Origin of the sequence: Yersinia thracica (assembly GCF_902170565.1) — a bacterium.
GTDB classification, from domain to species: Bacteria; Pseudomonadota; Gammaproteobacteria; order Enterobacterales; family Enterobacteriaceae; genus Yersinia; species Yersinia thracica.
On sequence record NZ_CABHXX010000070.1, the window covers coordinates 1 to 57,671 of the forward strand.

A 57,671-nucleotide genomic window follows, 5' to 3' on the forward strand; every position below is an offset into this window, starting at 1 on the left:
CTCATGAATAGATAAGGAAATATTATATGAATGATAGTAACCCTATTCAATACATGCTGGGTGATTTGCATGGGAGATATAGTAAGTTAAAGTCTGACTTGGATAAACTTAAGGTTTTTCAACAGCATATTAATTTACTGCAACAGCGGGCAGATAATGATAGTCAAGCAAGAGAAACACTATCACGTCTGGATGCTGCTTTTCCTGATGGTTTTAAACAAGAAAAAGCCAAGATGATGGATTGTATTTCTCAGATGAATATACAGTTTAAACAATTGGAGACACAGCTTAAAAACATAAATGCTACAGAGAATACGCAATGATGATTTTCCTTAAATATCACTCCGATTGGAGTGTAGGAGTCTGTATATGTCAACGAATACTTATGTCAATATACCCGAATATTTTGCAACACACGCAGCTAAACCATCTGGGAATGATGTAATTAAACACGCTTCACCTGCTGCGGTTAATGATTCTGATGATATTTTTAGTCTAGGCTTGAAAGTCTTATATTCATTTCTTGATGTGCTTTCTAATATTGCTGGCACTAATTTTAAAGCGATGCAGGCGCGCTCAAAATATGCCAGCGATACGCAAGAGATGTCTAACCGTGTTGATGAAGTTATTGCCAAAGCAGCAAAAGGCGATGATAAAACCAAAGAATCTCTACCTGATTCGGTGATTGGTTTTATGCGGAAAAATGGCATTACCGTTGATGGCATGAATATTGATGAGTATTTAAAAAAGAATGGCCCAGAACTGGATAAAGGGCAATTACAGGCAGTGAAAGCTTCATTGGATAATGAAAAGAGCCGGGCCACGGACACAATGAGCCAGGATCAATTGCAGTTACAGAAAATAATGCAAAGTTATAACGTTTGCTCCAATAACATCAGCACATTACAGACCGGTTTAAAAGATTTACTGATAACGATTGCCCGAAGTTTCTGCTAACTCAATCGCGATGGTAAGGATGGTGTGAAATGAGTATTCAACCAAGTGATGAGGTTATTAACTTTATGAGGCGCGGCGGTTCTTTGCGCATGTTAACCAAAATGAACCCACAAGATTTGGCATTGGTATATGAATACACCGTCCAGTTATGCCAAGGAGGGGAATATAACAGCGCCAAGCAGTTATTAAATCTATTAGTGCGACTGGATCATTGGAATTTCTCTTATTGGCTGACTTTGGGGGCGTGTTATCAGCAAACGGCTGATTTCCATCAGGCAATTTATTGCTTTAGTCGTGCGGGACAAATTCAGGTTGATGACCCTCGTCCATCCTGTTTGGCGGCTGAATGTTATATGGCCTGCGGTAATAGGATTTACGCGGGGAAAGCTTTCCGAATGTCATTGAATTGGTGCCATTCTCACACTGAATGGACTCAAGTGAAACAACAAGCCGAGCGCGGCTTAGCAGCTTTACAGTTGGAGGTGTGACATGTCCGATGCGATAGGTGTTAAAGCCACTTTTCTGAATGATTGGGCAATGGTGAATGCGGGTAAAAGCTCGGCTTTATCGCCGGTAAAAATGCCTGATTGGCGTGGTATTGCTGGGCTTCCCCCCTTAATGGATGCCAATACAAACTCAGCCAAAGTGACACGACAAAACGCGCAAGGCGCACTCGATCGCTTGCTAACATCTATACCGCGTTCGGGTTCAAATGAAGTGGGCAATAACCGACTTTCGCTTGACCGACTAGGCAGCGCGGATATGCAACTCATTATGTCGATGGCCGGAAATCTGAATCTTGGGGTTTTCTCTGATTTGTGCCAGTCGATCGGCAAGCAAATGGAGCGTGCCACAGATGTTCAGGCTTTCTTGCGCGATAAACGTGTCTCTGAATATCAAAAACAGATTGATAAAGCGGTTGAACAGGCAGATAAAGCCAAAAAAGCGGGCATTTTCAATGCCGTATTTGATTGGTTTATCGGTGCTGTCGAGGTGGTTTATGGCGCGCTGAAGGTTGTTGAGGGCGTAGTAACCGGCGATCCCGTCGCCATTGCCTCGGGTGTTGCTTATTTTTCTGCGGGCACGGCGGGTTTGGTCAAAGCCGTGGCGGAAACGGCGATGTTATTGGGAGCATCAAAGGAAAAATGTCAGGAAGTTATTGATATTGCAGGTAAAGTCCAACTTGGCTTTGAATGTTTTGCTATGGCCATTGACCTGTTTCAGGCTGCTCGCGCAATCAATGCTGCCCGTGCGGTGACTCAAGGTGCGGGTGATGTGCTGAAAAAGGGCGGTGGCGAAGCATTGACGGATGCTATTAAACGGGGAGCGACTGAAGAAGTTGAGCAGTTAGCTGGGCAGTTTGGTAAGGATGTGAGTCAGCAGGTCAGCCGCAATATCTCAATGAAAGCGATGGAAATAGAAATGGTTGAGGCCAGTGAGATGGCGTCAGCCGCCGCTCAGCAGGCGGTAAAGGCCGAAATGACGCTGGTGCGTAATATCACCAAGTCATTTACCCAGGAAGGAATTGAAAAACTGGTGAGCGGGGTGACGAAAAAACTGGCTCAGGATGCAATAAAAAAAGGGGTCACTCTCACAACAGAAGAATTGAGCCAACAATGTACCAAAGCCATTATGAAAAGATCAATTAAGACAATTTTAAAAGATATTGCCACTTCACCTTTACTGATTATTCAAAAATGCAGTAGTGCGGCAGTACAAATTAATAATGGCCAGTTATCTGTTCAGAATTCCGGGTTACAAAAAGAGATCCAAAAATTAATTCTTAATCAAGATTTTATTCAATTTATGGACGAATGGGTAGAGCGAAATAAACAGCATCAGCTTAAACAACTTAAAGAAACGTCCCAAGATGCACAAGATACATTGACAAAACTCAATGACAATATCCATCAGAATGGCATGTTGCAAGTCAATATTGCGAGTTCATTGATATAGAGAGGTTATTATGAGTACGATAGTCAATCATCAAATAACGTTGCCATCGCAAAATAAAATTGCTACTGAAAAAGATAATGAAGAAATGGGAAATAAATTCATCTCAGACCTGTCCAATTTATTATCAGATCTGTCAAACATCATTTTTAAAATGAATGTTCTTTTTAAAAAAATGCGTGATTTACTGAATGCCTACAGTCAGAAGCAACAAATGTTAGGTTGGAATATTCAAGTAAGTTCAATGCAGAATAAACGGGAAGCGATCGATAAGACAGCAGCGGGAGCCATTGCCAATGGTGTTTGCACTATTCTCTCTGGTGTAGTTAGCGGTGTGGGGGCAGTGGCCAGTTTAAAATTCGGTGATATTGCAACGCATGGTGGCTCGGCGTTAGGGCAACTTGGGGCGGGTAGCGGTAAATTAGTTGAAGGGGATATGGCACAGAATGCTGATTTGCTGCGCATGACCAGTGATCTGCAAAGCACTGGTGCACAATCTTATAATAAAAATATCAGTGAGTTGTTGGATAAGATGAATGAGGCCCGCCAAAATATGAAGGATTTGTGTAATACCGTAAGCAATATGATGGGCCAAATTTCCATGGCTGTGAAGTTATGATATATGAAATATAACCCATACAGTGCTGAACAATACTTAAGTAATAAGGGCTGCACAGTCAAAACAGCTTACTTTGAAAATAGTGCATTTAAAATGGGTCATGAGTTTTTCCATTATGGCTATCGTGTTGTCTACCGGGTTGAGCACAGTGAGTTTATTATTTGTCATCTAGAGGTCATGAATAAGGATGGCCAACCCGGTGAATTTTTAAAATTATTTAATTTATTACATCAATTAGGAATGAGTATTACTGACTTGTCGATAATCAGAATGATTATTGTTAATAATATTGCTAACCCAACCTTGCAGTTAATACGCCACCGTCTTATTAAGCTGCTCATAGCCAAAGGTGCTTTCAATAAAAATATTGATGGTGATGATTGGTTGTTATTTGATGTTAGCTAAGGGATAAGATGAGTGAAGATAGCATCAAGGAATTACAGGCTATTTGCGAAAAAATAAATGCCACACTGACGTGTAACGGCATTATTAACACACAAATGATGAATGATAGTCAGGATATTTCTTCTCAGGAGGTGCATACAAGATATGAACGGGGTTATCAGGCCTGGCTGGCGGATAATTATATTGCTGCAATAGAGGAGTTTTCTTGGCTGACATTACATTGCCCGTTAGAACCGCAATTTCATTTGGCTTTGGCGGGTGCTATGCAAATGCAGCAGGAGTTTAGGTTAGCGCTGAGTGCTTATGCTTGTGCATTGCTTTTAGAGGCACGAGATCCTGAACCGGTCTATCAAATGGCAGTTTGTTTACAGGCGATGGGAAATGGAGCTGATGCCAGAGAAGCATTACAAACTGCCATTGAAATGAGCTATCTTAACTCTGAATACGCCCCGACGGCTGAAAAAGCCAATCAATTATTAAACAGTATTTGAAAAAATCAGTATCTGAAATAAATAGTACCTGAGATAAATAATATCTGAAACAGACAATATAGTTTGTATAAGCCATATTTAAGGTGGATAACTATGACCCTAATAACAGCATCCGAAACAACTCAGTATCCAGATATCACCTCCAATTTTAATCCCATGGAAACAAGTGTCAATCCGGAATCTGATGATAAAAAACCTATTCTTCTTGCTTTAGCTGAATTGGTGGGAAAGCTTAGGAATAATGCTTGTGATGAGACAAACATTAGCGTTAACAAGTTAGGCGACACTCAAGAAATTGAACTGGATGAATTAAAAAGTGCCAGAGTTAAAATAGCTAAAAAACAATTCTTTATCAATGTTATTGAGTCGATTGTTTCTCTTGTTTCATTTTCTGTCGGCGTTGGGATCAGTATTTGTAGCGGTGGTGTAGCAACCCCTGTTGCTGTTATTACGGGTTTAAATCTTATGCTCTCACTGTCTAATTTGGCCTGTGCTTATCATAACTGGAGTTGTGCCAGTCAAAATAAAGAAGAACTGACGATGGGCAGTGATGCAATACAACAGGCTGTTTTTATATTAGCTAAGTATTGTCAGGCTTCACCGATGAATGCTAAAAAAATTGCCCGCTTCACCTCGTATTTTATTAGGGCCGGAATGGTGGTTTCTCTCGGCGTAATAGGTGGACTTATCCATCCGGTTATTAATAATAGTTTATGCCTACTTGCCAAGAGTTATGCCCCGATATTAACCACCATAATGAGTGTGGTCGCGGCGGGGGCTTTAGGAACCGGGATGAATCAGGACAGTGATGCAAAAGACGCTATTATAGAAAAATTAACCACAACTGTAAAAGAGACTGCCGAACAATTAGCCAAATCTGACGAAGAGAATGGTTTTATAGCTGCATTGGAAACACTAATACAATTATATAAATATCATCCAGATACCATTAATGGAACTTAGGGTCTAAGCCGGATAGCCCTGAGCGGTATTATTTGTCACTCTTGTTTAAGAACAATGACACTCGAAGGGATATGATGAAATCAATAAAATTTATTCTATTTCGGCAAGAGGGAATATTACGTATTGAAGGCGTTGGCCATACTGTGCCTGCGGGGAATTTAGTGATTACCGATGAGCAGGCCAGTGTGTCCTCTTTTTCACAAAGTACGTTTATTTCAATATTATGTCATTCCATCGATCTTTTACCGCTATACAAAGAATTAGCCAGTAAGATGGTGCAGCCGAATAAATTCCGCTTACCCCTAAATGTTTGTGAGCGCTATAAGATATTACCTGCTAACAACGACATTATTTGTGCAGCTGAGCAGTTAGTTGATATTGAACGAAGTGCATCGTTACGATTTCTTTATCTTTATTGTTTAGGCCTGGAACCGGTTTATTTTTCCAGATTATTAGAATCAATTGTCGGAACTAATAATGAATTACTGGAGTTCTTTGAGAAAAACCGCCTCAATCCATGGACAGTTGCGCGTTATGCCAATGAATTAGGTATTTCGACACGTAAATTGAATTTCCTATTTTATGAAAAGTTCGGGATGTCTGCGAAGCAATGGCTTTTGGATCAACGGTTGAAAAAAGGGTGCGAGCTGCTGCTATCCACACGATTACGTGTGGCAGATATTGCTCTGGAGTGTGGTTTTAGTAATCACGCTCATTTCTCTGATAGTTTTCGTCGCCGTTTTCAGCAGTGTCCGTCACATATGCGGTCACTCATGGAATAGGAGGATTAATGGATATAAACGCATTAGTGAATGGGCTGGCACAAAGCATCAATAAGATGGGGCAGGATTTTCAAAGCCAAATGGCATCCGGCAATCCCACTGATCCTGAGCATATGCTAAAGATGCAATTCGCTATGCAGCAGTATTCATCTTATATCAATTTCAGCAGTGCGTTGATGAAGGGAATTAAGGATATGACCAGTGGGATTATTGCCAAAATATGATTTTACTTTCAGCTCCTTGTCGCCAGTTAGTGGTGGAGGCCGCATTGGCGGGAGTCAACCACAGCTTGCTGGCAGAGGCTCGCGATATTCTTAACGTATTGCCCCAGTTAATTCCTGAACCTCAAGTGCGTTTAGTTTGTGAGGCAATGTTGTTATTTGGGCTTAATCGCCAAAGTGAAGCATTGGCGTTATTAGCGAGCTCCTCCTCTCAAGAGGCTCAGGGCATGTTGGCTTTACTGCAACAAGGGATTGCTTGTTCTGCCAAAATGTAAACCTGCGCGATAAAACATTTTTATTAAAGCGAGATTATTCGATGGAAATTGATGCTATCAAAGCCGCCGTCAAGTTGAATTCCCCCTCTCAGCCACCTGCCGACGCCGAGCACATCGCCAAGTTTGCTCAGTTAATGCAGCCGACTGAACCGGTTACGCCCATGATGTCTCCAGACCCATTGCTATTCATGCAGTCTGAATGGATGCATGCCACATTAGCCATTGATTTAACGGCTAAAGTTGCCGGTTTGGTCGGGCAAAACATTAATAAATTGGTCAATATGCAATGAAACAGGTGCGGCGCACGGTCGCGCTATTACTGGTCGTGATGTCGCTTTCTGGCTGTGGTATGGAATTGTATAGCGGGCTTTCGGAAGGGGAGGCCAATCAGATGCTGGCGTTATTGATGTTGCACCAAATCAAAGCGGAAAAACAATCTGAGAAGGGCGGCACCGTCGGGCTGAATGTCGATAAAAGTCAGTTTATTAACGCGGTGGAGCTGCTACGCCAGCATGGTTTTCCGCGCCAGCGATTTGCCACCGTGGACCAGTTGTTTCCGTCGAATCAGTTGGTGACTTCGCCGGGGCAAGAGCAGGCCAAAATGGTCTATTTAAAAGAGCAACAATTGGAAAGTATGTTGAGCCATATGGATGGGGTGATTCAAGCTGATGTGACCATTGCCATGCCAGCACCGACAGACGGGAAAAGCAGTGTCCCCCATGCTGCCTCGGTGTTTATCAAATATTCGCCTGAGGTCAATTTACTGAGTTATCAGCCGCAAATTAAGAACCTGATCCGCGATGGCATTCCTGGGATTGATTTTTCACAAATTAGTGTGGTGATGCAGCCCGCTAATTATCGATTCACTGCCCCAGTAACACGGCAACAAAGCCACTCAGAAGCGGCCCTGCAATGGCTATTACGCCATGCCGCGACATTACAAATCGTCTTAGGCACATTGCTGGTGTTGTTAGTCGGGCTGTCGACCGCCTGCTTATTGCGCTATCTGCGCCGATAAATGACCGGAGGAAAGGATGATATTGCCGTTAACACCCGATATTCGTTATTTGCATCAGTTAGCCTGGCGGCCGGCCCAATTTGCTCATCCATTGTGGTTGGCGGCGGCTGGCGTTAACACCGAAAGTTACCGCTATGGCCGCAGCCAATTGCTGGATACCGCGTTGAATGCGGCGCTAAATCGCCTGCGAAACTTTCCTCAACAGGCGCTGCCCGCCGTCTTGAGTCAGCAACAGCAATGTCAAATAGTGGCATCTGAGCGCTTGTCGGCCCGCTGTTTGGCGTTGGGATTGGTTCATTTACAGTGTGATGATTATCTGCGCTTTCGCCGTTACCGGCAGTCACTTTCGCCGCTATTAAGTGAGGGCGATATTCAGCAACTCATGGGGATGGGTTATCGCGGCCAGCTTCCTGCCAGATTAAATCCACAGCAATTACCCGCTGTTGCTTTGCGGTTGGGGCAGAGCCTGGCTCATGATGCCCGCAGTGATGATGTGGTGTGGCGGGCAATGTCTATTTCGTTACCCCCGTTAACACGGGCGTTATCTTTGCCGCGGGCGCTATCCCTTTCGGCTGCTCATTGGTTAACCCGATTAGAGCGTTTGTTGTGAATCCTTTTCAGATTCGGGTGGAAAAATTTGATTTTTCACTGCCTCTTGGCGGCGTTATCCCCGCGGCTCAGTTACAGGAAATGGAACAGCGTCGCGATAGGGTGTCAGATGCTCACATGCAAGCAGCAGACATTGTGCAAAGCGCACAGGCCGAGAGTGCACGGCTACTGTCCCAAGCGCAGCAACAGGTGGATAAACTGCTCGAACACACGCGGAGCCAACTGGAAATTGATGTGTTAGCGCAGCATGTCAGCTGGTTAGTGGCGGCCGAGCAACAGGAATCCTTACTGATAACACAGACTCGGGAGCTTATTTTGGCGGCGATCACATCGGTGGTAACTGCTTGGGCTGGAGAGCAGGAGGCGAGCCAGATTCTCATCCACCGCTTGGGGGCGCAAGTCGAGAGAATGGCCCTTGACGATGCGCAGGTGTTGCATGGGCTGATGCTGCGTGTTCATCCCCAGTATTTTTCTGCCGTGGCCTCGGCTTTAGGGGCGCGCGTGCAGTGCATCGCAGATGAAAAAATGGTGGCAGATCAAGCGCAATTAAGCTCGCCGATGTTACAAATCACACTTTCTCTTCAGCGCCATTTATCGCAACTTCTTCTGTGGCTACAGGAATCACCGAAGCAGGAATTCATCTCATCAGGAGCCGAGCATGATAAATGCCCATAATGTGTCCGAAACCCTTGCGGTTCATGGTTCGTCACTCGATGGCGTTGAGTTTCACGGCGAAATAACACCCGCACACTCGATTATGGCGTTAGCCAGCATGGAATTGTCGGAGGTCAGACAAACGGCATTGGAAGAAACCATGGAAGAAATCGGGCTGAGTTTGGGTTCCCGATTAAAAGATCAAAAATCCGTCGAAGCTGAGGAACGCAGCCAACGCTGCCAAGAGTTACTGGTGAAGTTAATCTCCCAGTTATCCGGTAGCGCTGATTCTCTGCTACCGCAGAATATCCGGCTGGATATGGATATTTCGTTGCTTGCCAGCCAACTGCGCCAAGGGGGGCTATCGGCAGGGCAGCAAATTCTGTTGCTGGCCGCGATGATGGCCTACAGCAAAAATAATCCGTTACGCCGCCGCAGCTTATCGCAATTACTTGAGCCGCTATTGGAAGAGGGCGGTTGGGAAATTGAGTTATTTGGCTTGCTCGAACTGGGCAGTCAGGAAAGCCAAGGGCTGGGTGCTATCAAGCAATTGTTCGCACAAAGTATTGAGCAAAATGGTATTGAGCAAAATGAGTTGTCCGTTGCGCAGTGGTTTACGCGGGTCAGCCGTTGGCCGCAGCGCCAGCAGCGTGTGCGGGTGTTAATGCGCGCGGTGGCGTTTGATTTGGCTTCTCAACCACCCCCTCAGCATGGTGAGCGTCTGGCCGCTACATTGTATCAACTTCGTCGTTTGCTAATGTTTTTAGGGCTGGAAGATCATTGCAATCACATGGGGAGGGCCTGTGGCGTGGCGGGGGATGTGATTCTGCATGAAGTGTTGGCGGTGGTGGGCCAGCCCTGGTTGTTTAGCCGTTGGCTACAGCCCCGGATTGAAGTGATCACCGGTCTGGACACCAAGACACGCAGTAGATTTATTCGCCGATTTTATGAGTTATTCAACCTTATGCCGGTTGATTGTTTCAATGATCAAGAGCAACAACAGCAGATTTTGGCGGCGTTGCTGGAGATATGATTTTATGGTTCAGGCGAATGCCCGATAGTGTGAAAATTGTTGGCTGCTTATTATTTCAATAATGTATATCAATGGGCTTCGGGTAATGGAAATGGATTTAGTCGCGACCCGTAACCTCCAGCTATTCATCCAGATGGCGGAATTACCCTGCTCGACAATCACTTCATGCATGGAATGGCAGATAGGGCCGCAGCGAACTTTCCTTGAGTGGCGCAATGCGCGGCTATTACTGACCACGGGCGTGCAACATCGGCATTATCACCATGAGGACTTATTGCTGCTACAGGAATGTTGGCAGCTCGAGCGTTTTAATGGCGTTCCTCAGCGTATTTACTTATTGAAAATGGGCATGATGGTCAGTTGCTCCCCTCCGGCATCATCGGGAGCCGAGTGTTGGTATCAGCTTTATCAACAACAATGTGCTTTACTCCGCCGCTTGCCTGGAGAATACCGATGAGAGAATCGGCCCTGACACGCGGTCTGATGATGATCACGGCGCGGCAGGATGTTTTCTTAGCGATCATGCTGCTGGTGGCGATCTTTATGATGATCCTGCCACTGCCCACCATCATGGTGGATGTGCTGATTGCGATTAACCTCGCGTTCTCCGTTATCTTGCTGATGATCTCAATTTATCTGCGCGATCCGCTCGAATTCTCGGTTTTCCCGTCGCTGCTACTTATCACCACACTTTATCGGCTGGCACTGACCATCAGCACCACGCGGCTGGTGTTGCTCCAACATGATGCCGGTGAAATTGTCGAGGCATTCGGCCAGTTTGTGGTTGGGGGCAATCTGGCGGTGGGGTTGATCATTTTTACCATCATCACCGTGGTGCAGTTTATCGTGATTACCAAAGGATCGGAGCGCGTCGCCGAAGTGAGCGCCCGCTTTTCACTTGATGCTATGCCGGGCAAGCAAATGAGCATTGACGGTGATATGCGTGCCGGGGTGATCGACTCCGCCGAAGCTGGGCGATTACGCGAGCGGGTGCAAAAAGAAAGCCGCCTGTTTGGTGCCATGGACGGGGCAATGAAGTTTGTTAAAGGGGACGCCATCGCCGGAATTATTGTCATTCTGGTGAATATTATTGGCGGCATCACTATTGGGGTGCTGCAACATAATATGTCGGCGGAACAAGCGATGACCACTTATGCGGTGTTATCCGTCGGAGATGGTTTATGTGCTCAAATCCCGTCATTACTTATTTCTATCACCGCCGGGATTATTGTTACCCGCGTTCCCGGCAAAAATAAACAGAGCCTGGCCAAAGAATTGGCGGTGCAAGTGGGGCGTCAACCCGATGCTTTGTGGCTGGCGGCCGCTATTTTGACGGTTTTTGCTCTATTACCGGGTTTTCCTTTCCTGATTTTTATTACTTTGGCCGCGCTGGTCGCCACCCCCGCATTTTTACTGTATCGAAAAAAGCAGCAGAGTTCGGGGGCCAGTGCCAGCGACGAGAGCAAGATCTCATCGACTAACACCATGGCTCCTGGCGCGGTGCCCCTGATGCTGTATTGCGCGCCCAATTTACATTATCCCCATTTGGGGCGGGATATTGATGGCTTGCGCTGGCGCTGGTTTGAACATCTTGGTGTGCCACTGCCCGAGGTGGTCATTCGCAGTTCTCCGACGTTGGCCGAAAATGAACTGTCAATTCGGGTTTATCAGGAGCAAGTGCTGAAACTGACCTTACCTGTCGATGACTTATTATTGCTCCAGCCCAGTGCGGCGCTGGCGACTCGCAGCCAAACGCTGGGCATGAAAATGGGGACTTTTGAGTGGTTGGCCGCTGAACAGGCGCACCATGCTAGCACTTTGGGGCTCCCTTATGCGCAAGGGTATCAGCGCATTATTCATTGCTTAACTCGGGTACTTGAACGGCATACCGCCGAGTTTATCGGCGTGCAGGAAACCCGTTATTTGATGGATGCCATGGAGGCGCGTTACGGCGAGTTAGTCAAAGAACTACAGCGGCAGATGCCGGTCGGAAAAGTGGCAGAAATACTGCAACGGCTGGTGGAAGAGGATGTTTCGATCCGCGATTTGCGCACTATTTTTGGCGCGCTGGTGGCGTGGGCGCCCAAAGAGAAAGATATCGTTATGCTGACCGAATATGTCCGTATCGCCTTACGCCGCCATGTGTGCGCCCGATTTAGCAAAAACCAAGCTTGGCTGCCGGTGTTGCGGTTGGGCGAAGGGGCTGAAAACCTGATCCGCGAGTCTATCCGTCAGACCTCGGCGGGAACCTATTCTGCACTGGGGGATAAACATTCGCGGCTGATTCTCGCCAAAATAAAAAGCGCATTTGCTGAAAACGCGGATGCCGTGCTACTGACCACCATCGATGTGCGGCGTTTTCTGCGCAAAATTGTTGAGCGGGATATTTTTGCGCTACCGGTGCTTTCCTGGCAGGAGTTGGGCGACGAAATGAATATTAAAGTGGCTGGTACCATCGAACTTATCGGAGATGAGCTTGATGAAGCTGCCTGATATCGCGCGATTAAGCACTCAGTTACAGCAACAATTGCGCTTACCCTCTTGCCCGCCAAGCGGCATGGTGTCTTGCGGGCCGATATTGGATGTCGGCCCAACACTGTTACGCGCCTATTTACCCGGCGTGGCGCTGGGGGAATTATGCCAAATCGACTCACCGGATAGGTTGGCTGAAGTGGTCGCCATTGAGCAGCAAACGGCATTGTTATCCCCGTTTTCCTCTTCTGTTGGCTTGCGATGTGGTCAATGGGTTTCTCCGTTGGGGTATGCGCACCGCGTCAGAGTTGGGGATGATTTGGTTGGGCGAGTATTGGACGGTTTGGGGGAGCCGATGGACGGTGGCCCGCCCCTGAGCGGGCATTGGCGTGAGTTGGACTGCCCGCCGCCAGACCCACTCACTCGCCAGCCAGTCCAGCAAATATTGACCACCGGTATTCGCGCCATTGATGGCGTACTGAGCTGTGGTGAAGGCCAGCGAATGGGGATTTTTGCCGCCGCCGGAGTGGGGAAAAGCAGCTTATTGAGCATGTTATGTGGCGGCTGCTCGGCGGATATTACCGTGTTGGCGCTGATTGGTGAACGCGGTCGAGAAGTGCGGGAATTTCTCGAGCAAGTGCTCACGCCCCAAACTCGTGCCCGCACTGTGGTGGTGGTGGCCACTTCCGATCGCCCAGCGCTGGAGCGGCTAAAAGGTCTTTATACCGCCACCACGGTGGCCGAATATTTCCGTGAGCGCGGGCTAAAAGTGTTGTTAATGGCCGATTCGCTCACCCGCTACGCCAGGGCGGCCCGTGAAATTGGCTTGGCGGCGGGGGAACAGCCGGTGATGGGCAGTTTCCCCGCCAGTGTTTTTGCGGCCCTCCCGCGGTTACTTGAGCGGGCGGGTAATAGCGAGCGCGGCAGTATCACGGCTTTTTACACCGTGCTGGTCGAGGGTGATGACATGAATGAGCCGGTGGCCGATGAGGTGCGTTCGTTGTTGGATGGGCACCTTGTTTTGTCGCGACAACTGGCGGGGGCCGGGCATTATCCGGCCATTGATATTGCCGCCAGTGTCAGCCGTATCATGCCGCAAATTGTCAGTGCGGAGCATCGAGCATTGGCACAAAAATTGCGTCACATGCAAGCCTGCTATCAGGACATCGAATTACTGGTGCGAGTGGGTGAATATCAGAAAGGGCAAGATTTGCAGGCCGATGAGGCGCTACAGCGCTACCCGGCTATTTGTGCTTTCCTGCAACAGGAGAATGCATTATTCGCACGCGAAACCGACACCGCAGGGCTGACTCACACCTTGGCGCAGCTCGCGCAAGCACTGGGTTAAGCAATCCCACCTTAGCGATTTTTCTGCGCTTACTGGTATTGCGCCAACACAAAGAGCGCCGATTGCGCCGCCAATTGATCAGTTTGCAGCAAGAAGAGCAACAGCAAGAACAGCAATTGGCGCACTTCCATCAAACACGCCAAGGGCTATGTCAGCAATTACAAATACTTGCTCAATGGCGCGGTACGCTGAACCCGACAGAAGCGCAGGATCAAAGAGCTTTGCAGCACCAAGCCTATCAGGCGGAGCGGCGGCTGCAAAAATCACTCGGTGAGCTGGCGGCTCGACGGCTGCAACAGCAAGCCGCCATTACCGCACAACTGGCGCTATTACGGACTAATCAGCGCGAGCAGGAAAAATTACGGATGTTAATCAAAAATGAATCGAATCGATGTTGAAGGCGCAATACCACCGCTCAGTGAGGGGCATTTTAGCGGCGAACCGTCGCGAAATTTAGGTCATGAGAGACAAAAGCAGCAATTTGCCCGCTATCTCCCTCTGCGTTCATCTTCTATGCAGGATATGGCCTATGCCATGACGAATTCGGGTCATGAAAATGTAATGCAGACGGACTACCGCATCGTCAGTGGGGCACTGGCTGGTACTCGGGTTCATGTCAGTCTGGCGGCTCATGGTTTGGTTATTGTGCTCAGTCACGGCAACCGGGGTTTGGCCGAGCGCCTACAACGCCTGCAATCTCGCTGGCAACAACAACTACATCAATTGGGCTTCCCTTGCGTATTGGAGGTGACCCATGATGGCGATATTGTCGGCTGAATTACGCCATATCAGTACCGTTATTGGGCGAGGGCGTCATTCCAGCGGTGTTTGCGCCACATTGACGCAGGTCGAGGGCGAGGGTATTTATCTGCCACTTCATTATGCTGGCACGAGGTGCGGTTGCTGGCTATCACAGACTGGTTGGAACCACTGGCTGGCAACTTCGCTGGCTACCGATAATCTCCATTTGCTGGCGACTGAATTGGTCAGTGCCATGGCCACTTGGGCGGTCAGCCCATTGTCTGCCGCGCTGCCCGAATTGGTGATTGACGACCCCGCGCCAGTGGCGATGACACTTTTGCCCCAATGGGCGGTAGCACTGACTTTCGAGCTGGAGGGCCAGTCACTCCGTGGCGTGTTGTTTGACTGGCCTTTGGCGGTGTTAGCTGAAACCTTGTCCGACTGGCACCAAGAGCGGGCCACCGAGCATGACCTCCGCTGGCAGGCGGAGCTAGTGGTGGGGTGGAGCCGGTTATCACTGCATCAATTGCAACAAATCAGGCCGGGGGATGGAGTGCGAATCAATCGTGCCGCTGAATGGGAACAAGGGAATTGTTGGTTATGGCAAAGGGCATCACCGCAGATTTACATCAAACTGGAAGATGAAAATAACATGACTATTCAAAAGATTAATGACGATATTGATTCATTGCTCGCGCTGGATATCGCCGCGCTACCGAAGATTCAACAGGCGGTGCAACTTGAGCAATTACCGCAAACATTGGTCATGGAAATTGGCCGCCTGACATTGCCGCTGAGTGATATCAAACAGTTAGATGTCGGGCAAACATTGACCTGCCAAACCCACCTTTATGGTGAGGTGAATATCCGGCTACAAGGGCAACCCGTCGGCTGTGGCAGTTTGTTGTGTTGTGATGGGCAGCTTGTGGTGCGTATCGATCAGTGGTTTATCCGGCACACTTGACGCCGCAGCGGTGTTAGCGGCGCTCACGCACCCGAATCACTGACCTGGGTCAGCTCATCGGGATTTATTCAGGCCATGACCCGATAGGGGATCGCGGTGAATACATAAATACTAGGGGTATTCTTCTTCACCCAACAGGCCAGTTTTTGTGGAATAGATTATGGAGTTGCTGAATTCGTCCTCTCAACTAATTGTCCTGCTTTTTATCCTGTCATTGCTCCCCTTGCTGATGGTGATGGGGACATCATTTCTTAAGCTATCGATTGTTTTTTCATTGCTGCGTAATGCGCTGGGTGTTCAGCAGGTGCCGCCCAATATTGCCATTTATGGTCTGGCGCTGGTGTTAACCATTTTTATTATGGCCCCGGTCGGGTTGGATGTGCATGCTCGCCTCCAGGATGAGCCGCTACCCAATGATATTGGTGCTTTGCTGCATCATATTGATGAGAGTGCGCTGGGGCCTTACCGCGATTTTTTACAACGGAATACTGATGCTGAACAGGTTAATTTCTTCAATGATATTGTCCAAACTAAGTGGCCGGAACGCTATCGCGACACCATCAAATCCAATTCATTACTGATATTAATGCCCGCTTTTACCCTTAGCCAACTGACCGAGGCATTCAAAATCGGCTTGCTGCTTTACCTGCCCTTTGTGGCGATTGATTTAATTGTCTCCAACATTTTGCTGGCAATGGGGATGATGATGGTTTCGCCCATCACCATCTCACTCCCATTCAAATTATTGATTTTTATATTGATAGATGGCTGGGGGCTGCTGCTAGGGCAGTTGGTGGGGTCTTACTTGTGAATCGCCATCAAAGGAAACAGCAATGAGCACGGCCATTGTGGTTCATCTGGCGACTCAATTGTTATGGATAGTTTTATTACTCTCAATGCCGGTGGTGGTGGTGGCGTCGGTGGTCGGATTGGTGGTGAGCTTGTTACAGGCGCTCACCCAAATACAGGACCAAACATTACAATTTTTGATTAAATTACTGGCTGTATCAGCCACGTTATTGATTACCTATCATTGGATGGGATCGACATTGCTGAATTATACCCAGCAGACCTTTTTGCAGATAACCAGTATGCGGTCTTAATATGCATGATGCTCTACATTGGCTAGGGGCGTTGGGGCTGGCGATGATGCGCCCTTACGGTATGTTGCTGATATTACCTCTGTTTACCGCCCGCAGTTTGGGCAGTAGCTTATTGCGTAATAGTGTGGTTTTCGCCATCGCCCTACCCATTACTCCGCTGTTTTTCTCCACCACATTACTGCATCAGGGTCATCTCACTGGATGGTTCTGGTTGTTATGCATCGAGCTAATGATTGGGGTGATGATTGGTTTTTTCGCCGCATTGCCTTTTTGGGCGATTGATATGGCGGGCTTCCTGATTGACACCTTACGCGGTGCCACTATGTCGACGTTGTTTAACCCCAGCATGGGGATGGAATCCTCCATTTTTGGGGTGTTGTTTACACAAATATTGACTGTCCTATTTCTGATTTCAGGGGGATTTAATCTGGTGCTGTTGGCACTTTATGGCTCCTATGAAATCTTGCCCGCGGGCAGTGGGATTCAGCCCACATCGACCATGCTGGAATTTTTGCAAAGTGAATGGCGGCTGATGTATGAACTCTGTCTAAGCTTTGCCTTACCGGCGATGTTGGTAATGGTTTTAGCGGATTTATCTTTAGGATTAATCAATCGCTCCTCCCAGCAGCTGAATGTATTCTTCCTGGCAATGCCAATCAAAAGTGCATTAGCCCTGCTCCTGTTACTGATTAGTCTGCCTTATGCATTGCATCACTATTTGGTCGGCATTAATCAAACCGAACAGAAAATAAGCACACTTATCCCGCTGATAAAAGGGGATAATAATGAGCGGTGAAAGCAGTGAAAAGAATGAAAAGCCCACAGCTAAACGGCTGAGAGAAGCGCGGGAAAAAGGGCAGGTGATTAAAAGTGTCGAGATAACCTCGGGGTTACAGTTGGTGGTGCTGGTGGCTTATTTTTTGCTGGCGGGTGACAACTTGCTCGATCAAATCGGCACTCTTATTCGCAGTTCAATCAAACAATTACAGCAACCTTTCACTTTTGCACTGGCGCGTATTGGGGCCGAGTGCATGGCGGTGGTTATCCACATTATGGGGATATTGGGCGGGGCACTGATTTTAATGACGATAATGGCCGGTATGGCGCAGGTCGGGCCGTTATTAGCGACTAAGGCGGTGGCGTTTAAAGGCGAACACATCAATCCCATCAATAATGCCAAACAGCTTTTTTCATTGCGTAGCCTGTTTGAGTTGACCAAATCATTACTGAAAGTCGGGGTGTTAACCTTAATTTTCGGCTATTTATTGGCGCGATATGCCAGCTCTTTTGGTTATCTGGCCTATTGTGGCAGTCACTGCGCTATTCCAGTATTTGGCACATTAATGAGTTGGCTATTGGGTGCATTGATTGCTTGCTATGGTGTTTTTTCTCTGCTGGATTATAGCTTTCAGCGCTATAACACACTGAAACAACTGAAAATGTCTCATGAAGAGGTCAAGCGGGAACACAAAGACAGCGATGGGGATCCGCATATTAAGCAAAAACGGCGGCAGTTGCAGCAAGAGGTACAAAGCGGCAGTTTTGCTAAAAATGTTCAGCGCTCCACGGCGGTAGTGCGTAATCCCACCCATTTTGCCGTGTGTCTGTTTTATCACCCGGATGATGCCCCGCTTCCGGTGGTGATTGAAAAAGGCAAAGGCGAACGAGCGGCATTGATCATCAAATTAGCGCAACAGCAGGGAATTCCTATCGTGGAAAATATTGCGCTAGCACGGGCATTGCATCGCGATGTGGCCTGTGGCGATACCATTCCCGAACCTTTATTTGAGCCGGTGGCCGCTATTTTACGCCTGGCTTTAGCGCTGGATTATCAATCCTCGGATGAAGATGATCCACCTTAAGGCGGGGTTACTCCGCCAGTAAGGCTTTAACTTTTCACGTTATAAGCAATCGGCGCTATCAGCTCAATCACCCCGTTGCGCAGCAGCTCGGCGGGGGGAGTGGGTAAGGGCTGGGCGCGGGAAATTAGGGCCATAGCTTCGTGGTCCAATATTTTCGCGCCAGAGCTGGTGAACAACTCCGCAGTTAATACTTTCCCTTGATGATCAACAACAAAGCGCACATGGCTAATCCCTTCCAGGCGGTAGCGCAAGGCTTCCCGTGGATAGCGTTTATAGCGCGAAAGATGGGCCAGCACCTCACTCTGCCACGAGGCTTTTCCACTGATAGCGGCCGAGGAAACGCTGGAAAATGTTGCGGCATTTTTATGACTTTCGCCCGGCAATGGGGCGCTGGTGGTCGGGGCGGCCTTTTCTGCGACCACGGGCAGCGGAGTGTCTGTCCGTGGTTTTGTCGGTTCTATTTTTTTCTTCTGGGTGATTTTTTCTGGCCGGATGGCATGAGTGCCTTTCGGCGAATCCGTTAATTTCGGCAATTCTTCAGGTTGTTTCTCGGGGGGGGCATCATCGGGTGCTGCCATGCTTTGCTGTAGCCCTTGTGGGATGTCGCGCGGTGCAGATTTTGCTTGCTGATACAGCGTCAGTTCAATCATCACCGCCGGAGGCAGCACGCCCTGAGGAGCCATTTTATTTATCCAGCCGAGCATCAAAGCGGCGGCAAGCATGTGCAGCCCTAGCCCGAATAGCAAGCTGATGCTCCAGCGCGTTTTGGGCCGCCCATTGGGTAATCCCATTCTAATATTATGGTTTTTTTCTGCTATCGGCATGACTGTGCCGCTGGCTGCCATTAGGCAGAATAATTTCATTACGGACTCCGTGAGTAATGAGGAATTTAAGTTTAATTATTTGATTAGTATTAGTTTTATCATTTATTTTGGATGAGTTTGACCAGCCAATATATTTTTTTTGCCACAGATAATGAGTGACAGATTATACAAATCAATAGGCATATTGATAGTTATTGTGATTATCATTTGCATTTGATCAGTCTTTTCGCTTATAACCGCCAGCCTTAGAAGAGTGAAACCCTGAGGTATTCACCCTCGCTGGACTGACTGTATTTGCCATTTTTCACCCCTTTTTTACAGCAAAGTGGGCCACTGAATTGATGTACCTGATGCCGCAGGGTTGCCGCGTAACTGCCCGACGCCTGCCTGAGGCTGTACTGTCTAACGGATGCATTCATGGATAAACCGCCATCAAATAAAGTGAGCCTGGCTTACCAGAACACTTATAGTCAGTTGGTCAGTTTCTTTCGCAAAAGGCTGGATAATGCCAGCGACGCGACGGATCTGTCGCACGATGTTTTTACGCTGTGGTTAAAGCGGGCGAAACAGACACCTGTCGAGCATTCGCGGGCATTTCTTTTCAAGATAGCCCACCGAGTGCTGATTGATCACTGGCGGGCGGCGGGCAAGCAGCGCATGGCACTGGCACAAAGCCATGAAGATGACGATGTTGAGCAGGAAGCCCCCGCCGGGGCAGATCCGCAGCATTTGTTGGAGCAGCAGCAACGGCTGAGCCGATTGGAAGAGGCACTCAATAGCCTCAGCCCACGCCGCCGTGAGGCTTTTCTGATGCATCGCTTTGACGGCCTGTCACAAATTGAGGTGGCGGAGAGAATGGGAATTTCTGTCAGTATGGTCGAAAAACATATTGCGGGCGCATTGCTGCATTGTAAGCGCCACGTTGCTGAGCAAGGGAGTGAGCAACATGATGAATGAGAGCCGCTCTCTGAGCGCTGAAATTGATGAACAAGCGGCGTTATGGTTCAGCCGCAGCCAGGCCCGCCGCTTAACCAACCAAGAGCAGCAACAGCTGGACGCGTGGTTGCAAAGCGCCCCCTCCCATGCAGAAGCTTATCGCCAGATGCAGCAGATTTGGGGCGATTGCGCACTGATTCCCCGGCCTGTCAGTGCGCCGCAAGCGCCAAAAACAGCCCGCAGTTGGCGACCATTGCGCAGTTGTGCCGCAGGGTTATTTTTCTTGTTTGCCCTGCTGCTGCCAATGAGCCAATTGCCCTCGTTGCTGACCAATGATATGACTCTGCAAACCACCGATTACAGCCGCGAAATCGTGCTGTCAGATGGTACCCGGGTGCATGTTAATCGCCATTCGCAGATCCGCGTTCATTATGCCAAAGATAATCGCCAGCTCTGGCTGGATCAGGGCGAAATTTACCTGCAAGTGGCCGCCAATAAAGCTCGGCCATTTATTGTTTATGCCGGTGAGAGCCAGGTGAAAGTGGTTGGAACCGCATTTGAGATGCGCTATGACTTAGGCGAGGTCGCGGTGGCGGTCAGGGAGGGGATTGTCGCGATGACCGGCAGGCCGAATATGGCGGCGGTGATGCTGCATGCCGGTGACAGTGCGCGGCTGTTGCCTGAGAAAAAGCGCTTGGAACTTAGCCAACGTGCGGTGGCTGAAATCGGTGAATGGCGCAGCGGGCAATTGTCATTCCGCAACCGCCCGCTAGGGGAATTGCTAACCCAATTACGGCGCTATCGGCAGGGTAAAATTGAACTAACCGATGCCAGTTTGGCGCAGTTGCCGGTATCCGGTTCACTGGATTTAAACCACCCGGATGAGTTTCTCGACTCATTGCCGCTGCTCTTGGCGGTCAATGTGGTGCATGACGAGCAGGGTAACATAATGATTTTTCGTGATTTAAATAAAAAGTAAAAAAAAGTTTATTTTATAGGTGAGGATAATTCTCATTATCACGTCTTCCCTAATGCTGGTGCTTATTGGCATGGCATTGACATTTCTTAGGGAAGAAATAGCGTGATGATAAACAATAAAAAGAAAGTTTCTGGGATGCCGGTTCTCTCTGCTTTGGCGCTGGCAACGCTATTCACTGCGCAGGGGGTTATCGCTGCGGATGCACAGTTCAATCTGGCTTCGCAGCCGTTGGCTAATGCTATCACGCAGGTGGCGCAACAGGGCCAACTGCACGTTATTTTCGATGAATCCGATGTGCGTAATTTGCGTGCGCCAGCCCTCAGTGGCCACTACAGCGCGCCCGCGGCATTGCAACAATTGCTGGCAGGCAGCGGATTAGAGCTGGTTTCTAGCGGTAAGGGCTATGTCATCCGCCCGATGCTGGCGGCAGGCGCTTCCGCGGGCAGCATGGTGTTACCGACCACCTCCGTCATGGGGGAGGCCGGTGGGCGTGTCGCGGTGGATAACTTGATGTCGGCCCCGCAGGTGGTCACTTCCGAAGAGATTCGCCAACGCCCGACCGGCAACGGCAACATCACCGAATTACTGCGCACCAATCCGGCGGTACAATTCTCCAATAGCGGCAACACCAGCATGACGCAGGGCGAAATCAAGCCCGGCGCTATTTCTATCCATGGTTCGTCGAGCTACCAAAATGCCTACAATCTGGACGGTGTCAGTTTTAATAATAATATCGACCCGGCCAGTGATGGCAACGGCGAAACTATTACTCGCGTTGATAGTGGCGACCAGGGCATGTACCTCGACAGCCGCCTGATCGACAGTGTGACGGTGTTTGACAATAATATCCCAGTGGAATTCGGCGGTTTTACCGGTGGCACATTGGATGTCACCAGCCGCCGCTGGCGCGGTGAAGACAGCGCCCATGTTTTCTATCGTGAAACCCGCTCCGCATGGAACAAGGTTTTCACCGATCCGAATATGGATTTCGACAGCTCAAAAAACGACACCAGCCGCCCAGCGCGCTATCAGCCGAAGTATAACAAACAAAGTTATGGTGGCTGGTTTGAAGCTGGTATCACCGACAATATGGGCATGGTATTTTCTGCCTCGCAGCGCCTTTCTGATATTCCGACCTACACCACCGGCGGCAGCGGCCTGCAATTGGGGCCGAATAATGAGCTGGAAGTGGTGTCAGTCACGCCCGGTTATCGCAGTCAAAAGCGGGTGTCTGATAACTATTTTACCAAGCTTTCCTGGGATGCTAACGAGCGCACCAGCGCCCATCTCTCGGCGAATTACTCGGCATACACCAGCACGCTGTTCTCCAGCAGTGTCATTAATTCCGGCTATGACAATGACCACAATGGGCTGAGCACCACACTCCAATTGGAGCACCGTTTTGATATTGCTAACCTGGATTTTACCGCCGGTTATCAGCAGTTAAAAGATGAACGCACCAATGACATGAAAGACTTCTTCACTCTGGAAGACTATTACACTGACTGGCGCAACCCACAGTTTTATAACAATGGCGGGCAAGGGGATTTAACCACCCGTCAGAACAGCGCCAGCGCCAAAGGGGTGCTGCGCTTTAATGAATTCAATGCCTTGGGCCTGCAACATGCACCTAACCTTGGTTTTGAACTCAACAAAACTACCGCTCGCTATATTCGGGATCGCGACTATTACCGCTACAAATTCAGCGCAGCGGCCGATGATATCGCTGACCTGACCGAAGCCAGTTATATCACCCGTTTCCGCGCCGGTAACTATGAAGCCGGTTACACCAATTATGCGCTGTTTTTGGATGACAGCATGCAATATGGCCGCCTGACTGTGCGCCCTGGTGCGCGTTTGGACCGCGATGACTTTGTGCAGAAAACCAATATCGCCCCGCGCCTGAGCAGCAGCCTGGATGTATTTGGTAGCGGCGATACTGTGCTGATTGCCGGTGCCAACCGCTATTATGGCCGCTCGATGCTGACTTACGCCTTGTATGAAGCGCAAAACGCGGGCATGGAACATTGCTATTACTTTTGCTCACTGGACCCGTCCGAGAATGAGTGGGACGGGGTAAAAGACTTTGAAGGCATCGACAGCTTAAAGACGCCGTATAACGACGAGCTGAGTTTTGCTCTCCAGCAGCAAGTGATGCAGAGCACATGGCGCTTACAGTATGTGCATCGTGAAGGTTATGACGAAGTGCGCAGCCGCACCAAATACCGTAATCCAAGTGATGCGAACCAAGCCCGTATTCGTACTTTTGATAATGGCGGCCGTAGCAGTAACGACACAGTTTCACTCTCTGTCAGCAACAGCAAACCTTGGGAATTGGCTTCAACCACCCATGCCTTTACCAGCTCACTGACTTGGCAGCAAAGTAAAAGTAATACCCCGAAAGATCAGGGCTATGCCTTCTTTGACCCGAACACCAAACTGGATTCAGACAAAGTGTGGTACGACGGCAAAGTGATTAATGCTGCTGATTTGCCATCAACCAACTTCAACTCGCCGTGGCGACTCAATCTGGAACTCACCAGCCAGTGGCAAGAATACGACCTTACCTTCTATAACCTGTGGCAATGGCGCAGTGCGCGCAATCAAGCGGTGCGCTATCAGAATGAGTATTACACCGACACCAACACCGGCACTCAAATGCTGAAATATGAGAAAACGCACTTTGCCAGCAACTTTCGCTGGGATACCAAAGTGACCTGGCAGCCCGCATTTGCTTATGGTGCCGGGATCTCGGTTGAGGTGAATAACTTGCTCAACAAACGCAATGTGTCCGACACCTTCGTGTATGGCGATCGCGTGCTGCACTCTTATGAGCCGGGCCGCCAATTCTGGCTGCAAGTGAGCTACGACCTGTAATCACACTTTTATTGAAAATCATCGGGTTGCGGCGGCGGCCCGATACTTTTTGTTCTGAATCTTCAGAACCTTTGCTTGCCGTTTATTAATAAAAGCAACTTATAAAAATATTTTATTTATGAAAAAGAATAGGTTATGAAAACACTGAGACAATTCTATTACCTCGCCAGACCTTTCTGGGGCATCCGCTCAGCACTGTTGGCCTGGCTGTTGCTGCTGGTGGTTTTGGCGCTCAGCCTTTCTTCTGTTTGGTTTAATGTGCAGCTTAACCAATGGAATGGCAGTTTTTACAACGCGTTACAGCAACTCAACAGCCAGGCGCTGTACCAGTTATTGCAACATTTTATCCTGTTGGTCAGCGCGTTAATTTTGGTGGTGGTTTTTGCCGATTACCTCAAGCAGCGATTAATTATGCGCTGGCGTATCGGCATGACCGAACATATTCTGGCGCGCTGGCTGTCGCATAAAGGCCAGCATTATGCGTTAAAAATTAATGCCATGGTGCCGGATAACCCCGACCAGCGTATTGCCGAAGATGTCCGGCTACTGATTGAGTCCAGCTTGCGGTTGCTCATTACTTTCCTGCATTCGCTGCTCACCCTGATTTCGTTCGCCGCCATTTTGTGGCAACTCTCCGGCAGCATTAGCTTCTCACTGGCGCAGCACAGTTTCACTCTGCCCGGTTATATGTTCTGGGTGTGTATTGTTTACACTTTGATTGGTATTGGCCTGACCCATTGGATTGGGTATCCGCTGCGCCAGTTGAATATGGATCGCCAGCGGCGTGAGGCTGATTACCGCAGCGGATTGATTGCCCGGCGCGAAGCCAGTGACGCCATTGCCGGGCAGCGCGGTGAGCATCATGAGCGCGGGGCATTATTGCAACGTTTCCGCGCAGTGGCCGATAACTGGTATCAGCTTATCCGCTATGAAAAAAACCTCTCATTCTTCACCGTGGGCTATCAACAACTCAGTGCGCTGGCCCCGATTTTCTTTGCGCTGCCGAAATTTTTGGCCGGTGAATTATTGCTCGGTGGACTGATGCAAATTCGCCAATCCTTTGCCCAAGTTGCCGGGGCGCTGGGCTGGTTTATTTTCTCTTATCGCGAGATTGCCGCCTGGCAGGCCACGGTCACCCGTCTGTATAACTTTGTCGTGCTGCTGGATGCCGAGCCAACTAGCCCGGTTGAAAGCGCACCGGACGACGACTTGCCACTGCGAGCCGCGTTGGATCTCTATACCGCTGATGGCGCGATGCTACTGAGCAACATCACCCTCAATGCCACGGTGGGCAGCTTGACGCTGATCCAAGGGCGGTCGGGGATCGGCAAATCCACTTTATTGCGCACCTTGAGCGGCCACTGGCCCCATTATCAGGGCCGCGTTCAGCGCAGTGACAGTGTGAGCTGGCTGCCTCAGCGCCTTTATCTGCCCCACGAGCGGCTGGACGATTTACTGGCTTATCCGGCACAGCGCGGTGATTTTAGCGAAGCACAATTCCAGCAGGTTTTGGTGCAAGTTGGGCTACCGCAACTGAATTATCAGTTAGCACTGTCAACTGATTGGCAGCAGCGTTTATCGGGTGGTGAACAGCAGCGGCTGATGTTTGCTCGCCTATTACTGAACAAACCGCGCTTGATTTTACTGGATGAAACCACTGCCGCGCTGGATGCCGCCAGTGCTCGCCACTTATTACAGTTGCTCAGACAGCAATTACCACAGAGTGCAGTGTTGCTGGTCAGCCACCAAACATTCCTGGCTGAGATTGCTGACCATCAATATCACCTCGATGATTTATCCGATGCTATTCAAGGAGTTGCTACGCCATGCTTAACCGACTAGTGCGAACATTACTCGTTTGCTTGTTTTTGGGGAGTGTTTTGCCGGTTTCTGCCGAGGAGCAAAAACTGCCGGTGCGCGCTGACCTCCAGCATTTTACGCTGGACAATGGCATGCAGATTTACCTGCTGCCGCGTGATCAGCCCGGTGTAGAACTTCGCCTGCTGGTGAACAGCGGGTCAGTACAAGAGAGTGAGCAACAGCGCGGGCTGGCGCATTTTGTCGAGCATATGGCATTCAAAGGCACCCGTAATTTTCCCGGCACCAGCAGCTTTAAATCGCTGGAGAAACAGGGGATTACACTGGGCAGCCATGTTAACGCGGTGACCAGTCTGAATGCCACCACCTACAAATTGTCACTGCCGAATGCCGATGCTAAACAGCTGACTTTGGGGCTGCGAATTTTATCAGATTGGGCGCAGGGCATCAGTTTTGAGCCCGCCGCCTTTGATAAAGAGCGGCAAGTGATTGTGGAAGAATGGCGTTTGCGTCAAGGTGTGGGGTTCCGCATCAATCAAGCTTTGGAGCGCTTACGTTATCACGGCAGCCGCTATGCAGAGCGCGATCCTATTGGGTTGCTGGATGTGGTGCGGCAGGCTCCAGTCAGTGAGGCAGTTAATTATTATCAGCAATGGTATCAACCACAGCGCATGGCATTGGTGGTGGTCGGTAAGTTTAATGTCGGTGATTTACGCCAGCAGATCAACGGGTTATTTACTATGCCCGCCCCTCAGCATCCGTCGCAGGATGAGGCTAACTGGACAAAATTTGCCCCGCAACCTGGGTTAATGCTCAGCACGGTATTTGATGCTGAACAAGGGACGCGCATTATTCAACTGGCGCTACAGCGCGACCTGGCGGCACCTTTAGACAGTGCGAATGGGCAATGGCGCGACTTGCTTGATACCTTGTGGCTGACCATTTTTAATCAGCGGCTATCATTGTTGGTGGACAATGGCCTGTTATCGGTGGCGAGTATCAATCAACAAGGTGCCCTGCTGGACAACCGCCGGATTCAACATTTGATGATTGCCCGCCCGGAAGGCAGTGACTATAACGGGACACTGCGCCAGTTATTTACCGAGTTACAACGGATGGCTACTGCGCCGGTCAGTGACGCGGAACTGAATGCGGCTCGTCTGCAAATCCTCACTAAATTGAGCCAACAGGCCGCGGGTGAAAGCCGCTATCAGCATGATTATCTGGCTGATAATCTCACCACCGCCATTGAATTTGATCTGCCGATGCTGAATAAACAGCAGCAATTTTCAATGACTAAAACCTGGCTTGAGGCCATCGGCCCTGAGCATGTTCAAGCGCAAGTGGCTGAATTGCTACAGGAAGGCTCTGCTCGACTGGCACTGATTGGCCCGGACAGTGATAAATCTCTGGTGGATAACCCGCAATTGGCGGCAATGTGGAACAGTATCCGCCAAAGCACGCCGGGGCCATTTACCCTGAAACCGAAGCCGGTCACCATGACCGTTACCCCACCGACTGCCGGCAAGATTGTGCAGCGCCAGACTTTACCTCTCCCTGATACCCAACTCTGGACACTGAGCAATGGTGTTCGGGTGATTGTTAAAGCCAATAACCGCCTAAAAGATGATGTGCAACTCTCGCTGCGTATTCCCGGAGGGCGCTCATTGGAAGATGATAATAGGGTCGGTGAAGTTAATTGGGCGATGCGGTTGCCACAAGTTAGCGGTTACGGCCAATACAACCCACGACAGTTGGCCCAACTAGGTAAACAAACCGAAGTGGCCATCGCCCCTTATGACGAAATGCTGTTCCACGGTTTGCGCGGCTCGGCTCCGGCAGACAAACTCGAGCCATTGCTGCAATTGTTGTATTTGAAAATCACCGCGCCGCAGTTTTCGGCGGAGAAATTGGCGCAACAAAAACAGTCATTTGCGCTGGGATTGGAAAAACAGCCGGTGGAGCGCCGCTTCCTCGACAGCATTACGCAAGCCGGTTATCAACATGGTGAAAGATTGTTAGTGACGGCCACTGGGCCGTGGCGTAAGTTCACTGTGGCGGGTCTTGAACAGCGCCACCGCCAGCTTTTTTCTGCTACACAAGATATGACGGTGACCCTCAGTGGAGCGCTGGACGAAAAGCGCTTACAACCGCTGGTGGAAACATGGCTGGGCGGTTTACCGCGTAGCGAACAGCGTTTGCACTGGCGCGATTTGGCGATAAAACCACTGAATCAGGCGATGAGCCAGGATTACCCGCTAGCCAGTAGCCCGAAAACCATGGTCAGTATGCAGTTCTCGGCGGATGCCAATTGGTCGCAGCCGAATCAGCTGGCGCTGCAATTATTAGATAAAATCGTCACATTGCGGTTGCGTTATGACATGCGCGAGCAAGCCAGTGGTATCTATACTTTGGGCTTCTCGCAGCTGTTGGCAAAACTGCCACAGCCTTATTATCTGGCGCGGCTTAACTTTACCTCAGCCCCAGAACGTGCGCAGGAAATGGCGCAAATGGCGCAAAAGGTTTTACAGCAAATAGCGGCTGAGGGCGTCACGAAATCAGAGTTGGATAAGGCGAAAAAAGCCTGGTGGATTGAACAAGATAGCAGCCGTAACAGTGCCAGTTATTGGACTGATGCGCTGGCGCAGGTGGCTAGCGATGATGGCAATTTTGCTTTGTTGGCTCAAGAAGAGCAGCAGGTGAAAGCAGTCACTCTTGAGCAGGTCAATGCTTTAGCTGCTCAATGGTTAGGGCGCAATCCGAAAGTATTTAGTCTCAGCCCGGCGAAATAAGTCATGAAGGGCCATAAGTTTTATCGTATTGATATTGCTTATGGCCCACTCTCTATTAATTATCCGGTTAATTCGCTATAGGCATGCTTTTGGTCGGCACGGCTACCGCCAGTGATACCCCAGCGGCCCGCAGCCGTTTTAATATGCTGAATAACAACTCACTTTTGGTGTTACTGACCATGCGTGGGCTGGGGACTAAACCGGTGACACTGAGCACAATGCCATCCGGGCTTAACTGGCTAAATTTCACTGATGGGGCCGGAGTATCGAGTATGGCTTCGTGTTCTTCATACGCTTCTATCAACAGCGCTTGCGCCAGTTCAACATCTAAATCCAGCGGGAATGTCATGGCAATGGTCACCACCCCTTGCGCATTAGCCATAGTGGCATTACGGACATTCTGCGATATTAATTGAGAGTTGGGCACGATAACCGTCGAGCGGTCACTGAGTTGGATTTCTGTGGCGCGAACATTGATGCGGCGAATATCCCCCTCAACCCCACTAATACTGATTAAATCCCCCACTTTGACTGGCCGTTCGGTGAGCAGAATAATGCCGGAAATAAAGTTCTTCACAATCTCCTGCAAGCCAAAACCAATACCCACAGATAATGCACTGACGATCCAGGCTAATTTATTCCACTGAATACCGAGCACCGATAAGGTCAGCAGTATTACCAGCACATAACCAATATTACTGAACAGGGTGATTGCCGAGGTTTTTATCCCGGAATCCATTTGGGTTTTCGGCAGGAAATCATGACTTAGCCAACGCCGTGCTGCTTTGAGCACATATAATCCAACCAGCAGACAAATAACCGCATTAAGCAAATTGGTTGGCACAATATTGAGTTTTTCCAGCCCCTCGCCACCCAAGAGTTCCATGGCCTTTTGCAGCAATGAAACCGGGGTTGTCGAGCCAAAAGTGCCATTTAATAGCGCGATAATAGCCAGTAATATCAGAGTCACTTTGCTGGTCGCTGATAATAATGTTGCCGCTTGCGCCAAATGGCGATCGTCAATATTGAGCGACTGTTTAATTGCTTTGCCGGCACTGCTGGTGGGGGAAAAGAGACTTTCTGCTAAATCGACACAAAGATGGGTCAGTAAATATAAACAGGCCAGTACCAGGCAAACCCATACCAGTTTGTAACTTAAAAATTTCGCCAGCGCGATATATCCCACTAACAATGACAATAATATGGCTACTGCAGTAATGCCGATGGCCAGGTGAATTAATCCGGCCAGAGTGGAATAAGCTTCAGGTTTTTCGCCATTGACTATCAACTGGCGGCGTATTCGGTTGGCGCGTAATGGGATAATCGCGGCAGTCAGCGCCATCAACAGGGCCGAGATGCCATTGCCAAAAATGGTCCCTGATACGCTGATATTGATCATATTATTCATCTGATCAATAGCACCAAAAATCATGATGCAACTGGCTAATAGCGGAGGAAATAGCTTGAGAGACGCGGCGACTTCATCGGCAATGGCGGGTAGCCGCCATGAGGGGCGCTGATTGGATAAAAATGCGCGGCCAAGACCTGCGACCAACGCGGAGAAAAACATCAGCTGAACAAACGCCAGTGCAAAATTCATTACCAGCGGTGAGACATCCGGCGTGCGGGTGAATACCTGGGTGATGCATTGCGCTATCGTGACGGTAATCAGCACCGTGTAAAAAGTGGTGGCTGAGGCCATAAAACTGCGGCGTAGTGGGCCTTGAGGCAAGCATTTGGCACAAAACCAGGCAGTCAGTTTGTCGAGGAGCTTAAAGCCAAATGCGCCGATCAATAGGGTCAACAACAGGTACATTGCCGTACCCGTGCGCCATTCCGGCTCCCAAGCGGCATGCCAGGCATCCGCCAGTTCTTGCACAAAACCTTGCAACCGCTGGTCATCGTCGGCATTGGGATTGACGATGGGCGCCCAGAATTTCGCCCCTAAGATGCTGCCGGAATTTAAGGCAATTTGTGATTTCAGCGCCGTTCGCCGTAAAGCAATAATCTGTGCTGCCAGGTTCTCCGCATTAGCTTTGATGGCCTGAGCTTGATCATTCTGGCCCTCTAATTGGACTTTTCGGGTGTTTAGCGCGCGGCGTTGTTGAGCAACTATCGGGGTTTCAGCCAATGTTCCTGCGGCTGGTGGTGGGCCTAAAACATCCAACTGTGTTTGCAGCTGTTCCCGCTTGGGTTTCAAATCGGCCAGCAGAATGTCGACATCCTGAACCAGTGTCAATGCTGTTTCATTCAGCGTACTTAACTGATTGTCTGATGTACTGACTGATACACTCTGTTTGAGTTTATCTAACTGTTTTTGCAAGCTAATTAATTGAACCGATACCGCCGGTTTTACCGGTTCCTCACTGCCTTCCGTTGTTGTGTCTGATGTTGTCGCCGCAAAGGCCGGAGTTGAAATCGCGATAGTCGTTGAAATTGCGATAATAAATGACGCGCAAAAAAGTGTGAACAACAGACAGAGTAGGGGGTTATATCGATGTAAAACAAAGTACCCATTCTTTTTCATAAAACCGGTCAGCCCGAAAGTGAGTGCCACAATTAACCAACTCATGAGTGTAGATAAGCTTGCTTGACAGTCATTGTGGCACAGCTTGCGAGTAACGGAATAATCTTACTCCGAAATTACTCACCTAAACCAATTATTAAAGATAATAATTATCATTGTAATTAACACTCTCATTTAATAAATTGTGCGCTGCATTTATGGATTCACGATATGTAGCGCCGAGGCAAGGGGGTCGCCAGGTGAAAATAGCAATGGAAGCTGATAAATAACCATCTATTTTATCTGGGGAAGATAACTATGTTTTCGGCTTTTATAATAAAGCGCTCTGCTACTTTATGTTCATTGGCTATTTTTATTCCATTAGCCGTTATTGCTGACGATACGATAGAAGTGACGGCGAAAGCAGGCCACGAAGCCGATTTACCCACCTTGGGTTACACCGCAAAAACCACCAAGGGGGCAACTAAAACCGATCAGCCGTTAATTCTCACCGCACAAACGGTATCTGTGGTTACCCGCCAACAAATGGATGATCAAAATGTCGCCACGCTGAACCAGGCGCTGAATTATACCCCAGGTGTATTCACCGGTTTTTCCGGCGGCGCAACCCGCTATGACACCATTGCCTTGCGGGGTTTCCATGGCGGCGATGTAAACAATACCTTCCTCGATGGCCTGCGTTTACTCAGTGATGGCGGCAGTTTTAACGTGTTGCAGATTGACCCGTGGTTCCTTGAACGTGTTGATGTTATCAAAGGCCCTTCTTCTGCATTATATGGGCAGAGTATTCCCGGCGGCGTGGTGATGATGACCTCTAAGCGCCCGCAGTTTACCTCGGAAGGTCATTTCCGCCTGACGGGCGGTAATAACAATACGCAAGTCGCGGCATTTGATTATACCGATGCAATATCCGAGCATTGGGCGTTTCGCCTGACCGGGATCACCCGCAACAGTGACACCATGTATGACCATCAGCGCGAAGAGCGCTATGCGATCGCGCCGTCATTATTGTGGCAGCCAGATGAAAATACCTCATTGTTACTGCGCGCCAATTTGCAAAAAGACCCTTCCGGTGGCTATCACAGTGCGGTGCCGGCAGATGGCAGCATTTATGGGCAGAAACTCAGCCGTGGTTTCTTTGATGGTGAAAGCAACCACAACGTATTTAAGCGCTGGCAGCAAATCTATAGCACTGAATTTTCACACAAATTTGATAATGTTTGGTCTTTTCACCAAAACGCCAGCTATACCCATTCCAATTCTCAACTAGAGCAGGTTTATCAAGGGGGATGGAGTAAAGTTGACCCTAGCGTGATGAACCGCTATTACTCCGGTGAAGAGTCTTCACTCAATGCATTTGCGGTAGATAACCAACTGGCAGCGGATTTTGCCACTGCGGCAGTGGAACACAAGGTGATGCTGGGGCTGGATTTCCAGAAGTTCCGCAATAATCTGCGCAGTGACAGCGCTTATGCCACCACATTGAACCCTTACACCGGGGTTTCTGGCGGCAGTACCTTGTATCGCGATGACTTATTGACTACCCCCGGCATTAATTCATCCTATTTAAATCGCCGCTATGAGCAGAGTGGGGTTTATCTGCAAGATGAAATGACGTTGGATAACTGGCATTTGAACTTATCTGGCCGTTATGACCGGATGAAAACAGAAAATATTGATAAGACGGCCAACAGTACCGATGAGCGCACGGATAATCGCGCCAGTGGACGCGCTTCATTATTGTATGGTTTTGATAGTGGTATTTCGCCGTATGTTAGTTACAGCCAGGCGGTCACGCCAAGTTTATTCCCAGATGCACAGCAAAAACTGTTGAAACCGATGACCAGCGAGCAGTATGAAGTGGGGATTAAATATCAGCCGCCGGGCAGCTCTTCACTCTATTCCGCCGCTTTATATGATCTGACCCAAAATGATGTGGCAAACCGCGCAGTACCGGCCACTTATTATGTGCCAGCCGGTAAGGTGAATTCACAGGGGTTGGAGCTGGAAGCCAGAAGCCGGATTAATGATCGACTGAGTGTGATTGCGGGCTATACCTATAACCGTGTGAAATTCAAAGATGCAATTGATGGTAATGATGGCAATACGCCAGTATTAGCGCCGTCTAATATGGCATCACTGTGGGCGCAGTATGAAGCGGGTTATGGCATCAATGTGGGGGCGGGTATCCGTTACATTGGTAAGCAGTGGGCTGATGATGCCAATACCTTGCGCGTCCCTTCTTATACGCTGGGTGACGCCTCGGTTCGTGCGGATTTAGGGACATGGGCAACATCATTGAAAGGCGCGTTTGTTCAATTGAATGTGAATAATATTGCAGACAAAAAATACGTCGCCGCCTGTTATAACACTTCCTATTGCTACTGGGGCGCAGAGCGCTCAGTGCAAGCGACAGTGGGTTACGACTTCTAACTGGTTCAATATATTCATCATAAAGCCCGCAATTTCTGCGGGCTAATAATGACATTATATTTTCTCAGCGCCAAAACGGGCGGCTGTAATCTCGCTTGATATCCTCTCGGCTCAGGCCAATATCTTTTAATTGATCGGAATTCAATCTCGCCATGATATTGGCAGCTTTGCGCTGTTCATTCCATTGATGGATGTATCTGTATGCTTTCAGCCATAACCGAATAAAAATATTAGGGCGATTTTGGGTGGCTCGTGCAGTTGACGAGCAGCATTCATCTATTTGATCTTCAATTATATTATTCATTATCGACTCCCCGTCAGTAGGTGAGCCACTAGCATGAAACTTTGGCGCAAAACATTACAGATGCAAATAAGGACTATTATTTCCATACAGATATGCGATATATCAACTGAATGGTGTGATTTCGTGCCATCTGTACTGCTTCTAACTTATTCATCAGGTGAAACCCATGACTCGTTACCAACAACTGGCCGATATTCTGAGCCAACGGATTAAAGAAGGGCTTTATGTCGCCGGTGAGCGGCTCCCCTCGGTCAGAATCTTGAGTGACGAGCATGGGGTGAGTATCAGCACCGTACAACAGGCGTATCGGCAACTGGAAGAGTGTCTGCTGATTGAGGCGCGGGCGAAGTCGGGTTATTTCGTGCGTTGCAGTTCAAATCTCCCCTCCTTACCAGCAACATGCACTCATGCACAGCGGCCAGTCGAGATATCGCAGTGGGGAAATATGTTGGCGTTTCTAACCACTGGCGATCCAGAGAGCATTATCCATCTGGGGGCTGGCTCGCCAGATCTTTCTGGCCCTGGGCTTAAAATCCTCAGCCGCTTATTGAGCCGTGTTAGCCTCCATCAGAGTGAAGAAGTGCTGGATTACGATAATATTTATGGCACTCAGATTCTACGTGAGCAAATTGCACGTGTGATGCTGGACAGCGGCAATCATCAATCGGCTGAAAATATTATTATTACTTCCGGGTGCCACGGCGCGCTGGCGATTGCATTAGGTGCGGTTTGCCAGCCCGGTGACATTGTGGCAGTGGATTCCCCCAGTTTTCATGGTGCCATGCAAACCCTGAAAGGGATGGGCATGAAAGTGATTGAAATTCCAACAGATCCGGTGATCGGGATCAGTCTGGAGGCCCTGGAAATGGCGTTGGATCAATGGCCGATTAAGGCTATTCAGCTCACCCCGACTTGCAATAATCCACTGGGCTACAATATGCCCGATGAGCGCAAAAAAGCATTACTGACACTGGCCCAGCGCTATGACGTCGCGATTATTGAAGATGATGTGTATGGCGCACTCGCTTATCAATACCCACGGCCACCGACGATTGCTTCATTTGATGATGACGGGCGAGTATTGCTGTGCAGCTCCTTCTCAAAAACAGTGGCGCCGGGTTTGCGTATTGGCTGGATTGCTCCGGGCCGCTATTTAGATAAAGCGCTGCACATGAAATATATTTCGGCCGGGCGGGTGGCCACATTACCGCAGTTGGCAATGGCTGAATTTATCAAGCAAGGTCATTACATGCAGCATTTGCGCCGGATGCGCCGCCAATATCAACGTAATCGCGACATTATGACCAGTTGGGTGATGAAATATTTTCCGCCGAATACTTGTTTGAGCCGACCGCAAGGCAGCTTTATGTTGTGGGTTGAATTGCCGCATGGGTTTGATAGCTTGCGGCTTAATCGCTGTTTATTACCGCAAGGTGTGCAGGTTGCTGTCGGATTTATCAGTTCAGCCTCGGGGAAATACCGCAATTGCTTGCGGCTGAGTTACAGCAAACCGATGACGGTAGAAATTGAACGTGCAGTGCAAAAAGTCGGAAAGGCGATTTATGAATTATTGGCGGAAGATGAGCCTAAGGTAGCTGAAAAGCAAAACCAGCCTTAGGCTCATGACAAAGTCGCTGATAGCTCAGTGAGTGAAGGGTTTACCGCACCAGGGGGCACTTCGGCGACTTACGGCACTACGGCCTCAACGGCACAATTCCCTTTCATTTGACTTTGGCTTGAGATTACTGACGCAAATAGATCTGTGGCAGGGCGCTTTCCGGATGGCGTGAAATCCCCAAATCGGCTTGATACCAGCGGGTCAGTGTTTCGGCATTAAGCACTTCCTCTGGTGTGCCACAGGCAACAAGCTCGCCCTGGGCTAACAATAAAATACGATCGGCATACAGTGCTGCCAGATTCAAATCATGCAGCACACAGCACACCGCCAAAGGTTCTTGGTGAGTGAGTTGGCGCAATAGGCGCAGGGTATGTTGTTGATGATACAGATCTAATGCGGAGGTCGGTTCGTCGAGGAATAGCCAACGCGGGGCTGGCTCCGGTTGCCACAATTGCGCCAATACACGAGCGAGTTGTACCCGCTGTTGTTCGCCACCGGACAGTGCGCGGTAATCCCGCTGCGCCAGTGCCAGACAGTCTGTTTGTGCCATCACTTCTTGCAGCGCCTGGCGATTGTGTGCGGCGGCATAAGGTGCGCGGCCCATTTGAATGACTTCACTGACACTGAATGGAAAGGCCAAATCACTGTATTGGCGCATTACTGCTCGGGCGCGGGCCAATGCTTGGGGCTGCCAGCTATTGAGGTTTTTCCCCAGCAATTGGCACTGGCCCTCAGATGGCGCGAGGTAGCCGGTTAATAAGCGCAGAAGGGTAGATTTCCCTGCACCGTTTGGCCCGATAATCGCCACCATTTCGCCGCTGGCAATCTGTAGCGAAACATTATTAATCAGCTTTTTCCCCTGAACATGGTAGGAAAGCTGATTTGCTTCTAATAGCGCCGTATTAGGCACTAATGCCGTATCAAGCACTGCGTTGCTCCCGCTGACGTAAAATCAGCCACAGAAAATAAGGGCCACCCAGTAGGCTGGTTATCAACCCGACCGGCATTTCAGCTGGTGCGACCAAAGTACGGGCCAGTGTATCGGCGGTGAGTAACAGACAAGCCCCACCCAGTGCGGCTCCGGGGAGTAACCAGCGGTGATCTGCCCCGATGCGCATGCGAATAAGATGCGGCACCACCAACCCGATAAAGCCAATAACCCCACTGACGGCAACGGCGGCACCAATCAAAATGGCACTGAGTAACAACAGGCGCAGTTTGGCTTGTCGCACATTGACACCGAGGTAGTGCGCTTCTTCATCCCCTAGCTGCAACAAGTTCAACTGACGCGCCTGCAATAAACCCAGCACACAGGCGGGCAGAATCAATGATGTGGCCACCATCAATGTCGACCACTGCGCCTGACCCAAACTGCCCATGCTCCACAGGGAAAATTGGCGTAATTGCTGGTCATCACTGATATAAGTCAGCACCCCGACCGCCGCACCGCACAGCGCGTTGATCGCGATACCGGCCAGTAGCAAACGCGATAAGTTGCCATGCCCCCAGCGGCTGAGAGTAAAAATAATGGCAGAAATGGCCAGACTGCCAATAAATGCGCCGACCATATGACTGTAAAGTGCTAACAGTGGCGGCAGGCTGAATGGCATCACAATAATCAACCCGACACATAGGGCCGCGCCGCTGCTGATACCCAATAGACCGGGGTCGGCCAGTGGATTGCGGAATAACCCTTGCATGATAGCGCCAGAAACCGCCAATGCGCAGCCGACCACCACCGCCAACAGTACACGGGGTAGACGGATGTTCAGCCAGATATGCCACATGGCGTCATCTAGCGAGGCGTGCCACAGAGTGCGAAATGAGAGTGTCAATGCCCCCATATTGGCCGAGCCGAGCGCTAAGATGATCAGAATCATCAACAAGATGCTCAACATCAGGCGCGGGTGGATACGGCAATTCATTGCGCTTTTTCCATCTCTTCACGCAGTTTCGCCAGCACTTGTGGGGTTTCCAGTCCAAAGCCCAGTAATGCCATATCATCGACAACTAACAGGCGCTTATTTTTGCCCGCAGGTGTCAAGGCGATACCGGGCAGTTTCCAGATGTTTTCATTGCCACCCAACGCCCTTACACCGTCACTGGTGACCAGCAATAAATCTGGAGCACTGGCGATAACGCCCTCTTGTGACAGTGGGCGATAGCGGCTGAAACCTTGCATAGCATTGTTACCACCGGCGGCTCGGATCATCGCATCCGCTGCGGTATTTTGGCCTGCTGCCATGGGCGTTAAGCCGCCATGGCTCATAACAAACAGGACTTTGACTGGCAGCGGCGTATTATTCACGGCGGCCAAACGTTGCTGATAGTCTTTAATCAGTTTCTGCCCTTGCTCCGGCTGATGAAGCGCCGTGGCAACTGCGCTAATCTTTGCCGCGACACTTTCCGGCGTAATCTGGCCGGGGATGGTAACGACGTTAACGCCACTCTCCGCGACCTGCTTCAGTGCCAGCGAGGGCTGCGCTAATTCGCTGACCAGCAACATGGTCGGCTTCATCGCCAAAATCCCCTCGGCATTAAGCATGCGCATGTAGCCGACATCAGGCAGCTTTTGCACTGCCTGAGGCTGTAGACTGGTACTGTCACGGGCCACTATCTCGCCACCCGCACCCAGTGCGTAGGCGATTTCTGTGACATCGCCGCCAATGGTGACGATACGTTCTGCGGCGAAAGATTTTAACGACAGAAAACAGGCGCTCAGTGACAGAATGAAAGGGAGTGACAGTAACCTTAGTCTCATGCGGCAATATCCTTATGATTTAGGCGGGAAATCTGCTCACGCCATTGGGTTTGCTCTGGCTGCCCTTCAGTGCGCTGGCCGTAAAGCTGTGCAAGTTGGGTGCCATCTGCAGCAAACAGTTCCAAACTGGTGACAAAACCGTCTTTTGTTGGTTTGCGGGTAATCCAGCTTTCAGCAATGGCGTCTTCGATCAGATGCAGTGTGAAGCGCTTGTTGAAAACATTAATCCAATTTTGATGCGGTGTGACCTTCTCAATCATGCCGGTGAAAATTTGTACACAACCACGATTACCCACGAAAATCATAATTTCGTTTTGTTCTTGTTGAGCAATATTCAAAAGCTGGGTCAGTGAGCTGTTATCAACCTGATAAGCCAAGTCATCACCCACGGCGCGGAATGCTTGTTGGCGGGTCAGGTTATTGCGCTTGAGCAGTTGGAAGAACTGATGCACGTCAGTCATCGCGCGCCATTCGGCATCGACAGTCTCATCAGTGGCCGTGGGTTCAGTGACTTCAGGTGTGCTCAATGGCTCTAGCTGCAACTCTGGGTTTTCTGTGGTGATAAACTTTGCCAGTAGCGCTTCCCAAGCAGGAATGTCAGTCTGTTCAGTGACATACACTTTATGCAGAGCATCGCCTTGATGGTCAAAGAACTGAATACTGTGGCGCACACCATGACGAGTTTCTTCTGTCAGTGTGAATGCACTGGCCCATTGATTGAGGAACAGACGCAAATCTAAATCACGCGGATTGAGGATCAAACCGGCGTGACCATTCAGATGTTGGTTTTCGTAACGGCCCATTTGTTCATGCACGGCATAGGTATTGCGGGTGATAGCTTTGACTTCACCGACCGCCTCTAATGCAGCCAGCAGCGTGCGAGCATCCGCTTTCAGCCGTTTGGCATCATGGCCGACACGACTGTGGGTCAGTTCTGCTTCTGAAATATTCATCAGAGTGGCGAGATCGCGCGCATATTTGCCTGGATTATCGGCTTTAGCCTGTAGATATTGCTCATATATTGAGTTGCTCATAATGATTTCCTCATTCTATTGATTTTTTATATGCAGGTGATAAGTAGGAATGATAATCCGGTAATTCGCTAATTGAATTACCGGAAGTGTTATTTCAGACTAACTTTTTCAGTCCATAACCCTTACCACTGATAGCTCACGAAGAACTTCGCGTTACGGCCATCCTGCGGCACACCTTGTGGTGCGTAATACTCTTTATCGAATGCGTTACCCAGCACCACCGTGGTGGTCACGCCTTTCAGCTGTTCCTGACCTTTATAGCTGACATAGAAGTCATTTAGGCCATAGCCGGGCTGGCGTTTTCCGGTGCTCAGCGGCTGAGATCGGTCGGCAAAGGTAGCAATCCAGCCCACGGCAAAACCACTGTTAGCCACGGGGACATCCAGCGTGCTGGTGACCGTATCCGGGTTAATGGATTCGAGCCATTTATTGGTATCCTGGTTTTTACCGCGAGTGCGGTTATAGGCCAGATCCCAGTTAAACAGGGCGGTTTTGTAGCTCATAGTGGCATCCCAGCCCCAGATTTTTGCTCTGTCGATATTTGCCGACGTGGTGGTCATTGAGACCATGTTTACCTTGGTGTCGATATAGTCTTTCGCGTTGGTGTCGAAGTAACTGGCCTTGAATTGCAGATCATCTTCGGCCATCAACAAGTCGCTAAAGCGCAGACCAAAACCGTATTCCTGAGTTTCGTTGGTTTCTGGTTTCAGATTAGGATTCGGTACCCAGAAGTTGGTGATGTATCTTCCGCCGCCGATAGGAATGGAAAAGTGTTTCGAATCGTTGTACATCTCACCCATGGTCGGAGCGCGGAAAGCCTGAGCATAGGAACCGAACAGCATCAGCCAGTCAGTCGGTGTCACGGTGAGCGCGCCGCGTGATGACCATTTATCGGCATCGACGTCGGCGTAGCCTTCACTGCTACCGCGATAGTTGTCATAGCGGGTACCGGCCAAAATGGACACTGGCAGGTCACGCAGGGTGATTTCATCTTGCAGCCAGCCGGAGCCAAAGCGAATATCGGCTTGTGGGAAGCTTTCAGTCGCGCCACCCGGCGTTTGCTCTTGTTTGTAAGCTTCGGTGCCGTAAGTCAGCAAGTGTGAGGCGAAACTATCAGTGAACAGGCGGGTGCGGTTTTCCAGCTTGCCACCTTCGGTGGTTTGCTTGCGCCCCTCTTCTGGCGTGCCCTGTGGCCGTGCATTGATTTCTACTTCGGAGTAGTAAACCTGCGCCGTGGCATTCAGCCATTCTTGATTAAGGGGCTTAATGTTGTATTTAAGCTGCGCATCTCTTTGAATTGTCGAGCGATTTGTCATGACGTTAGCGCTGGACGCCGCGCTGGTTTGCGGGTTTTTTGGCTCTATTGCATTGTTGTTGTAATAGCGCAGATTGGTACTCAATGACTGAATCTGGTCAATGCGCCAAGTGCCTTTTGCCAGCACATTACTAATGGTTTCATCATTCGGAGCATTAAAACCATCACTCTGACGAATGTTGCCGATATCGCGAGTACCAAAGGAGAGAATGCCATCGACATCATCGGTGCGGCCAAAGGCGCTGGCACCCAGCCCGAAGCTGTGATCGCCCGTGGCGGCAGAGCTGTAAACCCGATAACCGGTATTTTGGCCCGGCTGCAAGAGGTCGGCGGCATCGACAGTTTCATAAGAAATTACCCCGCCCAGTGCGCCACTGCCATACAGCAAGGCGGATGGGCCACGCACCACTTCAACCCGTTTGACCAGCGCCGGATCGAGGAAAGTGGAATTCAGGTGGCCAGTATCAGTCCCTTGACGAATGCCATCAACTAAGGTGAGGACGCCTTGTTTGCCGTAGCCACGCAGTGTGACGTCTTGCCCGTTAACGCGCCCGCTCCCCGTGACGGTCAGCCCCGGAATATTGCGCAGCATGTCTGCGGCGGAGGTGGCGGTTTCACTGGTTGGCGTGTTGGCTTCAATCACCGTCACCATCATCGGCGCTTCAAAGCTGCTGCGCTCGTTACCGGTCGCGGTGACGACCATGGGGTCGATGGCATGTCTTTTGCTGTTGGTTTGAGTGGATGTAGGATCAGCAGCTTGAGCAGCAAAAGGCAGGGCGCAAGCGACTGCCAAACTGAGAGGGGACCAATGGAAACGGTCAGAAGTAAAACGAGGCATGTCGGCAATTCTCCATATTCTCTATGCAATATAATATGCAAAAACAAATAGATAGCTTGCTGGCTGCCTTGATTAGAAAATCTGGGTGGCTTGCATTAATATCTTTAGCTTTCGGCGTCACAACACCGAGGCGCTTAGGTCTGTCGGTATGTTATTTGGTCAGAATCAGTTTTCCAGCCTTGGTTTGACGTAGCTGATAACATTCACCCTGATGGATAATAAAAGCGACACCGTGTTCTCCCAGCAGTTGCTCGCTGGTGATAGACAGCGGCTTACTGCCCGCAGAATGTATGGTCGTAGGCTCGTCGTTCCTTATGGGGGTTTTGTTCAACTGTTTATCCATATAACCATCATGGTAATGATAACCAATATCAATATGATAAGTATTATCAATCATAACGAATGTTACACCAAGACATATTTATTGTTAATTCATTTTACTTTGCGCGCTAATCGGGGTCTGGCAGCCAATCAAGGTTCATAGCAGGCTGACGGGAAGGGACATTAAAGTTCGGGTGGATGGGCAGTTAGTTTTTAATATTATTGCCTTACGGCTCAATGCCGCACTGTGCGGTATCGGTCTTGCCTACATACCCGAGGATATTGTTAGCGAGCATATTGCAGCCGGACGGTTAATCACCGTTCTGCAAGATTGGTGTCCGTTTATTGCGGGTTACCACCTTTACTATCCTAATCGGCAGCCTACTTCCCCTGCGTTTACGTTGCTGTTGAATGCGCTCCGCTATAAGCAATAGTGGAGTCACCAACGACTCCACGATTTATTTATCACTGAAGATTTTTATCTTTCAGGAATTTTGAGACCAGATCGGCGATTTCAACGTTATTCAAATCAGAGAAGGGGAAATGAGTATTTCCTTTAATGCCGATTTCCGGCAGATGGATAACCGCCACGTCTCCGCCATGTTTATTCACTACATCCCGCCATTGACGCGCAACAGCCAACCGGGCGCGCCAGCTATCTTGTGCAGGCAAGGCCGTCGGTTTATCCGGGATATTGTCGCCGTAGATAATCAGCACAGGAATTTTAGTCAGTGCCATAAACTGATCCAGGGGCACCGATTCCCCTTTTACGGTATCAAAGGCGTTCTTGGTTGGCGGCGGGACTTCGCCTTGTGGAAAGACAAAGCTGCTGCCAGGTTCAAACGCGACTATCCCTTTTACGTTGGCATTCTTCATCGCGGTAAACCAGCCGGGGCCACCCCCCTGAGAGTGGGTAAACAGAATGGCCGGGCCGGATTTATCCACGACGGCTGACATGGCATCCGCAATCACATTGATATCAAAGGGGCCGGTGTTGGGGGTCATCTGACGGTAGTACTGGTTTAATGTCTCTTTATCGTGGGAGAACTGTACGCCCTCGAAGAAATCGGGCCAGACACCCAGACGGAACTGATTAAACCATAGTTGCTCATCGGCAACCGGTTTGACGGTTCCTTCCACCATACTGCGACCGGCGTTCCCCCGACGTGGCTGATCGACCAGATAGGTTGAGAAGCCACGGCGCAGGAAGATGTTCTGAAAACCCTCGCGGCCGTCCGGTGTGCTTTCCCATGTCCGGGCGGACTGTCCAGCACCGTGCAGCATCACAATGGGATATTTGTGTGGGTTCTCTGGGATCTGATAAAACACAGAGGCGTGATCGCTATGATAGGTCTGGCCTGTCGGATCCAGCGGTTTTTTCGCATCAAACTGCCCTGGTGTCGTAACGACAGCCCCACCTGCGGCAAAACTTCCCTGCGACTGAATAACCAAGGATTTTGTTGGTGCAGCAAAGGCAGATTGAGAAACTAATCCGCCCACCAACATACAGGCGGTGAGTGTTCTCAGTAAGGTTTTCAATGTATTTTCCTTATGTGATAGCAGATAAATTACTGCAAGAGCCGCATTTTATTATTGTGGGTACTGGTCGTCCGTGACTTTTTCCATCCACGTCACAGTGTTACCGTCCTGTGATTCTGAAACAGCAATATGCACCATCGGCTCTGTTGCGGATGCGCCATGCCAGTGTTTGACACCCGGCGGGATCCAGACCACATCGCCGGTTTTGATTGGCTGGGCCGATCTTTCCCATTCCTGTACCCAACCCGTGCCGGAAGAGATGATGAGTGTCTGTCCAAGGGGATGCGTGTGCCAGGCTGTTCGTGCTCCGGCTTCAAATGAGACGGTTCCCCCAGAAATTCGGGCCGGGGCAGAGCCTTTAAACCGTGAGTCAACCTTGGCCGTGCCGGTAAAGTACTCAGGAGCACCCAACGTCGTGGGTTGTGAGCCCGCAGGGCTGACGGTCACTGCCTCCTGCGTTGCGGCAATAGCCTGCGTACCGGGCAGTAAAAGCGCCGCCAGTGTGATAAGGAAGATTTTCATATCTATTCAATCCTTTAACGAGAGAAATACCCATTAATCCATTGCAGAAAAAAACTATTTCCCTTCTTTAAACACTTCTTTTGCAATGGATATCGCGGTTACTGCCGTTGGCCACCCTGAATAGAAAGCAAGCTGGGTGATGGTTTCGACCAACTCTTCCTCAGTGACACCGTTCTGGCGAGCCAGACGCAGATGAGAACGCAACTGGTCAGGACGATCCATTGCCACCAGAGCACTGACGGTCACCAGGCTCCGATCACGTTTTGAGAGCTGTGGCCGTTCCCAGATATCGGCATACAGGACATCGTCAGTGAGTTGCGCCATCTTGGGGGCGATATCCCCCATCAATTGTTGCGCCCGAGACGGTTTTTCTGTTTTATTTTTCGCCGCATCCTGCGCGTGAGCAAAGGTGGCCATTGAACCGGCAAAGGTAAGAGCGGTGCATAGCAGGTACTGCTGAATCTTGTTTTTCATCATCCATTTCCTTTGTTATCGACACCATTAAAAGTTGGGGGAGATAGTGGTGACGATAACCTGAGTTTACTGGATGCTTCATGTCACCAGGCTGACCGCTGCCTGACAAGTTTGTCAGAATGCGCACGAAATGGATTATGACAGCATGGGCATTCCCGACTTCACATAACTATCCGTTTCTTTTTCAACAGGTTCACTGCTTATGGCGAGTGTCAGGCCGAAGGTATTGATCCCATTTTGGCTACTGGCAAAGACATCGCCACGGTGCATTATCGCCACTGCCCTAACGATGGAAAGCCCGAGTCCATGGTGTGTATCACTGCGCGCACGGGAATAATCCGCACGATAAAAACGCTCAAATAAACGTTTCAGATGTTCAGCCGCGATGGGTTCACCCATGTTGGCGACCGTGATGGAGGCCAGATTATTCTCTCTGCCGATCGTCACCTTCACGGTGGTACCAGGAACAGCATGTCGGGCGCTGTTTTCCAGTAAATTCGCTAGAGCGCGGTGGAAAAGTCGCCGATCAATGCGTGCCGTGAGATCTCCCTCGACATGAATAGACAGGTTTTTTTCAGCAAAGGACGGCTCCACATACTCCGTGGTCTTGTAGGTCTCTTCACTCAGAGACACGTCGGTTAACTGGGTTGCATGCTCCCCAGCCTGAGCATGGGAGAGGAACAGCATATCGTTGACGATAGAGGTCATTCTCTCGAGTTCTTCCAGATTGGACTCCAGTAACTCCTCGAGTTCATGCGTTTCGCGTTGCCGTGACAGACCGAGCTGCGTTTGCCCCATCAGATTGGTCAGCGGGGTTCTCAGTTCATGAGCCACATCGGCGTTAAAACTTTCAAGTTGTCGCCAGGCGATTTCCTGCCGTTCGAGTACCCCATTGAATGTCACGGCCAGCTTTTGCAGTTCATCCGGCAGCGTTGAGGTGTCCAGACGCTGCCCGTGATTTCCCGGAGCAAGGTGATGGGCCTGATCGCTGAGTTTGTTGACCGGGCGCATGCCTATTCTGGCAATCACAAACCCCAACTGGGCCACTAATAAAACACCGATTGCGCTGATGAAGATCAGTGTACGGGTAAATTCATTCAGGGTACCCATATACGGTGTGGAGTCGATGGCCACTACATAGCGCAGAGCGGGGCGCTCCCCTTGGGCAGGAATTTCCGACATCAATAAAAACAGAGAGCATGACTCTTCTGTGGCACCGGGAACTTTGCTGAATCCTTTACTCAGCGAAGCCCAGGTGACCCCACTGGGTGGCGGGCCGCCCACCTGAAGCTTTGGATCATCACTGAGGATCCAATACTGTACGCGACCACCCTCAGCCGTGGCCAAATCGGTAAATTTGGTCGTCAGCGTTTGCCAGCCGTCCAGCGTGGTGCGGGAGAGGATCCAGGGTGTCATCAGCGATTCCCTGAACTGCAATTCGTTATGCATCTGTTTTTGCAGTGAGTCATGCAAAGAGTTTCGCAGCACAATACCCAGAGCTGAAACTATCAGTATGGAGGCCAAGGCAAACATCAGGGCCAAACGTCCAGAGATAGAACGCTTTATCATGATAACTCCCTATTTAGACTGGCGCTCGGGGCGGGTTTCAAGGACATACCCCATGCCTCTCACGGTATGCAGCAATTTGACCGGGTAGGGCGCATCAATTTTTGCCCGCAGGCGTTTTATCGCGACCTCAACCACATTGGCATCGCTGTCAAAATTCATGTCCCAGACCTGCTCTGCAATCATCATTTTTGACAGGATCTCTCCCTGATGTCTGGCTAACAGGCTTAACAGAGCGAACTCTTTTGCGGTCAGTTCAAGACGTTCACCGGCTCTTGTGACACGCCTTGCCAGCAGGTCGAGATGCAGATCGTTAATGTGCAATTGAGTGACATCTACGCCATCACTCGGGCGCCGGCGCAACAACGCCTGGATACGGGCAACCAGTTCAATCAGCGAAAAAGGTTTAGGCAGATAGTCGTCCGCACCCTGACGCAGACCCTTGACTCGTTCATCAACCGAACCGCGAGCAGATAACATCAGCACCGGGGTTTGCTTGCTGGCGCGAAGACCTTCCAGAACACTATAACCATCCATGCCAGGCAACATGACATCCAGCACAATCGTATCGTAATCATACTCAAGGGCCAGGTGCAATCCGTCCGTACCGTTGGCTGCCACATCCACGGTAAAACCCAGTTCGCTGAGTGCGCGATTGATATAGGAAGACGTCTTCTCCTCATCTTCTACCAAGAGTAACCGCATGTTCGTATCTCCCTTACCCATCAGGGCAATAAACGTCTTATTTCACTTATCTTAGCGGCTAATGACCAACACCAAGCTGACATTTTCCTGACATTTTTGTCAGAAAAATATTTTTCTAACTGACAGAAATGTTATCTGGCCGTCATGCTGATGTCAGCATGCCCCCCGTAGACTGCCTGCAAGCCACCCCCTCGCTAAAAAAGACCAAAAGGAATGTCGGGGTAATACGTTATTTGCTTTAGATATCTGGAGGATTCTTTAAATGAAATACAACGTTTTTAAAACAACATTATTAGCGGCAGTGATCACTCTTTCATCGGGGGGCGCAATGGCAGCAGATTATAAATTAAATCCGTTTACCTTGACCTATGACGGCGCGATTACTGAAAACGTGAAAGGTAAAGTTAATATTCATCCGGTGACTTATCAGTTAAATGGTCTGGATATTTCTGCCAACGTGTATACCCCTGCAAATTATGACCCCGCTAAAAAATACCCAGCAGTCGTTGTGGCTCACCCCAATGGTGGCGTGAAAGAACAGGTTGCAGGCCTGTATGCTCAACGTTTGGCAGAAAAGGGGTACATTGCCATTACTGCGGATGCAGCATATCAGGGGGCGAGTGGCGGCTTGCCGCGCAATGTGGATAAACCGGCATACCGTATTGAAGACATTCACGGCATGGCCGATTTCATCACTCAATATCCCGGCGTGGACACGGCCCGTTTAGGTCTGCTGGGGATCTGCGGTGGTGGAGGCTATGCCTTAAAGGCAGGGCAAACCGACAAACGCTTCAGCGCCATTGCCACATTGAGCATGTTTGACTCCGGCCTGGTCAGACGCAACGGTTATCAAGATTCACAACTCGCCACAATACAAGAACGTTTAAAACAAGCCTCTGATGCGCGAGCACAAGAGGCCGCTGGCGGTGAGGTTATTTACCTGGGAGATGCCAAGCTGACGGATGAACAAATTGCCAAGCTGCCATTTGACCTCTATCGGCAAGGTTTTGAGTATTATGGCAAAACTCATGCTCACCCCAATTCAACCTTCAGATACACCGCCAGCAGTCTGCTCGACTTAATGAGATTCGATGCGGCAAGCAATATGGATTTAATTAATAAGCCGCTATTGATGATAGCAGGCAGTAAAGCCGATTCCCTGTATATGAGCGAAAAGGCCTTTAAAGGCGCGAGCAACGCGAAGGATAAGGAACTGTTCCTGATTGATGGTGCAACCCATATTGAAACCTATTGGAAGCCGGAATATGTGAATCAAGCTATGGGTAAACTTGATCAGTTCTACGGGAAAAACTTATAAGAAAACGAGGCCCCACTTTCTCTTTTATCTGCGTTAACATGATTCCTTATTGAAATATGCCGAACAAGAATTGAAAGTGGGAGGCGGCCAGAATTAAAAGCAAAAATACGAAACCTGGCAGATTATGACCGGATATTTATTGGCTATCCCATCCGGTGGTACAACATGCCGTGATAGCCGCAGGCTAATAAATGAAAGCGAAATATAAATTTCAGGTGATTCAGGATATCGTAATGATAATTATCCTATTATCACTAATGGGGGTTCATCTGTGGGGAGAAAATATCCGTGAATGGTTGGGTGTGGTGTTTTTAATGATAATCTTGCTCCATAATGGCCTGAATATTCACTAGTTTAAAAAACTGTCTCAGGGAAAGTATTTTGCCGTCAGGGTGATGCAAGTCACGCTAAATCTCTTACTGGCGCTGTTATTTTTATTAGCCATTATTAGTGAGTTGATGCTATCACAATTCTCTTTGCTTATATGGCGCGATTTTTTCTGTGGTTATTCTTGTTTCATGCCGAGAGGATTGAGGAGCTGGCTCAATGAGCCTTGCTGGTTTGACACGAGAGGAAACTCTGTGTAACCATAATACGTAACAAAGCCCACTTAATTTAACAAGTGAGCTAATTGATTGCTAACTACTTTTAAAATCTATGTGGCGAAATTACGAGCGTATCGCATTCCTACCCAATCACCTGTTTGTTAAGACTGATGTTCAGTCACAGTAACAAACAAGCTTAAATAGTGGTGCCCGGACTCGGAATCGAACCAAGGACACGGGGATTTTCAATCCCCTGCTCTACCGACTGAGCTATCCGGGCAACGGGGCGCATTAAACCGTATTGGGCGCTGATCGTCAACGAATTTATAGCTTAAAACCCCTAAAAGCGTGTTGATCGCTCTCTTTTCAGGCAAAAGTGGAAAATTCTTCGCAAATTGGTCCGAAATTCTACCCTGCGCAGCTTAGCTTAATGCACCATTTTTTCGGCACTGGGCGACTGCCAATACATCTTCTGCCAAACGTTTAGCGACTTCAACATCGGCTAGTTGGCGTTTTACCAGCAATTTGCTCAGGCAACCTTCCAAAATCAACTCCATTTGCTGGGCGACCATCTCGGCATCATCAGCCTCCATCTCTCTCAGCAATTCCAGAGTATAGTGCAGCGAGGCTTCTTTTTGCTGCTCTGCCAATTGGTGGATAGGGTGGGCATCCTCGGGATAGAAGCTACAGGCCGCAATAAACAAGCAGCCGGGATAACGCTGATTTTGTACTTGTTCACTGAGTGTTTGATAGCGCGCCAGTAGCTTTTGTTGCGGCGATAATGTCTCGTCCAACTGCAATTGACGCCGCCAGGTATCGATCTGCTGGCTATGGTAGCGCAGGCAATCGTACAGCAATGCTTCGCGATCCGGCCAGAAACGGGCCAGATCACTGACTTCGACGGAGACTTCTTTTGCTAGCATTTCCAGCGTAGTATTTGCCAGCCCTTTCTGTTCTAACAGATTGAGCGCACTGCTTAAAACTTGTTCGCGTTGCACGTTGCTCTCCTCCAACTTCTTCCCGGCAAGTATGGTTTTCCACTGCTGATTACGCAAATAAATACATTGGCACTTTCTGTCAGCAACCTCTGTACCTTATCACTACTACCGCCCGATTTTTCTAATTCTTTACCACTGAGTTATTTGGCAAACTATAACGGCAAGCTTATCGCATGATTTTTTTGCGGTTTCGCAGTCTGTGAAGCGGGGCGCATTTTATGGCGCATCTGCTTGCCATAGGGGAGCGGAGCTATACTAATAAGCTACCCGCTATCTTGGGCGGCAGCGGGTAGCTGATGAGATTGAGTTATTTATGAAAATAGTCATTGCTCCGGATTCTTATAAAGAAAGTTTATCCGCGCTGGATGTTGCTGTGCAGATTGAAGCGGGTTTTCGTACCCAATTTCCTGACGCACAATATATCAAGTTGCCGGTTGCTGATGGCGGCGAAGGCACAGTGGAAGCTATGGTTGCGGCCACGGCGGGCAGAATTATTAAGGTTAATGTGACCGGGCCGTTGGGGGCAAAAGTTGATGCCTTTTACGGTATATCCGGTGATGAAAAATGTGCATTTATTGAAATGGCTGCCGCCAGTGGGCTAGAGCTTGTTCCGCCATCTTTGCGCAACCCATTGAAAACCACCTCCTACGGTACCGGTGAATTGATTTGCAATGCGCTTGATCAGGGCGTGAAACATATCATTATCGGCATCGGAGGTAGCGCCACCAATGATGGCGGCACGGGGATGGCACAGGCGCTGGGTATCAAGTTTCTGGATAAGCAAGGGAAGCCGCTGGGTTTTGGCGGCGGTAAGCTGGTTGAGTTGGCTACTATTGATATTTCAGAGTGCGATCCGCGTATTAAACAGTGCCAAATCGATGTGGCTTGTGATGTCACCAACCCACTGACGGGGCGGGCGGGGGCTTCGGCTGTTTTCGGCCCGCAGAAGGGCGCTACACCGGCCATGGTCACTCAACTGGATGAGGGGCTACGGCATTATGCCGAGGTGATTAAACGCGATCTGGATATCAATGTTGATCAGGTTGAAGGGGCGGGTGCAGCAGGGGGATTAGGTGCGGCGCTACTGGCTTTTTGCGGCGCGACCCTAAGCTCAGGGATTGATATTGTTACCGATGCATTGGGGTTGGATGCTTTAGTTCGCGATGCCACTTTTGTCATTACCGGAGAGGGGCGGATGGATAGCCAAACTATTCACGGCAAAGTGCCTATTGGTGTCGCCAGAGTGGCTAAACGTTATAACAAACCGGTGATTGGGATTGCCGGTAGTCTGACCGATGATGTGGATGTGGTGTATGAGCACGGGGTGGATGCGATTTTTAGTGTGATTTACAATGTTTGTACTCTGGAGCAAGCGCTGGATAATGCGGCAGACAATGTGTTCAGGACGGCGCGTAATATCGCCGCCACGTTGGCAATAGGTATGGCGGCTGGAAAAGCTAAAGATTTGGGCGAATGAGCAGGACTTAATGCCAATTAACATAAATCATATCAATCAGTTAGCCGTTGGCGTGATAAATTTTGTAGATGCTGCAAGAATTCCGTGGCATTCATAAAACCGGTCACTCTGGCGGCGGGGATTTCATTACCTTGAGCATCGAAAAACAGGATGGTCGGCAAGCCCAGCACATTTAACTGCTTCAACAGCGCGCCATGTTCGGTGCTGTTGGCTGTCACGTCAGCCTGGAGCAGCACAGTATCGGCTAGCTGGCGCTGAACCTTGTCATCACTGAAAGTGTATTTTTCAAACTCTTTACAGGCAACACACCAGTCGGCGTATAAATCCAGCATCACCGGCTGACCTTTCGCTTGGGCTAATGCCGCCTGTAACTGAGGTAAATCGGCCACTGACTTAAAACCTAAGTGTTTAATTTCACTCTGTTGTGTGTGGTTGCCGAAAGCCCAGTCTTGCAGTGGACGGGCAGCCACCAGTAAGGCGGCCAGCAGCAATAACTGGCAAGCCCGTGCCCAACCGGAGTGAGCTTTCAGACTTAATACAAATGCCCAGCCGAAGAAGGCAATCGCCAACAAGCTCCATAAACGTAAGCCCCAAACATCGCCCAGCACTCTTTCCAGCAAGAACACCGGCAGCGCCAGAATCACGAAACCGAAAGCTTCTTTGACATACTGCATCCACGGGCCACTGCGCGGCAGCAGTTTGTTGCCGAACAGCGTCACAATCACCAGTGGAATACCCATTCCTAAAGCATATAAATAGAGCGTTCCGCCACCGGCCAGCATATTACCGCTTTGGGCGATATATAGCAGAATGGCGCTGAGTGGGGCAGTGGTGCACGGCGAACAAATCAGGCCTGCCAATGCGCCCATGGCAAACACACCGGCTAGCGAGCCGCCGCGTTGGCTGCTGCTCCACTGCACCAATCGGGTTTGCAGTGACGATGGCAATTGCAGCGAATAGAGGCCAAACATCGAGAGCGCCAGCAGCACGAACAGCGCAGATAGCCCAATCAACACATAAGGGTGCTGTAGCGCGGCCTGAAATTGTAAACCCGCCGCCGCAACCACCAGCCCGAGTAAGGTGTAAGTCAGCGCCATCCCTTGTACATACACCACTGCCAACAGCAATATCCGCCGCTGACTGTGGGGTTTTTCACGCCCGAGAATAATAGCTGAAATCAGCGGGTACATCGGCAAGACACAAGGGGTAAAGGCGATACCAATACCGATGAGCAGCGCCCACAAAGGGGAGAATGGCAGCTCAGTTGGCACTGGAGTTGCAGGGGCGGTGATTGGCGGCGCGGTGGCTGCGGATGAGCCGGCAGTAATAGCGGAGAGCGGAACCACCCGTGTTTCCGGGGGATAGCAGAAACCCGCTTCGGCGCAGCCCTGATAAGTCACACTGACACTGGCGTGCTCACCGGCCTGTGTAATGGGGATTGTCAGTGTTAACTGTTGCTTGAAAATAGCGACTTCGCCATAGAACTCATCGTGATGCGCAATACCCTCCGGCAGAGTAAATGCCACGAGCGTGGCGTCTTGCGGCACAATTTTGATTTGCTGGCGATACAGATAATAATCAGGGTGGATTTGCCAACTTAAGGTGAGCTGGTCACCCTGTTGGCGGAAATCAAAGGCAAATGCTTGATCGACCGGAATAAATCGGCTCTGGGCGCTTTTTTGGCCAAAAGCGGCATTATCACTAAACAGTGAAGCTTGTGCGCTGTGTGGTGCGAGTAAAATGCTGCACAGCAGTAGAATCAGAGTAATGAAGCGTTGAGCCATGACAGGTAATCTTTATCTCCGTCCCGTACCGGCAGCACCAGTAATTCCGGTGTCTGGTAGGGGTGATGTTGTTTGATATAACTGAGAAGCGCTTGCTGATGGCCAGTATTGCTCTTGAACAAAAGCTGGACTTCATACTCTTGCTGGAGTTTACCTTCCCAGTAGTAAATAGAGGTCGCACCCGGCAACAATGTGGCGCAGGCGGCCAGTTTTTCACCCAGAACCTGCGCGGCTAAATTCTGCGCGCTGGCCTCATCAGGTGCGGTGCACAATACCACAATTGCATCACAATCAGACATTTTAACCTCATTGGTAGTGCTGTTCTATGGTGACGTGGGAAGTTACGAGATAGCGCAATGTGTGAAGTCATCGGCTTATAAAACGCACTATACCCTGAAGTAGGGGGAGGTCAGAAGATGATTTATATCGCAGTGGAATAGATGCGATGACGCTCGCAAATGAGAGTGGGGCGCATCGCACGCCCCATTTACAGCTGATAGATTACAGAACCAGACCGCCCATCACGAAGCCGAAACAAACGGCCAGTGCAACCCCGATGGTGCCAGGGATGAAGAACGGATGGTTGAACACGAAGCGTCCAATACGCGTGGTGCCGGTGTCATCCATTTGTACTGCTGCAACCAGTGTTGGGTAGGTTGGCAGAATGAACAGACCAGAAACCGCTGCGAAAGAAGCAATGGCCGCCAGTGGTGAAACATTCAGTGCCATTGCCATTGGCATCAATGCCTTGGCAGTTGCAGCTTGAGAGTAAAGCAGTGCTGAACAGAAGAAGAAAATTACAGCCAGCAACCATGAGTGAGCTTGAATCAAGCTACCCGCAGTTTCTTTAATCCAGTCCAGGTTGTGCTGTACAAAGGTATCGCCCAACCAAGCTACACCAAGGATACAAATACAAGCACTCATCCCAGCTTTGAATGTGCTGGAATTCAGGATTGAATCAGTATCAACTGAGCACACTAAGGTGGTGATGGTTGCTACGCTCAACATGATGATCAGGATGGCGTTAGTGGTGTTCATCAGCGGTGTTGCCACCAAACCGACACTTGGGCTGTTGATGATGGCATAGGCCACAACACACAACACACCGGCCAGGAACAGCAGCACGGAGGTTTTAGCCCGTGGTTTAATCACTTTGACTGTGTCGCCACGTAGAGTGACCAAACCTTCTTCTAAACGTTTTAGATAGACCGGGTCATCAGACAGTTTGGAGTTAAAGCACCAGGAAACAATCAGTGACATCACAAACACCGCACACAGGGTGGATGGGATGACTATCATCAGTAAATGTAAGTAACTGACGCCATGGCCTTCCATGACGGAAGACATATAGACTACTGCCGCAGAAATTGGGGATGCGGTAATGGCGATTTGCGCGGAGACTACCGCGGTAGACAGTGGGCGGCAAGGTTTGATGCCTTGTTCTTTCGCCACTTCTGCAATCACCGGCAGAGCTGACAGAGAAATGTTACCTGTCCCGGCAAAGATGGTCAGAAAATACGTGACCAGCGGAGCAAGGATGGTGATGTGTTTTGGGTTCTTGCGCAGTAACTTTTCAGTTTGTTGCACCAGATAATCCATACCGCCCGCAACCTGCATTGCAGAGATGGCGGCAATTACAGCCATAATAATTGAAATTACATCGAATGGAATGCTGCCGGGTTTGACACCAATAATCGCCAATACCAGAACACCAATACCCCCTGCAAAACCTATACCGATACCGCCTAACCTGGCCCCTAAAAAAATGGCCAGCAGAACGATGACTAATTCTACGGCTATCATAGTGTTTACTCCTTGATCTAAATGAAAAATTAAAGTTAAAAATTTGTGTTTGCCAGAAAGTAAAAAGGCACGCTGTCCAGAGGAGCATGCGTGCCTTGTAGGGCTACCGGATGATTATTTTATTGTTCATTTTCATCGGTATAACGTTTTGCCTTATAGGCAGGATGCATCAGGTTCTCGACAGAGAAAATATCGTCCAACTCAGCCTCAGTTAATAGGCCGCGTTCCAGAACCACTTCCCGCACATTTTTACCGGTTTCCGCACAAATCTTGCCCACGATGTCGCCGTTATGGTGACCAATGAATGGGTTTAAATAGGTGACGATACCGATAGAGTTAAACACATAACGCTCGCAGACTTCTTTGTTGGCCGTAATGCCATTGATGCATTTTTCCAACAGGTTATAACAAGCATTTGTCAGGATGTGGATGGACTCAAACATCGCCTGGCCAATCACCGGCTCCATGACGTTCAATTGGAGCTGACCTGCTTCGGCCGCCATAGTAATGCAAGTGTCGTTACCGATCACCTTAAAACAAACCTGGTTAACAACTTCAGGGATCACCGGGTTTACTTTAGCGGGCATGATGGAAGAACCGGCCTGCAATTCTGGCAGATTGATTTCATTCAGACCCGTGCGTGGGCCAGAAGAAAGCAAACGTAAGTCGTTGCAGATTTTTGACATCTTAACAGCCAGACGTTTCAGGGCGCTGTGCACCATCACGTAAGCACCACAGTCCGATGTCGCTTCAATCAAGTCTTCTGCTGGAACACAAGCCAATCCACTGATTTCAGAAAGTTTTTGTATCGCCAGCTGTGAGTAACCTTCAGGTGTGTTCAGCGCAGTACCGATGGCGGTGGCACCCAGGTTAACTTCCAGCAGCAACTCTGCGGTACGTTGCAGATTTTTGGTTTCTTCTTTTAATAACACCGCGAAAGCTTTGAATTCCTGCCCCAGTGTCATGGGTACTGCATCCTGCAATTGGGTACGACCCATTTTCAGAATTTTCTCGAATTCTTTGGATTTTCTTTCGAAGCCTTCTTTTAACTGATTGATGGCATCAATGAGCTTCATGATGGAAGCATAAACCGCAATGCGGAAGCCCGTTGGGTAGGCATCGTTGGTGGACTGGCATTTGTTCAGATGGTCATTAGGGTTGAGGTATTGATATTCCCCCTTTTGGTGCCCCATCAGTTCCAGACCGATATTGGCCAGAACTTCGTTGGTATTCATGTTTAAAGAGGTACCGGCGCCGCCTTGGAACACGTCAACCGGGAACTGATCCATACACTTCCCTTTATCCAGAACTTCATCACATGCCTGAATAATGACATCAGCAATTTTGCGTGGGATGGTATGCAACTCTTTGTTCGCCATCGCCGCTGCTTTTTTTACCATGACCATGCCGCGTACAAATTCTGGCACATCACTGATCTTGCTGTTACTGATATAGAAGTTTTCAATCGCACGCAGGGTATGAACACCGTAGTAAGCCTCTGCGGGGACTTCTCGTGTACCTAACAGGTCTTCTTCAATACGAATGTTATTTGACATGAGAACCTTCTCTAATCTGCTGTCTTGTTTTGTATTTGTTAACTACATTATGCCGCCGTGAGCAATATGATGCGGAAATGAACCTTGAGTACGGAAAGATTAACCATTCATCTTATTGCTGACAGGATCATATGCTGCTTATTGATAAAAAGCCTTGAACTAGGATCACTATATGGTCGGAATTAATTGAGATGATCTGATATCTGTGATTTCTCTCACAGTTGTACTAATAAGTAATAAAAGTATTCGCCTAACTTGAAAAGCGATTCAGCCACCACCATTTTATTAGGGTCGACCCTCGTTGAAGGGGTCGCTGATGCTGAAATCCGCTAATAAAGGAAAAAACAGTGTCAGCGCCAGTCGGGTCAAGGTTTTCATGGTATCTGTCAGGCAGGTTTACCCTGATGAGAGATATTGAATGATTGGAATAAGGAGAATGCGGTGCGTTGGTTACCGTTAGCGCTGATATTTTTATTGGCATATATAGAAATATCGATATTTATCAAGGTCGCAGCCGTATTGGGTGTGATGGTTACCCTATTGCTGGTGGTCTTCAGCTCCTGTGTGGGGATATCTCTGGTGCGCAATCAGGGGATAAAAACTTTCATGCAGATGCAGCAAAAACTGGCAGCGGGTGAAAGCCCTGCGGCTGAAATGGTGAAAAGTGTTTCACTGGTATTGGCCGGTTTCTTATTATTAATCCCCGGTTTCTTTACCGACTTCATCGGCTTGTTGCTGTTATTACCACCCATTCAAAAATCCTTGACGCTAAAGCTGATGCCGCATTTGAATATTTATCGTGGCGGTTTTAGTGCTGGTGGTTTTAATCACAATAATTCTGGCCCTATGGGCGGCGGAAATACCTTTGATGGTGAGTTTCAGCGCAAAGCTGATGACCACTTCATCGTAGAGCATCGTCCGGAAGAGGATGATAAATCGACAGATAACCGCTTTAAAGATGATAAGTAAATCGCGATACTTTCTAATTGATTGTTTATTAATCATAAATTCATAAAGTAAATGAGAGTGCTTTCTATGGTGGGTCGGCGGAGAGATGGCTAAAATTAGCCCTCTCAGGACAAGAAAAAACTGAAATTTTTTTTGTCCTCTCCCTTGAAGGGATGTGAAGTCGCCCCCATTAAGATAGCCACGGTATCGGTTATGAAGGCAAGCCGGTACTCATCCTAAACCTGATACGGACCTTCTCAATAGGAGAGCTATCAATGAAAATTCGTCCATTGCATGACCGCGTTATCGTCAAGCGCAAAGAAGTTGAGTCAAAATCTGCTGGCGGCATCGTTCTGACTGGCACAGCGGCAGGTAAATCTACCCGTGGTGAAGTTCTGGCCGTCGGCAATGGTCGCATCCTGGATAACGGTGAGATCAAACCGCTGGATGTGAAAGTAGGCGACATCGTTATTTTCAACGATGGTTACGGCGTGAAGTCAGAGAAGATCGACCATGAAGAAGTGTTGATCATGTCCGAAAGCGACATTCTGGCAATTGTTGAAGCGTAATTCACGCTCTCTAATCTTCT

General features: G+C 49.4%; 57 protein-coding genes, 1 tRNA gene and 2 pseudogenes. 40 read left to right on the top strand and 20 right to left on the bottom strand.

Annotated elements, in window-relative coordinates; genetic code table 11:
• Nucleotides 1–26: 26 nt before the first annotated feature.
• The 26 genes from FTA91_RS08630 (at nt 27) to FTA91_RS08755 (ending at nt 18,470) form a co-directional block, all read left to right on the top strand.
• Nucleotides 27–323, top strand: coding sequence for a chromosome partitioning protein ParA (locus FTA91_RS08630; RefSeq protein WP_145535555.1), 297 nt, complete (start codon nt 27–29; stop codon nt 321–323).
• Nucleotides 324–369: 46 nt separating this feature from the next.
• Nucleotides 370–957 (top strand): type III secretion system translocon protein SseB, encoded by a 588-nt coding sequence (sseB, locus tag FTA91_RS08635; protein WP_050114915.1) that lies wholly within the window; start codon nt 370–372, stop codon nt 955–957.
• A 29-nt stretch (nt 958–986) separates the two neighbouring features.
• Entirely contained in the window at nt 987–1,445 is a 459-nt protein-coding gene (locus FTA91_RS08640) for a SycD/LcrH family type III secretion system chaperone (protein WP_050114918.1), read from the top strand.
• 1 nt (nt 1,446) lies between these two features.
• Nucleotides 1,447–2,913 carry a type III secretion system translocon subunit SctE gene (gene sctE, locus FTA91_RS08645; RefSeq protein WP_145583195.1) on the top strand — a complete coding sequence of 489 codons (1,467 nt, stop codon included), beginning with the start codon at nt 1,447–1,449 and terminating at the stop codon, nt 2,911–2,913.
• Nucleotides 2,914–2,923: 10 nt separating this feature from the next.
• Nucleotides 2,924–3,529 carry a type III secretion system translocon protein SseD gene (gene sseD, locus FTA91_RS08650; protein ID WP_050114924.1) on the top strand — a complete coding sequence of 202 codons (606 nt, stop codon included), beginning with the start codon at nt 2,924–2,926 and terminating at the stop codon, nt 3,527–3,529.
• 3 nt (nt 3,530–3,532) lie between these two features.
• Nucleotides 3,533–3,934 (top strand): type III secretion system effector protein SseE, encoded by a 402-nt coding sequence (sseE, locus tag FTA91_RS08655; RefSeq protein ID WP_050114926.1) that lies wholly within the window; start codon nt 3,533–3,535, stop codon nt 3,932–3,934.
• A gap of 8 nt (nt 3,935–3,942) precedes the next feature.
• Nucleotides 3,943–4,425, top strand: a complete 483-nt coding sequence (locus tag FTA91_RS08660; RefSeq protein ID WP_050114928.1) for a tetratricopeptide repeat protein — start codon at nt 3,943–3,945, stop codon at nt 4,423–4,425.
• Between the two features lie 93 nt (nt 4,426–4,518).
• Entirely contained in the window at nt 4,519–5,388 is an 870-nt protein-coding gene (locus FTA91_RS08665) for a hypothetical protein (protein WP_050114930.1), read from the top strand.
• Between the two features lie 74 nt (nt 5,389–5,462).
• Nucleotides 5,463–6,170 (top strand): helix-turn-helix domain-containing protein, encoded by a 708-nt coding sequence (locus FTA91_RS08670; RefSeq protein ID WP_050114932.1) that lies wholly within the window; start codon nt 5,463–5,465, stop codon nt 6,168–6,170.
• An 8-nt stretch (nt 6,171–6,178) separates the two neighbouring features.
• Complete coding sequence (sctF, locus tag FTA91_RS08675) at nt 6,179–6,394, top strand: type III secretion system needle filament subunit SctF (RefSeq protein ID WP_050114933.1); 216 nt, start codon at nt 6,179–6,181, stop codon at nt 6,392–6,394.
• Nucleotides 6,391–6,666 (top strand): EscG/YscG/SsaH family type III secretion system needle protein co-chaperone, encoded by a 276-nt coding sequence (locus FTA91_RS08680; RefSeq protein WP_050114935.1) that lies wholly within the window; start codon nt 6,391–6,393, stop codon nt 6,664–6,666. The genes sctF and FTA91_RS08680 overlap by 4 nt, the downstream gene beginning before the upstream one ends.
• 41 nt (nt 6,667–6,707) lie before the next feature.
• Nucleotides 6,708–6,956 carry a type III secretion system inner rod subunit SctI gene (sctI, locus tag FTA91_RS08685; RefSeq protein ID WP_050115083.1) on the top strand — a complete coding sequence of 83 codons (249 nt, stop codon included), beginning with the start codon at nt 6,708–6,710 and terminating at the stop codon, nt 6,954–6,956.
• Nucleotides 6,953–7,684, top strand: coding sequence for an EscJ/YscJ/HrcJ family type III secretion inner membrane ring protein SsaJ (gene ssaJ, locus FTA91_RS08690; RefSeq protein WP_050114937.1), 732 nt, complete (start codon nt 6,953–6,955; stop codon nt 7,682–7,684). The genes sctI and ssaJ overlap by 4 nt, the downstream gene beginning before the upstream one ends.
• 16 nt (nt 7,685–7,700) lie before the next feature.
• Nucleotides 7,701–8,294 carry a type III secretion system domain-containing protein gene (locus FTA91_RS08695; protein ID WP_050114939.1) on the top strand — a complete coding sequence of 198 codons (594 nt, stop codon included), beginning with the start codon at nt 7,701–7,703 and terminating at the stop codon, nt 8,292–8,294.
• Nucleotides 8,291–8,968: an HrpE/YscL family type III secretion apparatus protein gene (locus FTA91_RS08700; RefSeq protein ID WP_145535561.1), complete on the top strand. Its 678-nt coding sequence runs from the start codon at nt 8,291–8,293 to the stop codon at nt 8,966–8,968. The genes FTA91_RS08695 and FTA91_RS08700 overlap by 4 nt, the downstream gene beginning before the upstream one ends.
• Nucleotides 8,952–9,980 (top strand): TyeA family type III secretion system gatekeeper subunit, encoded by a 1,029-nt coding sequence (locus FTA91_RS08705; protein ID WP_145583196.1) that lies wholly within the window; start codon nt 8,952–8,954, stop codon nt 9,978–9,980. Before FTA91_RS08700 ends, FTA91_RS08705 begins: the two co-directional genes overlap by 17 nt.
• 85 nt (nt 9,981–10,065) lie before the next feature.
• Nucleotides 10,066–10,437, top strand: coding sequence for a type III secretion system protein (locus FTA91_RS08710; RefSeq protein WP_050114945.1), 372 nt, complete (start codon nt 10,066–10,068; stop codon nt 10,435–10,437).
• Entirely contained in the window at nt 10,434–12,473 is a 2,040-nt protein-coding gene (locus FTA91_RS08715) for an EscV/YscV/HrcV family type III secretion system export apparatus protein (RefSeq protein WP_050114947.1), read from the top strand. Before FTA91_RS08710 ends, FTA91_RS08715 begins: the two co-directional genes overlap by 4 nt.
• On the top strand, nt 12,460–13,800 hold the full coding sequence (locus tag FTA91_RS08720) for an EscN/YscN/HrcN family type III secretion system ATPase (RefSeq protein ID WP_145583198.1): 1,341 nt from the start codon (nt 12,460–12,462) through the stop codon (nt 13,798–13,800). Before FTA91_RS08715 ends, FTA91_RS08720 begins: the two co-directional genes overlap by 14 nt.
• Before the next feature lie 23 nt (nt 13,801–13,823).
• Nucleotides 13,824–14,198 carry a hypothetical protein gene (locus tag FTA91_RS08725; RefSeq protein WP_050115085.1) on the top strand — a complete coding sequence of 125 codons (375 nt, stop codon included), beginning with the start codon at nt 13,824–13,826 and terminating at the stop codon, nt 14,196–14,198.
• Nucleotides 14,179–14,577, top strand: a complete 399-nt coding sequence (locus FTA91_RS08730) for a hypothetical protein (protein WP_050114951.1) — start codon at nt 14,179–14,181, stop codon at nt 14,575–14,577. Before FTA91_RS08725 ends, FTA91_RS08730 begins: the two co-directional genes overlap by 20 nt.
• Nucleotides 14,555–15,505 (top strand): YscQ/HrcQ family type III secretion apparatus protein, encoded by a 951-nt coding sequence (locus FTA91_RS08735; RefSeq protein WP_050114953.1) that lies wholly within the window; start codon nt 14,555–14,557, stop codon nt 15,503–15,505. Before FTA91_RS08730 ends, FTA91_RS08735 begins: the two co-directional genes overlap by 23 nt.
• 160 nt (nt 15,506–15,665) lie before the next feature.
• Nucleotides 15,666–16,316, top strand: coding sequence for a type III secretion system export apparatus subunit SctR (gene sctR / locus FTA91_RS08740; RefSeq protein ID WP_050114955.1), 651 nt, complete (start codon nt 15,666–15,668; stop codon nt 16,314–16,316).
• Nucleotides 16,317–16,338: 22 nt separating this feature from the next.
• Nucleotides 16,339–16,608, top strand: coding sequence for an EscS/YscS/HrcS family type III secretion system export apparatus protein (locus FTA91_RS08745; protein ID WP_004391785.1), 270 nt, complete (start codon nt 16,339–16,341; stop codon nt 16,606–16,608).
• A gap of 1 nt (nt 16,609) precedes the next feature.
• Nucleotides 16,610–17,404, top strand: coding sequence for an EscT/YscT/HrcT family type III secretion system export apparatus protein (locus FTA91_RS08750; protein WP_050114956.1), 795 nt, complete (start codon nt 16,610–16,612; stop codon nt 17,402–17,404).
• Entirely contained in the window at nt 17,394–18,470 is a 1,077-nt protein-coding gene (locus FTA91_RS08755) for an EscU/YscU/HrcU family type III secretion system export apparatus switch protein (protein WP_050114958.1), read from the top strand. Before FTA91_RS08750 ends, FTA91_RS08755 begins: the two co-directional genes overlap by 11 nt.
• Nucleotides 18,471–18,496: 26 nt before the next feature.
• On the opposite strand, the gene FTA91_RS08760 is transcribed toward FTA91_RS08755, so the two are convergent.
• Nucleotides 18,497–19,216: a TonB family protein gene (locus FTA91_RS08760; protein ID WP_186377354.1), complete on the bottom strand. Its 720-nt coding sequence runs from the start codon at nt 19,214–19,216 to the stop codon at nt 18,497–18,499.
• Nucleotides 19,217–19,711: 495 nt separating this feature from the next.
• Between FTA91_RS08760 and FTA91_RS08765 the strand changes: the two genes are divergently transcribed.
• From FTA91_RS08765 to FTA91_RS08785, 5 genes are all read left to right on the top strand, one after another.
• Nucleotides 19,712–20,251, top strand: a complete 540-nt coding sequence (locus FTA91_RS08765) for an RNA polymerase sigma factor (protein WP_050114960.1) — start codon at nt 19,712–19,714, stop codon at nt 20,249–20,251.
• Nucleotides 20,241–21,209 (top strand): FecR family protein, encoded by a 969-nt coding sequence (locus FTA91_RS08770; protein WP_186366607.1) that lies wholly within the window; start codon nt 20,241–20,243, stop codon nt 21,207–21,209. Before FTA91_RS08765 ends, FTA91_RS08770 begins: the two co-directional genes overlap by 11 nt.
• Nucleotides 21,210–21,314: 105 nt before the next feature.
• Nucleotides 21,315–24,086, top strand: coding sequence for a TonB-dependent receptor (locus tag FTA91_RS08775; protein ID WP_174634824.1), 2,772 nt, complete (start codon nt 21,315–21,317; stop codon nt 24,084–24,086).
• A 135-nt stretch (nt 24,087–24,221) separates the two neighbouring features.
• Nucleotides 24,222–25,928, top strand: a complete 1,707-nt coding sequence (locus FTA91_RS08780) for an ABC transporter ATP-binding protein/permease (RefSeq protein ID WP_145535573.1) — start codon at nt 24,222–24,224, stop codon at nt 25,926–25,928.
• Nucleotides 25,913–28,696, top strand: coding sequence for a M16 family metallopeptidase (locus FTA91_RS08785; RefSeq protein WP_145535576.1), 2,784 nt, complete (start codon nt 25,913–25,915; stop codon nt 28,694–28,696). Before FTA91_RS08780 ends, FTA91_RS08785 begins: the two co-directional genes overlap by 16 nt.
• 67 nt (nt 28,697–28,763) lie before the next feature.
• Here the strand turns inward: FTA91_RS08785 and FTA91_RS08790 are convergent, their stop codons facing one another.
• Nucleotides 28,764–31,253, bottom strand: a complete 2,490-nt coding sequence (locus FTA91_RS08790; RefSeq protein ID WP_186377355.1) for a DUF3772 domain-containing protein — start codon at nt 31,251–31,253, stop codon at nt 28,764–28,766.
• A gap of 267 nt (nt 31,254–31,520) precedes the next feature.
• On the opposite strand from FTA91_RS08790, the gene FTA91_RS08795 reads away from it, so the two are divergent.
• Nucleotides 31,521–33,656, top strand: coding sequence for a TonB-dependent siderophore receptor (locus FTA91_RS08795; protein WP_050114967.1), 2,136 nt, complete (start codon nt 31,521–31,523; stop codon nt 33,654–33,656).
• Between the two features lie 64 nt (nt 33,657–33,720).
• Here FTA91_RS08795 and FTA91_RS08800 read toward each other — a convergent pair whose 3' ends face one another.
• Complete coding sequence (locus FTA91_RS08800) at nt 33,721–33,960, bottom strand: DUF1127 domain-containing protein (RefSeq protein WP_050114969.1); 240 nt, start codon at nt 33,958–33,960, stop codon at nt 33,721–33,723.
• Between the two features lie 166 nt (nt 33,961–34,126).
• Here FTA91_RS08800 and FTA91_RS08805 point away from each other — a divergent pair, with 166 nt between their 5' ends.
• Entirely contained in the window at nt 34,127–35,578 is a 1,452-nt protein-coding gene (locus FTA91_RS08805; protein ID WP_145534357.1) for an aminotransferase-like domain-containing protein, read from the top strand.
• Between the two features lie 124 nt (nt 35,579–35,702).
• Here FTA91_RS08805 and FTA91_RS08810 read toward each other — a convergent pair whose 3' ends face one another.
• The 6 genes from FTA91_RS08810 to hemP form a co-directional block, all read right to left on the bottom strand.
• A complete protein-coding gene (locus tag FTA91_RS08810) occupies nt 35,703–36,488 on the bottom strand; it encodes a heme ABC transporter ATP-binding protein (protein WP_408065634.1) in 786 nt (261 codons plus the stop codon).
• A gap of 10 nt (nt 36,489–36,498) precedes the next feature.
• Nucleotides 36,499–37,503: a FecCD family ABC transporter permease gene (locus FTA91_RS08815; RefSeq protein ID WP_050114976.1), complete on the bottom strand. Its 1,005-nt coding sequence runs from the start codon at nt 37,501–37,503 to the stop codon at nt 36,499–36,501.
• Nucleotides 37,500–38,339 (bottom strand): heme/hemin ABC transporter substrate-binding protein, encoded by an 840-nt coding sequence (locus FTA91_RS08820; protein ID WP_145534360.1) that lies wholly within the window; start codon nt 38,337–38,339, stop codon nt 37,500–37,502. The genes FTA91_RS08815 and FTA91_RS08820 overlap by 4 nt, the downstream gene beginning before the upstream one ends.
• Nucleotides 38,336–39,373: a hemin-degrading factor gene (locus FTA91_RS08825; protein ID WP_145583202.1), complete on the bottom strand. Its 1,038-nt coding sequence runs from the start codon at nt 39,371–39,373 to the stop codon at nt 38,336–38,338. The genes FTA91_RS08820 and FTA91_RS08825 overlap by 4 nt, the downstream gene beginning before the upstream one ends.
• A 122-nt stretch (nt 39,374–39,495) precedes the next feature.
• Nucleotides 39,496–41,526 (bottom strand): TonB-dependent hemoglobin/transferrin/lactoferrin family receptor, encoded by a 2,031-nt coding sequence (locus FTA91_RS08830; RefSeq protein WP_145534366.1) that lies wholly within the window; start codon nt 41,524–41,526, stop codon nt 39,496–39,498.
• A gap of 151 nt (nt 41,527–41,677) precedes the next feature.
• Nucleotides 41,678–41,869: a hemin uptake protein HemP gene (hemP, locus tag FTA91_RS08835; RefSeq protein ID WP_174634826.1), complete on the bottom strand. Its 192-nt coding sequence runs from the start codon at nt 41,867–41,869 to the stop codon at nt 41,678–41,680.
• Between the two features lie 160 nt (nt 41,870–42,029).
• On the opposite strand from hemP, the gene FTA91_RS08840 reads away from it, so the two are divergent.
• A complete protein-coding gene (locus FTA91_RS08840; RefSeq protein WP_227507666.1) occupies nt 42,030–42,281 on the top strand; it encodes a LysR substrate-binding domain-containing protein in 252 nt (83 codons plus the stop codon).
• 31 nt (nt 42,282–42,312) lie between these two features.
• Here the strand turns inward: FTA91_RS08840 and FTA91_RS08845 are convergent, their stop codons facing one another.
• The 5 genes from FTA91_RS08845 to FTA91_RS08870 form a co-directional block, all read right to left on the bottom strand.
• Nucleotides 42,313–43,386 (bottom strand): alpha/beta hydrolase, encoded by a 1,074-nt coding sequence (locus tag FTA91_RS08845; protein ID WP_145583204.1) that lies wholly within the window; start codon nt 43,384–43,386, stop codon nt 42,313–42,315.
• Nucleotides 43,387–43,437: 51 nt separating this feature from the next.
• Nucleotides 43,438–43,908, bottom strand: coding sequence for a (R)-mandelonitrile lyase (locus tag FTA91_RS08850; RefSeq protein ID WP_050114989.1), 471 nt, complete (start codon nt 43,906–43,908; stop codon nt 43,438–43,440).
• Nucleotides 43,909–43,962: 54 nt separating this feature from the next.
• Nucleotides 43,963–44,385: a carboxymuconolactone decarboxylase family protein gene (locus tag FTA91_RS08855; protein WP_037401574.1), complete on the bottom strand. Its 423-nt coding sequence runs from the start codon at nt 44,383–44,385 to the stop codon at nt 43,963–43,965.
• A 132-nt stretch (nt 44,386–44,517) separates the two neighbouring features.
• Entirely contained in the window at nt 44,518–45,951 is a 1,434-nt protein-coding gene (locus FTA91_RS08865; protein ID WP_050114993.1) for a heavy metal sensor histidine kinase, read from the bottom strand.
• 9 nt (nt 45,952–45,960) lie between these two features.
• Nucleotides 45,961–46,653: a heavy metal response regulator transcription factor gene (locus FTA91_RS08870; protein WP_145534369.1), complete on the bottom strand. Its 693-nt coding sequence runs from the start codon at nt 46,651–46,653 to the stop codon at nt 45,961–45,963.
• A 328-nt stretch (nt 46,654–46,981) separates the two neighbouring features.
• On the opposite strand from FTA91_RS08870, the gene FTA91_RS08875 reads away from it, so the two are divergent.
• From FTA91_RS08875 to FTA91_RS08885, 3 genes and pseudogenes are all read left to right on the top strand, one after another.
• Nucleotides 46,982–47,971, top strand: coding sequence for an alpha/beta hydrolase (locus tag FTA91_RS08875; protein ID WP_413081182.1), 990 nt, complete (start codon nt 46,982–46,984; stop codon nt 47,969–47,971).
• Between the two features lie 37 nt (nt 47,972–48,008).
• Nucleotides 48,009–48,142: pseudogene (locus tag FTA91_RS08880) on the top strand (flavodoxin); the annotation flags it as partial.
• 20 nt (nt 48,143–48,162) lie between these two features.
• A pseudogene (locus FTA91_RS08885) lies at nt 48,163–48,450 on the top strand (DUF4405 domain-containing protein); the annotation flags it as partial.
• 270 nt (nt 48,451–48,720) lie between these two features.
• On the opposite strand, the gene FTA91_RS08890 reads toward FTA91_RS08885, so the two are convergent.
• Nucleotides 48,721–48,796: transfer RNA gene (locus FTA91_RS08890), tRNA-Phe, on the bottom strand.
• Nucleotides 48,797–48,938: 142 nt separating this feature from the next.
• On the bottom strand, nt 48,939–49,514 hold the full coding sequence (locus FTA91_RS08895) for a transcriptional regulator (protein WP_050114998.1): 576 nt from the start codon (nt 49,512–49,514) through the stop codon (nt 48,939–48,941).
• Between the two features lie 313 nt (nt 49,515–49,827).
• Here FTA91_RS08895 and FTA91_RS08900 point away from each other — a divergent pair, with 313 nt between their 5' ends.
• Complete coding sequence (locus FTA91_RS08900; RefSeq protein WP_050115000.1) at nt 49,828–50,991, top strand: glycerate kinase; 1,164 nt, start codon at nt 49,828–49,830, stop codon at nt 50,989–50,991.
• A gap of 32 nt (nt 50,992–51,023) precedes the next feature.
• Here the strand turns inward: FTA91_RS08900 and FTA91_RS08905 are convergent, their stop codons facing one another.
• The 4 genes from FTA91_RS08905 to aspA form a co-directional block, all read right to left on the bottom strand.
• The gene (locus FTA91_RS08905) at nt 51,024–52,775 is read right to left on the bottom strand and encodes a protein-disulfide reductase DsbD (protein ID WP_050115002.1); all 1,752 of its coding nucleotides are present in this window, start codon (nt 52,773–52,775) and stop codon (nt 51,024–51,026) included.
• Complete coding sequence (gene cutA / locus FTA91_RS08910; RefSeq protein ID WP_050115005.1) at nt 52,751–53,074, bottom strand: divalent cation tolerance protein CutA; 324 nt, start codon at nt 53,072–53,074, stop codon at nt 52,751–52,753. The genes FTA91_RS08905 and cutA overlap by 25 nt, the downstream gene beginning before the upstream one ends.
• Nucleotides 53,075–53,276: 202 nt before the next feature.
• Entirely contained in the window at nt 53,277–54,578 is a 1,302-nt protein-coding gene (locus FTA91_RS08915) for an anaerobic C4-dicarboxylate transporter (protein WP_050115007.1), read from the bottom strand.
• Nucleotides 54,579–54,697: 119 nt separating this feature from the next.
• Nucleotides 54,698–56,134, bottom strand: coding sequence for an aspartate ammonia-lyase (gene aspA / locus FTA91_RS08920; protein ID WP_004391821.1), 1,437 nt, complete (start codon nt 56,132–56,134; stop codon nt 54,698–54,700).
• A gap of 441 nt (nt 56,135–56,575) precedes the next feature.
• Here aspA and FTA91_RS08925 point away from each other — a divergent pair, with 441 nt between their 5' ends.
• Both FTA91_RS08925 and FTA91_RS08930 read left to right on the top strand, forming a co-directional pair.
• Nucleotides 56,576–57,103, top strand: a complete 528-nt coding sequence (locus tag FTA91_RS08925) for an FxsA family protein (protein ID WP_050115009.1) — start codon at nt 56,576–56,578, stop codon at nt 57,101–57,103.
• A gap of 254 nt (nt 57,104–57,357) precedes the next feature.
• Entirely contained in the window at nt 57,358–57,651 is a 294-nt protein-coding gene (locus tag FTA91_RS08930) for a co-chaperone GroES (protein ID WP_004391824.1), read from the top strand.
• Nucleotides 57,652–57,671 lie beyond the last annotated feature (20 nt).

What these genes read in the sequence shown, in the direction of transcription:
- FTA91_RS08630 (WP_145535555.1), top strand. Translation starts at nt 27, where the DNA reads ATGAATGATAGTAACCCTATTCAATACATGCTGGGTGATTTGCATGGG.
- sseB (WP_050114915.1), top strand. Translation starts at nt 370, where the DNA reads ATGTCAACGAATACTTATGTCAATATACCCGAATATTTTGCAACACAC.
- FTA91_RS08640 (WP_050114918.1), top strand. Translation starts at nt 987, where the DNA reads ATGAGTATTCAACCAAGTGATGAGGTTATTAACTTTATGAGGCGCGGC.
- sctE (WP_145583195.1), top strand. Translation starts at nt 1,447, where the DNA reads ATGTCCGATGCGATAGGTGTTAAAGCCACTTTTCTGAATGATTGGGCA.
- sseD (WP_050114924.1), top strand. Translation starts at nt 2,924, where the DNA reads ATGAGTACGATAGTCAATCATCAAATAACGTTGCCATCGCAAAATAAA.
- sseE (WP_050114926.1), top strand. Translation starts at nt 3,533, where the DNA reads ATGAAATATAACCCATACAGTGCTGAACAATACTTAAGTAATAAGGGC.
- FTA91_RS08660 (WP_050114928.1), top strand. Translation starts at nt 3,943, where the DNA reads ATGAGTGAAGATAGCATCAAGGAATTACAGGCTATTTGCGAAAAAATA.
- FTA91_RS08665 (WP_050114930.1), top strand. Translation starts at nt 4,519, where the DNA reads ATGACCCTAATAACAGCATCCGAAACAACTCAGTATCCAGATATCACC.
- FTA91_RS08670 (WP_050114932.1), top strand. Translation starts at nt 5,463, where the DNA reads ATGAAATCAATAAAATTTATTCTATTTCGGCAAGAGGGAATATTACGT.
- sctF (WP_050114933.1), top strand. Translation starts at nt 6,179, where the DNA reads ATGGATATAAACGCATTAGTGAATGGGCTGGCACAAAGCATCAATAAG.
- FTA91_RS08680 (WP_050114935.1), top strand. Translation starts at nt 6,391, where the DNA reads ATGATTTTACTTTCAGCTCCTTGTCGCCAGTTAGTGGTGGAGGCCGCA.
- sctI (WP_050115083.1), top strand. Translation starts at nt 6,708, where the DNA reads ATGGAAATTGATGCTATCAAAGCCGCCGTCAAGTTGAATTCCCCCTCT.
- ssaJ (WP_050114937.1), top strand. Translation starts at nt 6,953, where the DNA reads ATGAAACAGGTGCGGCGCACGGTCGCGCTATTACTGGTCGTGATGTCG.
- FTA91_RS08695 (WP_050114939.1), top strand. Translation starts at nt 7,701, where the DNA reads ATGATATTGCCGTTAACACCCGATATTCGTTATTTGCATCAGTTAGCC.
- FTA91_RS08705 (WP_145583196.1), top strand. Translation starts at nt 8,952, where the DNA reads ATGATAAATGCCCATAATGTGTCCGAAACCCTTGCGGTTCATGGTTCG.
- FTA91_RS08710 (WP_050114945.1), top strand. Translation starts at nt 10,066, where the DNA reads ATGGAAATGGATTTAGTCGCGACCCGTAACCTCCAGCTATTCATCCAG.
- FTA91_RS08715 (WP_050114947.1), top strand. Translation starts at nt 10,434, where the DNA reads ATGAGAGAATCGGCCCTGACACGCGGTCTGATGATGATCACGGCGCGG.
- FTA91_RS08720 (WP_145583198.1), top strand. Translation starts at nt 12,460, where the DNA reads ATGAAGCTGCCTGATATCGCGCGATTAAGCACTCAGTTACAGCAACAA.
- FTA91_RS08730 (WP_050114951.1), top strand. Translation starts at nt 14,179, where the DNA reads ATGAATCGAATCGATGTTGAAGGCGCAATACCACCGCTCAGTGAGGGG.
- FTA91_RS08735 (WP_050114953.1), top strand. Translation starts at nt 14,555, where the DNA reads ATGATGGCGATATTGTCGGCTGAATTACGCCATATCAGTACCGTTATT.
- sctR (WP_050114955.1), top strand. Translation starts at nt 15,666, where the DNA reads ATGGAGTTGCTGAATTCGTCCTCTCAACTAATTGTCCTGCTTTTTATC.
- FTA91_RS08745 (WP_004391785.1), top strand. Translation starts at nt 16,339, where the DNA reads ATGAGCACGGCCATTGTGGTTCATCTGGCGACTCAATTGTTATGGATA.
- FTA91_RS08750 (WP_050114956.1), top strand. Translation starts at nt 16,610, where the DNA reads ATGCATGATGCTCTACATTGGCTAGGGGCGTTGGGGCTGGCGATGATG.
- FTA91_RS08755 (WP_050114958.1), top strand. Translation starts at nt 17,394, where the DNA reads ATGAGCGGTGAAAGCAGTGAAAAGAATGAAAAGCCCACAGCTAAACGG.
- FTA91_RS08765 (WP_050114960.1), top strand. Translation starts at nt 19,712, where the DNA reads ATGGATAAACCGCCATCAAATAAAGTGAGCCTGGCTTACCAGAACACT.
- FTA91_RS08770 (WP_186366607.1), top strand. Translation starts at nt 20,241, where the DNA reads ATGATGAATGAGAGCCGCTCTCTGAGCGCTGAAATTGATGAACAAGCG.
- FTA91_RS08775 (WP_174634824.1), top strand. Translation starts at nt 21,315, where the DNA reads ATGATAAACAATAAAAAGAAAGTTTCTGGGATGCCGGTTCTCTCTGCT.
- FTA91_RS08780 (WP_145535573.1), top strand. Translation starts at nt 24,222, where the DNA reads ATGAAAACACTGAGACAATTCTATTACCTCGCCAGACCTTTCTGGGGC.
- FTA91_RS08785 (WP_145535576.1), top strand. Translation starts at nt 25,913, where the DNA reads ATGCTTAACCGACTAGTGCGAACATTACTCGTTTGCTTGTTTTTGGGG.
- FTA91_RS08795 (WP_050114967.1), top strand. Translation starts at nt 31,521, where the DNA reads ATGTTTTCGGCTTTTATAATAAAGCGCTCTGCTACTTTATGTTCATTG.
- FTA91_RS08800 (WP_050114969.1), bottom strand. Translation starts at nt 33,960, where the DNA reads ATGAATAATATAATTGAAGATCAAATAGATGAATGCTGCTCGTCAACT.
- FTA91_RS08805 (WP_145534357.1), top strand. Translation starts at nt 34,127, where the DNA reads ATGACTCGTTACCAACAACTGGCCGATATTCTGAGCCAACGGATTAAA.
- FTA91_RS08815 (WP_050114976.1), bottom strand. Translation starts at nt 37,503, where the DNA reads ATGAATTGCCGTATCCACCCGCGCCTGATGTTGAGCATCTTGTTGATG.
- FTA91_RS08820 (WP_145534360.1), bottom strand. Translation starts at nt 38,339, where the DNA reads ATGAGACTAAGGTTACTGTCACTCCCTTTCATTCTGTCACTGAGCGCC.
- FTA91_RS08825 (WP_145583202.1), bottom strand. Translation starts at nt 39,373, where the DNA reads ATGAGCAACTCAATATATGAGCAATATCTACAGGCTAAAGCCGATAAT.
- FTA91_RS08830 (WP_145534366.1), bottom strand. Translation starts at nt 41,526, where the DNA reads ATGCCTCGTTTTACTTCTGACCGTTTCCATTGGTCCCCTCTCAGTTTG.
- hemP (WP_174634826.1), bottom strand. Translation starts at nt 41,869, where the DNA reads ATGGATAAACAGTTGAACAAAACCCCCATAAGGAACGACGAGCCTACG.
- FTA91_RS08850 (WP_050114989.1), bottom strand. Translation starts at nt 43,908, where the DNA reads ATGAAAATCTTCCTTATCACACTGGCGGCGCTTTTACTGCCCGGTACG.
- FTA91_RS08855 (WP_037401574.1), bottom strand. Translation starts at nt 44,385, where the DNA reads ATGATGAAAAACAAGATTCAGCAGTACCTGCTATGCACCGCTCTTACC.
- FTA91_RS08865 (WP_050114993.1), bottom strand. Translation starts at nt 45,951, where the DNA reads ATGATAAAGCGTTCTATCTCTGGACGTTTGGCCCTGATGTTTGCCTTG.
- FTA91_RS08870 (WP_145534369.1), bottom strand. Translation starts at nt 46,653, where the DNA reads ATGCGGTTACTCTTGGTAGAAGATGAGGAGAAGACGTCTTCCTATATC.
- FTA91_RS08875 (WP_413081182.1), top strand. Translation starts at nt 46,982, where the DNA reads ATGGCAGCAGATTATAAATTAAATCCGTTTACCTTGACCTATGACGGC.
- FTA91_RS08900 (WP_050115000.1), top strand. Translation starts at nt 49,828, where the DNA reads ATGAAAATAGTCATTGCTCCGGATTCTTATAAAGAAAGTTTATCCGCG.
- FTA91_RS08905 (WP_050115002.1), bottom strand. Translation starts at nt 52,775, where the DNA reads ATGGCTCAACGCTTCATTACTCTGATTCTACTGCTGTGCAGCATTTTA.
- cutA (WP_050115005.1), bottom strand. Translation starts at nt 53,074, where the DNA reads ATGTCTGATTGTGATGCAATTGTGGTATTGTGCACCGCACCTGATGAG.
- FTA91_RS08915 (WP_050115007.1), bottom strand. Translation starts at nt 54,578, where the DNA reads ATGATAGCCGTAGAATTAGTCATCGTTCTGCTGGCCATTTTTTTAGGG.
- aspA (WP_004391821.1), bottom strand. Translation starts at nt 56,134, where the DNA reads ATGTCAAATAACATTCGTATTGAAGAAGACCTGTTAGGTACACGAGAA.
- FTA91_RS08930 (WP_004391824.1), top strand. Translation starts at nt 57,358, where the DNA reads ATGAAAATTCGTCCATTGCATGACCGCGTTATCGTCAAGCGCAAAGAA.